This is a genomic window from Chitinophaga sp. Hz27 (assembly GCF_042263525.1).
Lineage (GTDB): Bacteria > Bacteroidota > Bacteroidia > Chitinophagales > Chitinophagaceae > Chitinophaga.
In genome coordinates, this window is the sequence record NZ_JBHKFJ010000006.1 from 401,189 (window position 1) to 458,859 (window position 57,671).

At 45.2% G+C, this 57,671-nt stretch carries 25 protein-coding genes (2 of these 25 running past the window's edge); 22 read left to right on the top strand and 3 right to left on the bottom strand.

Annotated features, from left to right (window positions below):
* The 12 genes from ACE38W_RS16560 to ACE38W_RS16615 all read left to right on the top strand — a co-directional run.
* Window positions 1-4,440, top strand: partial view of an amino acid adenylation domain-containing protein gene (locus ACE38W_RS16560; protein ID WP_375832363.1) — the 3' end only. 5,049 nt of this gene lie to the left of the window's left edge; the window shows 4,440 of its 9,489 coding nt (coding positions 5,050-9,489); its start codon lies beyond the left edge, outside the window; the stop codon is at window positions 4,438-4,440.
* A 15-nt stretch (window positions 4,441-4,455) separates the two neighbouring features.
* A complete protein-coding gene (locus tag ACE38W_RS16565) occupies window positions 4,456-9,234 on the top strand; it encodes an amino acid adenylation domain-containing protein (protein WP_375832364.1) in 4,779 nt (1,592 codons plus the stop codon).
* A 39-nt stretch (window positions 9,235-9,273) separates the two neighbouring features.
* Complete coding sequence (locus tag ACE38W_RS16570; protein ID WP_375832365.1) at window positions 9,274-10,680, top strand: aspartate aminotransferase family protein; 1,407 nt, start codon at window positions 9,274-9,276, stop codon at window positions 10,678-10,680.
* Window positions 10,681-10,730: 50 nt separating this feature from the next.
* Window positions 10,731-19,097, top strand: a complete 8,367-nt coding sequence (locus ACE38W_RS16575; protein WP_375832366.1) for an amino acid adenylation domain-containing protein — start codon at window positions 10,731-10,733, stop codon at window positions 19,095-19,097.
* A gap of 28 nt (window positions 19,098-19,125) precedes the next feature.
* Window positions 19,126-30,711 carry an amino acid adenylation domain-containing protein gene (locus ACE38W_RS16580; RefSeq protein WP_375832367.1) on the top strand — a complete coding sequence of 3,862 codons (11,586 nt, stop codon included), beginning with the start codon at window positions 19,126-19,128 and terminating at the stop codon, window positions 30,709-30,711.
* A 21-nt stretch (window positions 30,712-30,732) separates the two neighbouring features.
* Window positions 30,733-32,382, top strand: coding sequence for an ATP-binding cassette domain-containing protein (locus ACE38W_RS16585; protein ID WP_375832368.1), 1,650 nt, complete (start codon window positions 30,733-30,735; stop codon window positions 32,380-32,382).
* Window positions 32,383-32,415: 33 nt separating this feature from the next.
* Window positions 32,416-33,708 carry a methylaspartate mutase gene (locus ACE38W_RS16590; protein WP_375832369.1) on the top strand — a complete coding sequence of 431 codons (1,293 nt, stop codon included), beginning with the start codon at window positions 32,416-32,418 and terminating at the stop codon, window positions 33,706-33,708.
* A gap of 42 nt (window positions 33,709-33,750) precedes the next feature.
* Window positions 33,751-34,182, top strand: coding sequence for a cobalamin B12-binding domain-containing protein (locus ACE38W_RS16595; RefSeq protein WP_375832370.1), 432 nt, complete (start codon window positions 33,751-33,753; stop codon window positions 34,180-34,182).
* Between the two features lie 12 nt (window positions 34,183-34,194).
* Window positions 34,195-34,896: a thioesterase II family protein gene (locus ACE38W_RS16600; RefSeq protein ID WP_375832371.1), complete on the top strand. Its 702-nt coding sequence runs from the start codon at window positions 34,195-34,197 to the stop codon at window positions 34,894-34,896.
* The gene (locus ACE38W_RS16605) at window positions 34,893-35,600 is read left to right on the top strand and encodes a 4'-phosphopantetheinyl transferase family protein (protein WP_375832372.1); all 708 of its coding nucleotides are present in this window, start codon (window positions 34,893-34,895) and stop codon (window positions 35,598-35,600) included. Before ACE38W_RS16600 ends, ACE38W_RS16605 begins: the two co-directional genes overlap by 4 nt.
* Window positions 35,601-35,651: 51 nt before the next feature.
* Entirely contained in the window at window positions 35,652-38,099 is a 2,448-nt protein-coding gene (locus tag ACE38W_RS16610; RefSeq protein WP_375832373.1) for a TonB-dependent receptor domain-containing protein, read from the top strand.
* A 425-nt stretch (window positions 38,100-38,524) separates the two neighbouring features.
* Window positions 38,525-39,193: a hypothetical protein gene (locus ACE38W_RS16615; protein ID WP_375832374.1), complete on the top strand. Its 669-nt coding sequence runs from the start codon at window positions 38,525-38,527 to the stop codon at window positions 39,191-39,193.
* A 12-nt stretch (window positions 39,194-39,205) separates the two neighbouring features.
* Here ACE38W_RS16615 and ACE38W_RS16620 read toward each other — a convergent pair whose 3' ends face one another.
* Window positions 39,206-39,865 carry a class I SAM-dependent methyltransferase gene (locus ACE38W_RS16620; protein ID WP_375832375.1) on the bottom strand — a complete coding sequence of 220 codons (660 nt, stop codon included), beginning with the start codon at window positions 39,863-39,865 and terminating at the stop codon, window positions 39,206-39,208.
* A gap of 324 nt (window positions 39,866-40,189) precedes the next feature.
* Here ACE38W_RS16620 and ACE38W_RS16625 point away from each other — a divergent pair, with 324 nt between their 5' ends.
* From ACE38W_RS16625 to ACE38W_RS16650, 6 genes are all read left to right on the top strand, one after another.
* On the top strand, window positions 40,190-40,750 hold the full coding sequence (locus ACE38W_RS16625; RefSeq protein WP_375832376.1) for an RNA polymerase sigma-70 factor: 561 nt from the start codon (window positions 40,190-40,192) through the stop codon (window positions 40,748-40,750).
* 99 nt (window positions 40,751-40,849) lie between these two features.
* A complete protein-coding gene (locus tag ACE38W_RS16630) occupies window positions 40,850-41,833 on the top strand; it encodes a FecR family protein (RefSeq protein ID WP_375832377.1) in 984 nt (327 codons plus the stop codon).
* A 96-nt stretch (window positions 41,834-41,929) separates the two neighbouring features.
* A complete protein-coding gene (locus tag ACE38W_RS16635) occupies window positions 41,930-45,340 on the top strand; it encodes a TonB-dependent receptor (protein ID WP_375832378.1) in 3,411 nt (1,136 codons plus the stop codon).
* Window positions 45,341-45,364: 24 nt separating this feature from the next.
* Window positions 45,365-47,149, top strand: coding sequence for a RagB/SusD family nutrient uptake outer membrane protein (locus ACE38W_RS16640; protein WP_375832379.1), 1,785 nt, complete (start codon window positions 45,365-45,367; stop codon window positions 47,147-47,149).
* Between the two features lie 260 nt (window positions 47,150-47,409).
* A complete protein-coding gene (locus tag ACE38W_RS16645) occupies window positions 47,410-48,342 on the top strand; it encodes a GlxA family transcriptional regulator (protein WP_375832380.1) in 933 nt (310 codons plus the stop codon).
* The gene (locus ACE38W_RS16650; protein ID WP_375832381.1) at window positions 48,332-49,516 is read left to right on the top strand and encodes a DJ-1/PfpI family protein; all 1,185 of its coding nucleotides are present in this window, start codon (window positions 48,332-48,334) and stop codon (window positions 49,514-49,516) included. The genes ACE38W_RS16645 and ACE38W_RS16650 overlap by 11 nt, the downstream gene beginning before the upstream one ends.
* A 41-nt stretch (window positions 49,517-49,557) precedes the next feature.
* Here the strand turns inward: ACE38W_RS16650 and ACE38W_RS16655 are convergent, their stop codons facing one another.
* Window positions 49,558-50,439 (bottom strand): helix-turn-helix domain-containing protein, encoded by an 882-nt coding sequence (locus ACE38W_RS16655; RefSeq protein WP_375832382.1) that lies wholly within the window; start codon window positions 50,437-50,439, stop codon window positions 49,558-49,560.
* Window positions 50,440-50,683: 244 nt separating this feature from the next.
* Here ACE38W_RS16655 and ACE38W_RS16660 point away from each other — a divergent pair, with 244 nt between their 5' ends.
* The 3 genes from ACE38W_RS16660 to ACE38W_RS16670 all read left to right on the top strand — a co-directional run bounded on the left by ACE38W_RS16660 (window position 50,684) and on the right by ACE38W_RS16670 (window position 53,770).
* The gene (locus tag ACE38W_RS16660) at window positions 50,684-52,336 is read left to right on the top strand and encodes an alpha-L-fucosidase (protein ID WP_375832383.1); all 1,653 of its coding nucleotides are present in this window, start codon (window positions 50,684-50,686) and stop codon (window positions 52,334-52,336) included.
* Between the two features lie 67 nt (window positions 52,337-52,403).
* The gene (locus ACE38W_RS16665; RefSeq protein ID WP_375832384.1) at window positions 52,404-53,420 is read left to right on the top strand and encodes an aldo/keto reductase; all 1,017 of its coding nucleotides are present in this window, start codon (window positions 52,404-52,406) and stop codon (window positions 53,418-53,420) included.
* A 14-nt stretch (window positions 53,421-53,434) separates the two neighbouring features.
* Window positions 53,435-53,770, top strand: coding sequence for an L-rhamnose mutarotase (locus ACE38W_RS16670; RefSeq protein ID WP_375832385.1), 336 nt, complete (start codon window positions 53,435-53,437; stop codon window positions 53,768-53,770).
* 150 nt (window positions 53,771-53,920) lie between these two features.
* Here ACE38W_RS16670 and ACE38W_RS16675 read toward each other — a convergent pair whose 3' ends face one another.
* Entirely contained in the window at window positions 53,921-55,771 is a 1,851-nt protein-coding gene (locus ACE38W_RS16675; protein ID WP_375832386.1) for a cellulase family glycosylhydrolase, read from the bottom strand.
* A gap of 485 nt (window positions 55,772-56,256) precedes the next feature.
* Here ACE38W_RS16675 and ACE38W_RS16680 point away from each other — a divergent pair, with 485 nt between their 5' ends.
* A protein-coding gene (locus ACE38W_RS16680) for a two-component regulator propeller domain-containing protein (protein WP_375832387.1) crosses the window boundary here: on the top strand, window positions 56,257-57,671 show its start. It continues 2,680 nt past the right edge of the window; 1,415 of the gene's 4,095 nt are visible here — the first part of the coding sequence; it begins with the start codon at window positions 56,257-56,259; the stop codon falls past the right edge of the window.

Sequence of the window (57,671 nt, forward strand, 5' to 3'; positions counted from 1 at the left end):
AACCGCCACGAAGTATTACGCACCGCTATCATTGAATCGGAAGGTAAGGGTTATCAGGAGGTAATGCCGGAAAACAAGTGGCAGCTTGAATTTGTAGATGCCGCAGCCTTCAGTGGTGCAACAGGACTCGATCATTTTCTCACACAATGCAGGCAGCAATCTTTCCACCTTGCTACGGATCATGCGCTCCAGGCTACCCTGGTACGTGAAAGCCGCGATAGCTATCAGCTACTGATTGTGATGCATCATATTGCATCCGATGGTTGGTCTATTCCATTGCTGGCACATGAGTTGGGAGCATTCTACAATGCTGCGCTGCAAAAACAAAGCCCTGAACTGCCTGTGTTGCCGCTGCAATATGCAGATTATGCCATTTGGCAGCGTAAGGCTATTCAGGCATCAACGCTGGGTAAACAGTTAGCTTATTGGAAGGAGAAGCTATATGGCGTAGAGCCGTTACAGTTACCTACTGATTTTCCACGGCCGCTGACCCAAAGTAATCGCGGAGCCGTACAATATTTTCATATTCCCAATGAATTATGTCTTGCGCTGGAAGCATGGTCCAAAGCAAACGGCGTGACACTGTTTACCACCATGCTGGCTGTATTCAAGGTGTTGTTGCATAGACACAGTACGCAGCATGATATCTGCGTTGGTATTCCTGTAGCGGGTAGGATGCAACCAGAACTGGAGCAGCTGATTGGCTTTTTCGTAAATACCATTGCTATCCGCAGTGATTTTTCCGGCAACCCGCTTTTCACGGACTTCCTGCAACAGGTGAAGCTGTCTACCTTAGAAGCCTATACGAACCAGGACGTACCATTTGAAATGGTGGTGGATCAACTGACCATTCACCGCGATATGAGCCGTAATCCTGTGTTCCAGGCAGCCTTTGCTATGAATAATGTGCCCGAAGCTGCAAATACGTTGCAACTGCATGGACTGAAGGTAGAGGAGGCCGCATTGCCACGCGAGCATGCCAGATTTGATCTTTCATTTGAATTATTTGTACAGGAAGATGGATTGCAGTTGACAGTTGAGTACTGCACTGATTTGTTTACAGCGGCTACTGCAGGTCGTCTGGCTACGCATTATCAGCAATTGCTGCATGCTATCCTGGAAGGTGCCACAGCTACAGTGCTGGCGTTGCCGATGTTGTCTGCCGCAGAAACGGAGCAGTTGCAGATTGGTTTCAATACAACCGTTGCCAGCTATCCACAGCATACTACTGTACCGGCGATACTGGAACAACAAGTGCAGTTGTATGCCGAGCATATTGCAATTACAGCAGGTGAACAGGAAATTTCCTACCAGGAACTGGATCGTCGTGCGAACAGGCTGGCGCACTACCTGCATGCCAAAGGAATCGGGAAAGGCGCATTGGTAGCCGTATGCATGGCACGTTCCGCTGAACTTATTATTAGCATCACCGCCATTGTGAAAGCTGGAGCAGCATATGTTCCTATCGATCCGGCGTATCCTGATGACCGTATTGCATTCATTCTTTCTGATACCAATGCAGCGTTGATCATTACTGATGATAACTGTAACGCAGATACGAAAAACTGGCCGGATTTGCCGGTGTTGCATATACGCGATTTTCCATTGCAGGGAGACGTTTTTCCTGATACTGCGGTGCGAGCAGAAATCGGACCTGAATCTCCGGCTTATGTGATTTATACATCCGGCTCTACAGGGGAACCTAAAGGTGTGATTATTTCTCATCGTTCCTTGCTAAACCTTTGCAGCTGGCATGCTGGCGCATTTGGCGTTACATCGGTGTCAAGGGCTACAACATACGCCGGCGTGGGGTTTGACGCATCTGTTTGGGAGATATGGCCATACCTCTTGCATGGCGCTGGATTGTATCCGGTACCTGAAACTGTAAAGCTGGACGTTGACCAGCTGCTGGCATTTTTCCGTACTAACGGTATTACACATACGTTTTTGCCTACGGCCATCTGCGAGCAACTGCCAGAAATGACAGCGGAAGAAGCAACGACCATGCCGCTGATACTTACAGGTGGAGACCAGCTGAAACGCTTCAACAAAGAACTACGTATTATCAATAACTATGGCCCAACAGAAGCTACTGTAGTGGCAACATCTATAGATCTCTCCGAAATTCCGGCAGATGCTCCGCTCTCCATTGGCCGACCGATCAGCAATACCAGGATTTATATCCTGAACGACGCATTACAATTAATGCCGATAGGAGTAGCAGGAGAAATATATGTGGGTGGAGATGGCCTTGCAATAGGTTATCACAATAGAGAAGCATTAACGGCTACTAAGTTTATAACGGATCCCTATAATCACAATGAACGCCTGTATGCCACTGGCGACCTTGGTCGCTGGCAGGCCAACGGCACGATTGAATTTATGGGCCGTAAAGACTACCAGGTGAAGATCCGCGGTTATCGCGTAGAACCGGGTGAAATTGAAGGTGTTCTCCAACAGCATCCCTTTGTAACGCAGGCAGTAGTGCTGGCCCGCGAAGATCAGGCAGGTCATAAGGTGCTGGTAGCCTATGTGCAGGCAGAAACACAGGATAAAGGTCTGCTGATCGATTACCTTAAAAGTAAACTGCCGGCATATATGGTACCAGCTGTAATAGTGCTGATGGAAGAAATGCCAATGACACCGAATGGGAAGACAGACCGAAAAGCCCTGCCAGCTCCTGATTTTAGCCATTTAACTACACAGGCTTATGTAGCAGCAGGTAATGAGATTGAATTGGCGTTGGTGAACATCTGGCAGGAATTACTCGGTGTAGAACGGGTAGGTATACACGACAATTTCTTCGAACTCGGCGGAGATTCTATTATCACCATCCAGGTGGTAAGCCGCATGAAACGAAAAGGATTTACACTTCATACAAAAGATATTTTCAATAGTCAGACTATTGCCTCCCTCGCAGCCTTACTGGCAGAGAGAACCAATACAGGTAGCCTCTTTGAAGCGGAACAGGGTATACTCTCCGGGAGTAGTCCGCTGTTACCTATTCAGCAATGGTTCCTGAATGGTAATCCGGCAGTAGTGAATCACTTTAATCAGGCGATACTGCTCAATATCCATAAAGCAGTTACACCTGTGGCGCTAACACAAATGATAGCGTCGCTCCTTGCACACCACGACAGCCTCCGTTTTGTTTATCGCCGTCAGGGTAGAAAATGGCAACAGGAGTATGGTGTATCTCCGCAAGAGATAGTAGTTGTTGAGGATATGAGTAATGCAACTGCCTATCAGCTACCCGCGCTGATTGCAGCTGCTGAAGCACAACATCAGCAAAGCCTGGACATCGAAAATGGCCCTTTGCTGCGCATGGTGCTGATGCAGACCCCGGAATCTGTTTCTGATAACCGTCTGTTGATTGCCATACATCACCTGGTGGTGGATGGTGTGTCCTGGAGAATAATACTGGAAGATATTGAACTGTTCCTGGATGCCGCGATGACAGGAACAGTAGCCAACCCGGGACCTAAAACAGGATCTTACCGTCAATGGTACCAGGGATTGGAACAATACGCAGCCACCAATAAACTTGCGGCACAGCGTCCTTATTGGGAGCAAGTTACAGCTGCCTATCTACCAATGCCCGTGGATAAATCTTACAACGGTGTAATAACTGGTAAGGATATACGAAATGTGCATGCGATCCTTTCACCGGAATTGACACACCAGCTACTACAGCATGTTTCGGGTGTATATCGGACTGATATTAATGATCTGTTGCTGGCAGCATTGGCACGCGTTATCTGCGACCATAGCGGTCATCTCAAGGTAACAATAGGCCTGGAGGGACATGGTCGTGAAGAGCTGGTAGGTGATGTTGACATCAGCCGTACAGTGGGATGGTTTACCAGCCTGTATCCGGTATTACTGGATGTAACACATGCGGGTACTGAGAAAGATCTCATTCGGAATACAAAAGAACAGCTGCGCAGTATCCCTGACAAAGGACTGGGTTATGGTGTACTGAAGTTCATCCGTGAAGAGCAGGGCCTTGCCGGTGAGGAGCCATGGGATATCGTGTTCAATTATCTCGGACAACTGGATAATATGGTGGGCACCAGCAAATGGCTAATTGGTATGGACGACAGTAATGCTGCCGTTTCTAATGTAAGCCCATTAAATCCAGTAAAGGAGAAGATTGCCATAACAGCTATGGTGGAAGGCGGCAGGCTAAATATTTCATGGAACTACAGCGGCAGACATTTCGACGCTGGTACTGTTCAGCAATTGGCAGATCGCTATCTACAGGTACTCAGTGGACTCATCCAACATTGTTTGAGCCAATGGGAAGAGGGAGCGGTTTATACGCCATCGGACTATGGACTCAATGCCGAAATCAGTAATGCAGAACTGGACAACTTCTTCCGTGAGCAACAGTCGCGCAATGAGGAAGAAGCCGATATGGACAGTATCCTGAATTTCTAAAGCAAAATACAGAAAATGAGTATTAAAGAATTTATAGAACATATTGAAAGCAGACATTTTTCATTGGTGGCGGCAGGCGACTCATTAAGCCTGAAAGCCAACAGGAAGAAGCTGAAGCAGGAAGAAATTGACGCAGTAAGACAGGATAAGGACATTATCAGTTTTATTAAAGCCAACAAAGCCGGATTAATTACCTATCTGACGGAAGAAGCTCCCGCAAAGAAAAAGACTGACGAAGTGAGTGCCCTCTACCGTCTTAGTGGGCTGCAGGAAGGCATGCTTTTTTACGGTCTTTATGATACAGAAACAGGTGCATACATCAACCAGTTTGCATGCGACCTGTTGTCTCCTGATGTAGAGGCATTTGAAAAAAGCTGGCAGTATGCTATCGGTAACCACAGCATTTTGCGTAGTAGTTTTTACTATGATTCTTTCAATATCCCGGTGCAGTGTGTTTACCGAAATATAGCATTACCTGTGAGTCATTATGATTACCGGGAAATAGATATTGCTGCGCAAGACGCTGCCATTGCAGCTTTTGAGGAAGAAGACCGCCGGCGTGGATTTGACTTCAAGAAAGCACCGGTGATGCGATTGGCGTTGATCCGTTTATCCGACACCCGGTATCGTATGGTATGGACTCACCATCATATCCTGCTGGACGGGTGGTCGGTACCTGTGCTGCTGGAAGAGGTTTTGCAGGCATATGAGCAACTTACTGCCGGCCGTGAGTTACTGTCGGTGGCAGAAGATAAATATGAGGATTATATCCGTTACCTGGAATCCCGGGATAAAGAAGCGGATGAAGCCTTCTGGCGCAATTACCTGAAAGATACAACGGAAGCATGCCTTCTGCCTTTTGTGGCAACAACCGCAGACAGAACGCGTGGCCTCGGCACCTATGCCACTGAGAAATTTCTGGCTGGTTCCGGTGTTACTGCCAGAATCGAAGCTTATGCGCAACGTCATCACATAACAGTGAATACGCTTATGCAGGGCGTGTGGGCGTTACTGTTGCAGCGGTATACCGGCCGCGATGAAGTCACCTTCGGAGTTACAGTTTCAGGCCGGCCTGAAGAGCTGCCAGGAGTTGAACGACGCATTGGTATGTTCATCAATACACTGCCAGTATATACTACCTGCACAGGAATCACAGATATTGCCGCCTGGCTGCAACAATTGCAGCTGGAACAACTGCAATGCCGCGACTATCAGTATACCACACTAAATGATATTCAGCGCTGTACAGGTGTACAAGGCGATCTGTTTGATACCATTCTTGTGTTTGAAAATTATCCGGTTTCTGAAGCTGCCGCAGCGGCGGGTTCTGGGCTACAGCTGGAAAAAGTTTTCTTCCATGAGCAAACCAACTATCCATTGGATATTATGGTGGAAACAGGAAAGGAATTGATCGTTTCATTTAATTACAATACTGCATTACTACAAGAATTTTACGCAAAACAAATCTGCGTGCATTTCGAACATGTGCTGCTGCAGATTATCGATGGGGCTGCCCAACAATTACGGGATGTATCACTGATTACTGTAGAAGAAAAACGCATACTGGTAGAAGAATTTAATGATACAGCTCGTGCGTATGATCTTACTACGACTTTTTATCATGCAGTAGAGAAATTTGCGGTTGAAACACCTGATAAAACAGCGATTATCTGTAACGACAGGCAATTAAGTTACCGACAGCTGAATGATCGTGTGAATACAATGTCGGCAGGTATTAATAACCGCGTAAGGTTAGGTGAGGATGATTTTGCAGCTGTGTTTATGGATCGTTCAGAAAATATGGCGGCAGCCATCCTGGCGCTGTGGAAGCTGGGGGCGGCCTATATCCCTATTGAAAAGAAGTTGCCTGATAACAGGATCATCTCCATACTGGAAGATGCAGGTGTTAAAGCCGTGATAGCGGAGCGTAACCTGGTATCAGTAGCAATGGCAGAGAAAATACAGCAGATATGTTCATTGATATATATAGATGAACTATTGAATACTACACCTGCTACTAATCCGGGATTGCCTTTTAATCCACACAGCTTATCATTTTCTGTATTTACATCAGGTTCTACCGGTAAGCCGAAAGGTGCGATGAGTGAGCATGTCGGAATGATGAACCATGCGCTGGCCACAGTGGATTACCTGGCTATGGATAATAACAGTGTATTGGTGCAGAATGCATCTCACAGTTTTGATATCTCTGTATGGCAGTTCTTTACTGCATTCATCAAAGGAGGAACAACACTGGTATACGATGATGATGTAGTAAATAATGCAGAGGAGTTTTTAAGAGGGCTGGTGGCATACCAGGTAACTGTATTACAGGTAGTACCCACCTATCTCAATCTGCTGTTGGACCTTTTAGAGAAAGAGCCGGAACGTTATCCGTTGCCGGTAAAGCGATTGGTTTGCGGTGGTGAAATTCTTAAACCTGAAACGGTGAAGCGCTGGTTTGCATTGTATCCGGATACTACAGTGGTGAATGATTACGGTCCTGCGGAGGCCTCTGATGGTACTTGCTGGTACGTGTTCAATCATCTGCCAGATGGCATGGAGAAAATTCCGGTAGGTAGATCTATCCACAACATGCATACCTATATCGTTGACGGATATATGAACCTTTGCCCGGTGGGCGTTGTGGGAGAACTCTGTGTAGCAGGGGTGGGCGTAGGTCGTGGGTATATAGGTGATCCTGAAAAAACGGCGGCTGCATTTACCATCGATCCTTTCTTGCCGCAAAAAAATCAGCGCCTGTATAAAACCGGTGACCTCGCGCGCTATCTGCCAGGTGGTTTGCTGGAGTTTCATGGCAGGAAAGATTATCAGGTGAAGGTAAACGGCCAACGGATAGAGCTGGGTGAAATAGAAGCCAAATTAGCCCAGTTGCCAGCTGTGAAAGATGCAGCCGTGATTGCAGCGGATGATACGAACGGCCGTAAATACCTGAGTGCCTTTGTGGTATTCCACGAAGCGCAGTCGGTAGCTTTTACGGTGATCAAAGAACAATTATCCGGAGAACTGCCGCCATACATGGTGCCAAGACAGTTTCAGGAGCTGGATACTTTGCCGGTGAATGCCAATGGGAAAGTAGATCGCAAGCTGCTGGCGCGCATGAGTGCTGCGGTAATAACCGAAAATGAATTTGTTGCTGCAGAGCAGGACGTAGAGAAAATCCTGGTAGCCGCATGGCAGCTGGTGCTGAAGAAAGACAAAGTTGGTATCACAGATAATTTCTATGAATGTGGTGGTGATTCAATCAGCGCAATACAGATAGCATCGCAGGTATACCGGCAGGGATATAAAGTAGAGATAAAGGATATTATGAAACTTCCTACCATCCGTGAACTAAGTCTGGTAGTGAAGCCACTGAAGGTAACAGCTGAACAGGGCGAGGTCACTGGTTATGTTCCACTGACACCGATCCAGGCTGATTTCTTTGCGATGGAAAAAGCGGTGCCGCATCATTATAACCAATCTGTTTTGTTACAGGCTGCACAACCGGTGAATGAAACGGCTATGCGAGCCGCGCTGCTGGAACTCTCCAATTTCCATGATGTACTGAGAACCATATTTACAGAAGATAACGGTAAGAAATTGCAGTATATCCGTCCTGTTGGAGTGGAGGTACCACTTACTGTAAACGACTGGCGTCATGAGGCGGATGCCGCGGCGCGCATGGAAGAAGCTGCGGGCGTCCTGCAGGCCTCTCTGCATTTGTCTTCCGGACCACTGGTCAAAGTGGCGATTTTCCGCCTTCCTGCAGGTGATCACCTGTTTATTACTATCCATCATCTGTTGATAGACGCTGTATCGTGGAGGATTATACTGGAAGATTTATTCAACCTGTATGATCAGCAGCTGCTACAGCAAAAAACAACATTGCCTGCCAAAACAGATGCGTTCAGGCACTGGTCCGAGCGTTTGGTCCAATATGCTAACAGCAATGAGTTCCGACAGGAAGTTGATTATTGGCAGCGGATGCATACTGCCGGCAATGCTGCAATTCCATTGGATGGAGATACCCTGAATGCAGCGTCTGTGAAGGATATCCGTGAACACAGTGTACGCCTGAGCGAAGCGGTAACCACACAACTCACCAGGCAGGCACATGCTGCCTTTAACACTGATATTAATGATTTGCTTCTGGCCGCATTAGGACTGGCTACGGCCAGGGTATTTGGTATGCAGCAATTGCAACTGATGCTCGAAAGTCATGGTCGTCCTGATATTCTGAAAGATATTTCAGTGTCCCGTACTGTAGGTTGGTTTACGGCGGAATACCCGGTGTGCCTGGATTTACAGCAGGTAGGAGATCTTGCCATGCATATCAAGCATACAAAGGAACTGCTGCATAAGGTACCGCATAACGGTATCGGTTATGGTCTGGCAAAATACTCTGCAACAGCAAGTCCGCTCCGTCATGCAGAAAAACCGCAACTGGTATTTAACTACCTGGGCGCTACCGGCGATGACTTGCCTGAAGGTGAGTTCCGTCTGCTGGAACATGCACCCGGCGCAGTTGAATCGCCCCTCAATAAAAGCGATTATGCGTTGGAGTTAATCGGTTTCCTGCGAGAGAACCAGCTAGTACTCACCGTGTACTATTCTACGGTTCAGTTCCGTGCCGACACCATCAGCCGCTGGATGGAAGCTTACAAGGAAGCGTTGGAAATAGTGGCAGCCTTGTGTACGGGCAGTACCATCCGCGAATACACGCCGAGCGATTACGATTACAAAGATTTGTCTATCGAAGAGCTCAACCAACTGAATGCCCTATTTGACTAATCAGATACTCAGCAACTCAAAAAATCTAAACTTTTTACTATGTCCGATTTTTCAAGATTTCATTTATCCGAGGAACCAAAGATTATCAGTGCCCAGATACCAGGCACACGTTCACAGGAATTACTGACCCTTCAACAGGAAATAGAAGGTAGTGTGGTGTCCTACCCAAGGAGTATACCTATCGCATTTGAACGCGCGAAAGGCGCCGTTATAGAAGATGTAGATGGTAACCAGTTTATCGATTTCTTTGCCGGCGCCGGTGTGGTAAACCTGGGGCATACCAACGAAGAAGTGCTGGCATATGTAACAGCACAACAGGAAAAACTGATTCATGCGCTCGACTTTCCAACAGAAAATAAATTATCTGCCATTCAGAAAATACTGGCGCATTTGCCGGAACAACTGAGGGATCAATACAAGGTTAGCTTTGGAGGACCTACCGGATCTGATGCTATAGAAGCTGCACTGAAGCTGGCTAAAATCAAAACAGGCCGCGATACAATTATCGCATTCACAGGTGGCTACCATGGTATGACCTCAGCGGCATTGTCGCTTACGTCTGATACAGGATTCCGTAATAGACTGACTTCTCTCACACCGAATGTACACTTTGTTCCATACAGCTATTGCTACCGTTGCCCATTCAAGCTGGATGAGGCAAACTGCAAAATGGCTTGTGTTGACTACCTGCGCAATATTCTGGAAAACAGTCATTCCGGTATTCCAAAACCTGCTGCTATTGTAATCGAGCCTATTCAGGGCGAAGGAGGCAACATCGTACCAAGAGAAGGTTACCTGGAAGCACTGGTAAAACTGGCACATGCTCATGACGTACTGGTGATTTTCGATGAGATCCAGTGCGGGTTTTTCCGTTCTGGTGAATTCCTTGCCTGGATGCATACTGGCGCTGTTCCGGATATTATCACGATCTCCAAAGGCATCGGTGGTGTAGGATTGCCATTGGCAGGACTCATTTACCGCAAGGACGTAGAGGCCTGGGGCCCTGCCGCGCACATTGGTACTTTTCGTGGTAACCAGGCTAGCCTGGCCGGAGCAAATGGTGCATTCGACTTTGTAGATAAGTATAACCTCAACGAACATACGAAAGAGGCGGGAGACAAACTTATAAACGGACTGAAAGCCCTGCAGGAAAACAGTCCTTATATCGGCGATGTACGCGGCAGAGGACTGATGATCGGTATTGAAATGGTAAAAGATAAAAAGACAAAAGAACCCTTCCCTTCGCTGGTGAAGCGCTTCAGGAATGAATGTATGCAGCGCGGACTCATCTTCGAAGTGGGCGGCCATTATAACAACGTAGTACGCCTGGTTCCACCATTGATCATCACACCGGCGATCATCGATAATGCACTTGCCATCATGAAAGAAGCGCTGGCAGTAAGTGAATCGGCAGTGAAAGAAACAGGAAGAATGGCAACAGCATAAATTCCAGGGCTGCTGCCTCCCAATTTTGTCGCCCCTATAAAATCTATCCAATGAATGATAAGAATAATATACAGAAGATATATCCCCTGACTGCAATGCAGGAAGGTATGTTGTTTCACGCCATGTATGGCGGCACCAATGCCTATTTTAACCAGGTATGCTACCGTACATCTGGTATGTTGAACGTATCGCTGCTAGAGGAAAGTCTTGACATGCTTTCTCTCCGACACGACATCCTGCGAACTGCTTTTGTATATGAGAAGAACGAAAGGCCAATACAGGTAGTGCTGAAAAACCGGAGGATCGGTTTTCTGCTTACAGATATTTCCCATCTCAGCGAAGGCGAAGCAGCAGCCTTTATAGCCGAATTCAGACAACAGGACATTGCACGCGGGTTCGATCTTGTAAAGGACCCGCTGATGCGCCTGACCGTAATAAAACTGGCCGATAACGGCTATGAATTTGTGTGGAGTCACCATCACATCCTGTTGGATGGATGGTGTATTCCCGTTTTGCTGCAAGAACTCGTAACCATCTATCATACACTGGTGGCTGGTCAACCTGTTAAACTCGCAGCCCCGGTACCGTTTTCCCTATATATCCAATGGTTGGAAAAGCAGGATAAACAAGTGGCTGCCAATTACTGGCGCGATTACCTCCACGGCTATACGTCAGTAGCGGCAGTTCCTCCGGTATTGTTCCCCGCTTCAGAGAATAGCCCCCGTGAAACACTGACAGAGAAACTGCGATTAGGCGATACCGTTACTGCGCAACTGGAAGCCATTGTCCGCCGTGAGAAAGTGACCATGAATATCTTGTTCCAGGCTGTTTGGGGACTGCTGGTAGCAAAATTCAATAACACCAATGATGTGGTATATGGTAATGTTGTATCCGGACGCCCGTCTGATATTCCAGGAGTAAACGAAATTCTTGGACTATTTATCAATACTATTCCCTTACGAATCCGCTTTCAGCCGGATACCCGCTTCAGTGACCTGCTACGTACAGTACATAATGAAAGCCTGGAAGGATTACCATATCATTATGCACCGCTGGCAGAGATACAATCTGGCAGTGCGCTGAAACGTGATTTACTCCAGCATATTGTGGCCGTAGAAAATTATCCGCTGGAAGAGAGCATCAAACAATCCGGCAGTAACGGTGATATCTTTGATGTGCAGGAAGTGAAGATGTTTGAGGAAACAAACTATGACTTCCACATCAACGTGATGGTGGGAGGGCAGTTTGAAGTGATTATGTCGTATAACCCTACACGTTATACCACCGCGTATATCCGTGCGATGCTGCATGAATTTGAGCAGATCATTACACAGGTAATACAGGATGAAGATGTACAGGTTGGAGATTTATTTATAGAAGTGCCGTTGGAAGTGCGCTCTCAGCCTGCATTTCAATTGGCTTACTGGAAAAAACAGTTGTCTGGTACAGAGCCGCTGCAAATACCCACTGACTTTGCACGTACGGCTGCACCGCAAACAGATTGGAACACTGAATCACTGCGGATTGATCAGCCGGAATACAATGCCCTGGCTATCCTTTCGTTCGATGAAAATACTACCTTATATAATACTTTGCTGGCTGCATGGAATGTACTGATGTTTCGTTATACCGGGCAAAACTCGATCAGCACTGGTATTCCGGTTACACGGGAGAACAATTTGCTTCCCCTGCACATTCAGATGGATACCGTACCTATATTCAGCCAGCTGCTGCAGGAGGTTAAGCGAAATAGCCGCGCTGCTGCAGAACACCAGGATGTATCACTCTTTGCTATTGCCGATGCTACAGGTATTTCGGCTGCGGAAATCTTTGCCGTAACTTTTGCTCCTGCTGATACTGCTGTAACTACTGATACTGAATTACAGGTGAACATATCAGAAAAAGACGAAGGAGTCATTATCAGTATCTGCTATGCCGCTAATTTATATACTGCAGCTACTATTCAGCGAATGCTGGCGCATTATCATCAGATCATTCGCGGTATCATCGCGGACCCTGCTGCAAAAAACGCGCTGCTGCCATTGCTCTCAGAGAAAGAAGCAGCTACTTTACTGAAGGCCTCCGCCGAAAGGACTGCAGGTTATCCCTATCATAAAACTATTAATGACCTGATCGAAGCGCAGGTTGTAAAGACCCCTGAAAATATTGCCGTAACATTCGGTACGCAGCAACTGAGCTATCGTGTACTGAATGAACGTGCCAACCGGTTGGCACATTACCTGCGACTGAGAGGCGTGGAGCCGGATTCGTTAGTGCCTGTTTGCCTGGAGCGGGGCCCTGAGATGATTGTCGCATTGCTGGGTATTCTCAAAGCAGGTGGTGCTTATGTACCCGTTGATCCTGCATACCCAAAGGAACGTATTGCATTTATGTTGGAAGACACAGCGGCGCCGATCGTACTGGCAGCAGCCAATACCGCCCACGTACTGGCTTCCAACAGCCATGCAGAATTAATCCTGCTGGATGATCATTGGGATAAGATCAGTCAGGAAGATGCTGGAAATCCTGCGCCGGTAGCTGCCCCTCATCACCTGGCCTATGTTATATATACCTCCGGTTCTACAGGGAAGCCGAAAGGTGTGCTGATAGAGCATCGAAATGTAGTTCGTTTATTCGAGACCGATGCTCCTTTATATGATTTCAACAGCAACGACGTATGGACCATGTTCCATTCTTTTTGTTTTGATTTCTCTGTCTGGGAGATGTATGGCGCATTGTTCTATGGTGGTCGTGTGGTTATTGTACCGAAAGACACTGCCCGTGATGCAGTAGCTTTCGCTGCATTGTTGTTGGCAGAAGGAGTAACTGTACTGAACCAGACGCCATCTGCTTTTTATGTATTACAGGAATCGTTGAGTAGTACTCCGGCGGATCTGAATGTCCGCTATGTCATATTCGGAGGAGAAGCCCTGAATCCTGCAGCTGTAAAACCCTGGGCAGAGATGTTTCCTGCCTGCCGTATCATCAACATGTATGGCATCACAGAAACTACTGTTCACGTCACCTACCAGGAAATTGGCGAGGCTGAAATGAATAGCAGCAGGAGCGTAATCGGAGAACCTATTCCTACACTTGGATTATATATCCTCGATGGCAATTTGAACCTGTCGCCCATCGGTGTGCCAGGAGAATTATATGTATCTGGGGCGGGACTGGCGCGTGGATACCTTCACCGCGATCAGCTCACCAGTGAACGATTTATACCTAATCCTTTCAATGGTGGTAAACAGGGCCGGCTCTATAAAACGGGAGATCAGGCACGTTGGCTGCCAGATGGAAATATTGAATATCTCGGGCGTATAGACAATCAGGTGAAAATCCGTGGTTTTCGTATTGAACTGGGAGAAATTGAAAATGCTATTCAGCAGAGCGGTTTGGTGAAACAGGCGGTAGTCATTGCCGATACAGACCGTAGTGGCGAAAAGCGCCTGGTGGCATACATTACCACGGAAGATAATTTCAGCCGTGTAGCGTTGCTGTCTTACCTGGATGGCAGGCTGCCTGAGTACATGGTACCAGCGATCATTATTCCGCTGCCGTTTTTCCCGCTTACTTCCAACGGAAAAACGGATCGTAATGCCTTGCCTGCGCCAGATGCAGGTCCGGTGGCTACCTATGAGCCACCTGCAAACGAAACCGAAGAAGTGCTGGTGAAAATCTGGCAACAGCTGCTGGGGGTAGAGCGTTTAGGCGTTTACGATAATTTCTTTGAGCTGGGAGGTCATTCTCTTTCTGCTATCCGTATGGTAGCGGCTATCAACAAGCATTTCAGCGCATCCCTGAAAGTAGTGGCCGTATTCCAGCATGCTACTATCCGCGAACTGGCAAGGCATATTAACCAGGATGAGGCCACGTTTACGGCTATACCAACAGCACCTGTACTGGATACTTATCCGTTGTCTCATGCACAAAAGAGATTATGGCTCATTTATCAGATGGATGACGCTCAATCTAACTATAATTTGCCACTGGCCTTTACATTCCGTGGCAACGTGGATGTAGCGGCACTGGCTGCAGCTTTCAATTTACTAGTCACCAGGCATGAGATATTACGCACCATATTAATCACTGAAAACGGTGAACCACGACAGCAAATATTGCGGCATGGAGACCGTCTGGCGTTGCAGGTGAGTGATTTGCGTGGGAGAGACGACGTACATGCACAAGTAGCCGCATTGGTAGCGGGTGCATCTGCTACAGTGTTCAATTTGTCCGACGGCCCTTTGTATAATGCTTACCTGTGGCAAACCGATGAACAGGAATATGTTTTCTTCTTTGTATTACATCATATCATAACAGATGCATGGTCTACTGCCGTCATCATGAATGATCTGTTACAGTTTTATCAAGGATTGCTGGACCATAACAAAGCCATGCCGCCTGCACTGACCATACAGTATAAGGATTATGCTGTGTGGGATCTGGCGCAATCGCAGCAACCAGGTTATGAGGCACACCGCAACTACTGGATAGAACAATTCCGGGAACCTGCCCCAGTGTTGGAATTGCCGACGGATTATCCACGCCCTGCATTGCCGGAACAAAATGGGAAACTGGTGCTTGCACGTGTGGATGCTGCTTTACTCACCGCACTCAAATCAATTGCCAACCAACAGGGAGTGAGCCTTTTTATGCTATTACTGGCAGGGTTCAAGGCCCTTTTATATCGCTATACCGGTCAAGATGACCTGGTGATAGGTTCACCGGCTGCAGGCCGTAGTCATACTGACTTGGATAATCAGGTGGGCTTTTATGTAAATACACTTGCTCTTCGTACCAGATTCTCCGGAGCGCAGCCATTTGCAGATCTGCTGCAGGCCGTGAAAACATCAACGCTCGGTGCTTATGAACACCAGCAGTTTCCGTTTGATCAACTGGTAGAGGAACTGGCAATCCCGCGTGAAACCGGCCATTCGCCGCTATTTGACGTGATGTTTGTGCTTCAGAATATGGAGAGTGATGGCCTTTTGCGGAAAGATGCGCTTAGTTTTGAAGTAGATGATTTTCCACTGGGTTCTCAAGGAAATAAATTTGATCTGACAGTTGAAATGTGGGAATCTGGTTCGGCACTGGAAATAATGTTGGAATATAATAGCGGCATTTTCAGTGAAGCACGTATCACCCGAATGGCGCAGCATTTCTGTAACCTTCTGGCTGCCGTGGCAAAAAACCTGCAAACACCGGTTGTGCAGTTGACTTACATAGATGAAGAAGAAAAAGAACTGTTGTTACAGGTATTCGCAGGTAAGGCAGATAAGTTGCCAAAACAGCTAAATGTGGTCCGCTTGTTTGAAGAGATCGTGCAGCAGTATCCGGATTCGCTGGCAGTAGCTGATGAAATCACTGCCTATACTTATCGGGAACTGAATGCACGCGCCAACCGGCTGGCGCATTATCTCCGCCACCATTACTATGCCGGAGAGAATAACATCATTGGTATAGTGATGTCGCGGACCGCTGATTTTATCACGGCAATGTTGGCAACGCTGAAAACCGGCGCCGCCTATCTGCCACTGGAACATAGTACACCAAAGGATCGTATACGTACGCTGCTCGGGCAAACTGATGCAATACTGGTACTTACGGATGATACTACCTTGGTGGATGAACTGGATGCAGGCATTCCTGTAATAGCCCCAACGGAGGCTACACTGGCATTATTTCCACAGGATAATCTTCATGAAACCAGTATCAGCGGAGATTCTCTGGCATACGTGATGTTTACCTCCGGTTCTACCGGAACTCCTAAAGGAGTAATGGTGACGCATAAAAGTATTATCAGATTAATAAGGAATACGAATTATATACAGTTGACCGAAAAAGACCGTATCCTGCAAACAGGATCATTATCCTTTGATGCGGCAACGTTCGAAATATGGGGCGCATTGCTGAATGGCGGGCAGGTACACCTGCTGGACCTTATGCATCTCCTGGATACGAGGCAGCTGGCAGCGGCTATCCGTGAAAAGGAAATAACTACTATGTGGTTTACTGCTTCCTGGTTTAACCAGCTGGCAGATCAGGACCCATCGCTTTTTAGCCCGTTAAGCAGGCTGCTGGCAGGTGGAGAGGCACTATCTCCATCGCATATACGAAAAGTGCAGGAAGCTTGCCCGGATACAATTATCATTAACGGCTACGGCCCTACGGAAAATACTACTTTCTCTATTTGTGGCCCGGTACCGAAGTTTCCAGAAGCCGCGGTGCCATTAGGAAGGCCCATTACGCACAGTACCGTTTATATCGTCGATAGCCAGCTACAGCCGGTGCCAGTAGGCATCCCGGGTGAAATACTGTTGGGTGGTGAAGGATTGAGTACGGGGTATATAGGTGATCCGCAGCGTACCGCACAACAATTTATTATCCATCCGTTTGAGGAAGGAGAGCTGGTATATCGTTCAGGAGATATTGGCAGGTGGCTGGAAAACGGAACAGTAGCATTTCTTGGTCGTGTAGATGATCAGGTGAAAATCCGCGGCTATCGTGTGGAACCCGGTGAAATTGCGCACGCCATAAAAGATATCCCGGCGGTTCGTGATGCCTATGTTTCCGCGGAAAAAAATGCGCAAGGAAACAAGATGCTGATATGCTTCTATACGGCAGATCAGGCTTTACAACCCGCAATGCTAAAGAGCGCATTGAAGGCGCAGCTGCCAGATTATATGGTGCCATCTCTCTTCATTCATATTGCACAATTGCCGCTGAACCGAAACGGGAAGATCGATCGACAGGCCTTGCCAGACATTGATCTGCTGCTGGACCAACAAGCAGCAGGAAATGAAGCACCGGCAACAACAACAGAAACAGCAGTGCTAGGTCTTTGGGAAGAAGTGCTAGGAAGAACAGGCTTCGGTATGCAGGATAACTTCTTCGAAGTAGGTGGTAGCTCCCTCATGGCCTACAGGATTATATCTCTGATAGAAACTAGGATGGGCGTAAGTATTAGCCTGGTCGTATTTTTCCGTAACCCAGAAATCCGGTCACTGGCGGCAATCATTGCCACAACAGAAAAATCTGCTGTAAACATGATTCCGCAAGTACCTGTAGCATCGCTATATGAATCATCCCGTGCACAGCAACGCTTATGGATTTTGGATAAACTGGAAACAGAGAAACATGCATTTAATATTACCGCAGCATTTGTAATATCCGGTGACCTGGACCTCATTGCATTGCAACAGGCATTTCAGCTTACTGTGGTGCGCCATGAAATATTGCGCACCGTATTTGTGGAGCAGGACGGATTGCCTTGGCAACGTATTATAGATGTCGACAACTGCAAGGTTTCCGTACCGGTAACCTCTGTGTCAGGAGCAGTACGGGAGCACGGCATTAACCTGTTGAAAGAAGAAGAGCTGCATGTATTCCAACTGGATCAATGGCCGCTGATCCGGATGCAGGTAGTGTCTTCCACAGCTGAACATGTACTGGTGGTGAATATGCACCATATCATCAGCGACGGATGGTCAGTGCAATTATTTTATACAGAGATCTTGACCCAGTATACACAACTGATAAATGAAGCTAAAACTGCCTTGCCGGATTTGCGTATACAATATAAAGACTATGCAGCCTGGCATCAACGCAGGTTACAGCAATCATCTGCAACAGATGAACTATACTGGCTGAACAAACTGCAGCAAGAATTGCGGCCAGAACTTCCGCTGGATTTTCAACGTCCGCGAACCCGCGCCTACAGCAGTAATAGCCTGCATTTTGCACTGGATAATGCTGCCCTCAATACCTTCCGTAACTGGACAAAGGAACAGGAAGTGAGTATGTTCATGATCTGTGAAACATTGGTAGCGCTATGGCTACGGCAGTATACGAAGTCGAATGATGTTGCTATTGGAACTACTTCTGCAGGCCGCGATCACCCTGATTTACAGCAGCAGATGGGATTCTATGTAAACGTGATAGTGCTGCGCACACAGCTGCAGGAGCAAGATAGCTTCTTCTCCGCACTGGAAAAGGTAAAAGCTACTACGCTGGAAGCATATGAACATCAACACTATCCATTTGATCTGCTGGTAGACAAACTTAAACAGAAAAGAGATCTGGGAAGGAACCCGCTCTTCGACGTGATGTTGGCATTTACCGACGGCTTTAATGTAGAAGCGCCGGCAGCAACCAACTTTGCTGAACTCACTGCCGCCCCTGGAGAAGGTTCCAATAAGTACGATCTAAGTTTTTATTTCAATACCGATAACCAGGATGGAATACAGATTGAACTGATATATAATAACACGTTGTTCCGTGAGTCCACCGCTCAACAGCTGCAACAATTGTTTATTAGCCTGGTGGCGCAAGTGTTAGCCAACCCTAATGTGCCGCTAAAAACTGCCACAGCAGCTCCTCTACAGGAAGCCATTACGCTGGATGATGATTTTAGCTGACCCTTAACCCAACATTTAATCTCAAGATATGAGTAAGTTTTCATTGCAGGAATTTACGGTAACCAGCTACTGGACCGACAAAATAAAACAAGCAGGAGGTGCTGGATTTTTCAGTATACTCCCAGTAGAAGATATTGTACCAGAAAGACTTCAGTTTCAACATAACCTGCCGGTGGCAGTCGCAGAAGCGGTGATAAACATCTCCCGCGAAAAAGATATTAATATCTATAAACTAACAATGGCTGCATTGTATATCCTGTTAGGAAAATACAGTCAACGCCCAGACCTGCTGCTTACTACCAGCACAGTACAACTGGATGCCGTGGTGCCGGTAAGCCAGCCTTTGCCATTGTTTTTTGCAGTACCATTTGGAGAAGAAATGACGGTGAAAGAGCTGTTGAAACAGGTACATGAAGAACTTGAAAGAAACATCAACCGCCAGGATTATAACTATGCTGAGTTATCTGCGATACTACAGGAGCAGCAAGACTTACATGAGCAGGCCTTTTCCGTGGGGTTTTCCTATGAGCCGCTGACAGTAATGCATGATGATCTGTTTAAAGTGCCACTGTTCTTCAGATTGTTCAGAGAAGAGAGACGGTTATCTCTGCAGATCGACTACAATGCTGCCATTTATGATACAGATTACGTGCAGTTGTTGGCCCATCATTTTCAACGGACACTTGAAATTATCACGGCTGATCTGAATGTGATTATATCTGCTATTAACTTTATTTCTGAGGAAGATCATGAACGTTTGTTTGGCTGGTTCAATGATACAGCATGTTCATTTAAAGAGCAGCCAGTAATTGAACAATTCGAACAACAAGCGCTGCTAACTCCTGATGCTATTGCAGTGAAGAGTGGCGATGTGGTACTAACTTACCATCAGTTAAATGAGAGAGCCAATGAAGTGGCCTGGTTTCTGAAACATGATCGTGGTCTTCAACATCAGGATAAAGTATCGCTGATGGTGAATCGTTCAGAGAAAATTATTATCGGAATTATCGCAATCCTGAAAGCCGGAGGAGTGTATATTCCTATCGACCTGAGTTCTCCGCAGGACAGGGTGCGTTTTTTTCTGGAAGACAGTGGTAGTAAAATTGTTCTGACAGAAAAGTCGCTTGTGGAAGAAACACCGGATGCCGCTGCTCTCGGTTATCTGGCTATGGAAGATATCCCGGCAAGAGCGGCTGATAACCCTGTGTTGGCAAGAGATCCGCACGAGTTGGCCTATATGATTTACACCTCTGGTACTACCGGAAAACCTAAAGGTGCTATGGTGCATCATCTGGGACTGGCTAATCATGTAAGCTGGTACAGAAAACGTTTTGCCATCACACCGGCAGACAGTACTATGCTCATCAATTCCTATAGTTTCGACGGATGCTATAGTTATATCTGGGCTACACTCACTTCAGGTGCAACGTTGCATGTGCCGAATGATTCATTTTTTGATCCCGATAAAACTTTACGCTATATAAAACAGGAACAGGTTACTTTCCTGAAAATGGTGCCTTCCACATTTGGCGTGCTGGTGAACAGTGCTACATTTGACGAAGATCCCGATGTTTGCCGCTCTATACGTATACTGAAGCAGGGAGGTGAAACTATCAACGTAAAGAACCTGCGTAAATATTTTGAACGTTACCCTCATGTAGAATTAGGAAACCACTATGGCGCTACGGAAGCTACTATCGGTTCCGTTGCCTGGTGGGTTACCAAAGATACTATCAATGACTTCGCCCGCCAGCCTGTGCTGGGACGGCCTTTCGATAATCAGCAGGTCTACGTGCTTAATAGCCGTAATGAACTTTTGCCCATAGGTGTGCCTGGTGAAATTGCCATTGGAGGAGTAGGGGTAGGTAAAGGTTACCACAATAGAGAAGAACTGACCACGAAAAAATTCATAGATAATCCATTCCGGCCCGGAGAAAAACTTTACCGTACCGGAGATCATGGCCGCTGGTTGCCTTCAGGAAAATTGGAATTCTTCGGACGTATCGACAATCAGGTGAAAATCCGTGGTTTCCGTGTAGAATTGGATGAAGTAGCAGAAACGCTGAAAGATCATCATGAAGTAAGAGATGCTGTGGTACTCGTGTATAGCAAGGACGGACAGGACCAACTGGCTGCTTATTTCGTGACGGATGTAGAAACACCTGATATTCCCGGTTTGCAGGAATTCATGAAAGGCCGTTTGCCTGACTACATGATTCCGGTGTATTATATCCCGTTACAGCGCCTGCCACTTACGCCCAATGGAAAAATAGACAAACGCTCATTACCAGATGCAGGTGAATACAGGGTGCAGTTTAGCGGTAATGCTGTAGCGCCGCGCACACTTGCTGAAACACAGTTGAAAGAGATCTGGGAGCAGTTGCTGGATATTTCAGGTATCGGTGTAACAGATAATTTCTTTGAAATTGGAGGGCACTCACTCAAGGCTACGCAGCTGATTGCGTTGATACATAAACAACTAAAGGTATCACTGCCGCTGAAAGAAATTTTCTTGCATCCAACCATTGAGGAGCAGGCGAAATTGATGGAATCTGCTACAGAACATACATTTACGGATATAACCCCGGTGCCACTTCAGGAAGATTATGAAGTATCACACGCACAAAAACGTATGTGGCTGATCGCGGGAATGGATACGGAACCTACTGCATATAACATTCCGCATGGTACTTTTCTGGAAGGGAACATCAATGTGGAGGCTTTTAATAAAGCGCTTACAACGTTAGTAGAACGCCACGAAATACTGCGCACTGTGTTTGTAGTGCGCGATGGAATGCCTCGTCAGCAGGTACTGGCGCCATCAGGATATGGCTTTACCCCAATATTCCGCGATCTGAGAAATCATCCGGATAAGCATCGTGAAGCAGAACTGATGGCTGCAAGAGAAGCTGAAACCGTATTTGATCTGGCACATGGGCCGCTGGTAAAAGCAGTGCTGTTACAGCTGGAAGATGAACGCTTCATGTTCCTCTTCACCTTACATCATATTATATCAGATGGATGGTCTACCGGTGTGTTTTTTTCAGAGATCCTGAAACTTTACCACGCCTATACGAACAATGCATCGGAAAGTCTTGCACCACTTGCGATTCAGTACAAAGATTTTGCCGCATGGCAAAACGCGCTACTGGCAAGCGATGCCGCCAACGTACATCGGGCATATTGGTTGAACAAGTTGGGAGATGACAGGCCTGTACTGGAACTTCCTGCTGATTTTAATCGCCCCAGAATAATGACTTTCCGGGGAGAATATCTTACCAGAAAATTACCAGCGGCTGTTCAAAGTAGGTTACAGCAATATGCAACATCGAATAACCTGAGCTTGTACATGGTATTGATGGCAGCAGTGAAATCCATTCTGTATCGCTATACCGGGCAGGAAGACCTGGTTGTTGGTACACCTGTAGCCGGCAGAGAACATGCAAGCCTTGCTGATCAGATTGGCTTTTATGTCAATACAATTGCTATTCGTACAGGCATAAAACAAGGAGAATCTTTCGATCAATTTGTTCGCGGTACTGTGAAAGATAGTCTGCTAGAAGCTTACCAGCATCAATCATATCCTTTTGATCAGCTGATCGATGATCTGCAATTGGATCGTGATATGAGCAGGCCGCCATTATTTAATGTAATGGTGGTGATGCAGAACAATACAGTGACACGTGATGCATTGCTGGAGCAGAGTGGACTCCATGCTGTTCCATTCAGCAATCAGAAACCGGTGAGTAAGTTCGATCTGACAATTGATTTTGAAGAAGGCCCAGATGGTTTGACGGTGGGGATAGAATACTACAGTGATCTGTTTGCAGCAGCACGGATGGAGCGTATGCTGGGGCATCTGGGTAATTTTATTACAGCAGTGGCAACAAACCCTGGATTACAGATTGACGAGGTGCCATATATGTCCGCGCTGGAATTGGAGGAAATTGATGGTTTTACCGGTATTTATGCACCAATTCATCCTGCGCTTACTGTTCATGGTGAATTTGAAAAGCAGGTGGCAGACGCACCGTTGGCAATTGCCGTAGCAGATGCGCACAACAGCTATACGTACCAGGAGCTTAATATAAAGGCTGGAAAACTGGCGGGTCTCTTACAACAACAAAGTGGACTGCAACCACAACAGGTGGTGATGGTGGCAATGAATCGAAGTGCGGAATATGTTGTAGCCATGTTGGCCGTATTGAAGGCAGGAGGGGCATATTTGCCAGTGGAAACACATCTGCCGGTGGACAGGATGTTGCAATTGCTGGAGTTAACGCAGGTAGCAGCTGTTGTTACAGACAACGAAGAGATATTAGCGCAACTGAAGGATAAGGCAAATGTAATTTATACATCAGACATATCTTGGGAACATACAGTGGCCAATCAAGAACCGGCGGCTGTTGATGCGCACTCACTGGCGTATATCATGTTTACCTCTGGCTCTACCGGACAGCCAAAAGGAGTGATGATTGAGCATGGCAATATTATCAACCGTGTGAAGGGACAACCAGACCTTCGTTTGTCAACAGAGGATGTTTACTTGCAGACGGGCTCACTCTCCTTTGACGCAGCTACTGTGGAAATATGGGCGCCTTTGCTGAATGGTGGCAGTGTACATCTGCTGCCTTTACCACAGTTGCTAGACCCACAGCAGCTGGCGGAAGCACTGGGCGCACGTGCTATAAACATTGCTTTCTTCACTACCTCCTGGCTGAATCAACTGATAGATATTACACCAGCCATCTTCGGAGGACTGCAACGTTTATATACTGGTGGCGAGGCGATATCTATGCCGCATATGCGCAAATTACACGAGCATTGTCCTGATCTGATAATTTATAACTGTTACGGGCCTACGGAGAATACCACTTATGTCACCTTGTTTCGAGTAGATAACAAGATTGATGAAGATGCGGCCATCGGATATCCAATGGTAAACGATCTGGTAAAAATCGCCGACAGGCAACTGCGTGCAGTTCCTAAAGGCATACCAGGCGAATTGTTGCTGGGAGGAGGAGGTTTGGGCCGTGGCTATGTGAATGATACTATCCGTACTGAGAAACAGTTTATACTTCATGAGGGCGAAAGGATGTATAAAACGGGAGATCTGGTGGCCTGGGGAGAAGATGGCCGTATCATGTTCCTCGGGCGTATAGACGACCAGGTGAAGATCCGTGGTTACCGCGTGGAGCCTGATGAAATAGCAGCGGTGATGCAAACCTGTCCTGGTGTTAAAGAAGCCGTGGTCGTAGTACACAGAAAATCCAACAACGAAAAGATACTTGCAGGATACTATACTTTAACGGAGACGGATACACGTCATGACCTTAGATCTTTCCTGACTAAAGTACTGCCAGCTTATATGGTGCCTGCATCGCTGATTGCGCTGGATGTTATGCCACTCAACGCCAATGGTAAAACGGATAGAAAAGCTTTGCCGGAACCACAATTGGAAACAGCCGGGTATATGGCGCCAAAGAATGAAACAGAAGCGCTGCTGGCTACTATCTGGGAACGATTACTGGATATTTCACCTGTAGGTATAAACGATAATTTCTTTGCACTGGGTGGCCATTCATTATTGGCTACACGGCTGATATCTGCTATCAGGGAAGAAATGCAGCTACAAGCATCACCCAAGGATATTTTCACCTATCAAACGATTGCTGAACTGGCGCCTGTACTCAAGGCGGCACCACAGTCATTGCCTGCTATCTCGAAATATAGCGGTGCCGAAAAAGTACCGCTATCGTTTGCACAGGAACGCCTCTGGTTTATTGACCAGCTGGAAGGCAGCGTACAATATCATATGCCAGTATTGCTGCGCATCAAAGGCTCACTAAACACAACAGCGCTGGAACTGGCTATACGCACATTACTGCAACGTCATGCAGTGCTGAGAACAATTATCCGTGAAGAAGATGGGAAAGCTTATCAGGTGCCCCTCAACAGCGAGGATTGGAGCCTCGGCATTATCAGCAACACCGCATATGGCAACAAAGCCAAGCTACATGCTGCGGTAGAGGAGCTGATAGCAAAGCCATTTGATCTGTCGCAGGACTTCATGCTCAAAGCCTGGTTGCTGGAAATAGCAGCAGAAGAACACGCATTGCTGATATTGATGCACCATATTGCTACTGATGGCTGGTCTATGGGTATCACTATCCGTGAATTGTCAGCGTTGTACAATGCTTACAGTACTGGTGTTACACCAGATTTACCTACACTGAATATTCAGTACAGCGATTTCGCCAGATGGCAGCGTCACTACTTTACGAGCGACAGACTTGCTTTACAGGCCGACTATTGGAAGAAACAACTGGAGGAGGTAGCACCACTTCAGCTACTTACTGATTTTCCGAGACCTGCTGTGCAAAGCACTCGTGGCGCATATTATGCATTCCGGATCAACGAAACAGTGACACAACAACTGAAGCAGCTAAGTCTCCAGCAAGATGCAACGCTGTTCATGACTTTACTGACAGCTTTTAAAGTATTGCTGCATCGCTATACTGGCCAGGATGATATCTGTGTTGGTGCGCCTATCGCCGGTAGGACCAGGCAGGAAGCAGAAGAGCTGATTGGCTTCTTTGTTAATACCCTGGCGCTTCGCAGTGACCTGAGTAGTAATCCGGTATTTACCGATTTATTGCAACAGGTGAAGACTACCACATTGAGTGCATATGAACACCAGGAACTGCCGTTTGAAAAAGTAGTGGATATCGCAGGTGGCGCGCGTGAGTTGTCCAGAACACCATTGTTTCAGGCAATGTTTGCCTTGAATAACACTCCCGCGGCACATAACAGCACCCTGGGAGATCTGCAACTGACAGCAGAAGATTTAGACCAGACAACCGCTAAGGTAGATATCAGCGTTTCCCTGGAAGAAACGGCTGACGGTATACAAGGAGGAGTGGTATACTGCACCGATCTGTTTACACCAGATACTATCACGCAATTGATACGTCATTTCCAGCAATTGCTGCAGGTAATTGCCGATAACCCGGCGCTGCAAATCGGTGCTCTTCCAATGTTACAGGCAGATGAACTGGAAGAAGTATTACAACAATATAACAATAGTACACCTGCTTTCGCAATAGCAGAAACAGATAATATACTGGAGATGTTTGCCCACCAGGTGGCCTTGCATCCGGATTTGACCGCGCTGGTAACAGATGAGGAAAGTATTACTTATGCACAGCTGGACCAACGTTCGGATACGCTGGCGCATTACCTGCAGCAGCTAGGTGTCTCAGCGCAAAGCCTGGTGCCTATGTGCCTGGAACGTTCGATCGACATGGTCACAGGTATTATAGCGGTGCTGAAAGCTGGTGCAGCCTATCTGCCTATTGATCCGGCATATCCCCGTGAAAGAATTTTATATACGCTGGAAGACAGCGGCGCAGCAATCCTGCTGACCAGCAGTAGCTGTACTGCGGTGACGGACTTGCAGGTAGATCTGCAGCTGGTGCAACTGGACACGTTGCATGACCTACCGGCTGCTATACCGGCAGCTGTAAACCATCATGCCGGTAAACTTGCTTATGTTATTTATACTTCAGGAAGTACCGGTCGTCCTAAGGGAGTATTGGTAGAACATCGTGGTGTGGTAAACCTGGTGAAAGGTTTGATTCCTGCACTGGACTTAAAGCCTGCACAACGATTCCTGCAGTTTTCCTCTTTTGGTTTCGATGCTTCCTGCTATGAGATATTTACGGCCTTACTTAGCGGAGGTTGCCTGGTATTGCCCAAACAGGATGAGCTGCTGGTAGCGGAAGGATTTGGTAGTATGATCAATCGCCACCAGGTGGAAATTGTATTGTTACCACCATCATATCAGCATGCTATCAGGGAAAAAACAGGCACCATACATACGATCATTTCAGGTGGAGAAGCCTTGCATCCCGAAGATGCAAAATATTTCGGTCAGAAAGGAATCCGCGTATTTAACGCTTACGGCCCTACGGAGAATACAGTTATTACCACGCTCACGGCTAATCCGATATTACCTGCCGCCGTTGTGATTGGCGCGCCGATAGCAAATGTGCGGGTGTATGTATTGGATAAATACAATAATATCTGCCCGCCACGTGTGGCTGGTGAAATATGTGTAAGTGGAGACAGCGTAGCGCGTGGTTACCTGAATCGCCCTGAACTTACCCGTGAGAAATTTATTGCCGACATATTTGTAAATGATGGTGGCCGATGCTATCGTACAGGTGATCTTGGTCGTTGGTTACCAACCGGCGACATAGAGTTTCTTGGTAGGATAGATGACCAGGTGAAGATACGAGGATATCGTATTGAGTTGGGAGAGATCAACAATGTGTTGCAGGAATGTAAGCAGGTGACACAGGCTGTTGTGTTGGCCCGCAATAACAATCGCAACAAGCTTCGCCTGGTGGCATATGTGGTGCCGGCAGGTGAATTTGATCGCGACGCCATTACCGACTTTCTGCGTGGCAGGCTGCCGGAATACATGATCCCATCGCTGGTAGAAATGGACAAATTACCAGTTACTGCCAGTGGGAAAATAGATAAAAATGCACTGCCGGCAGCAGAAGATGCAGTGGCAGATACAACTACCTATACTGCCCCCCGCAATGAAACTGAAAAAGCGCTGGTTCGTATCTGGGAAGAATTATTACAAGTATCACAGGTAGGCATATACGATAACTTTTTTGAACTGGGAGGAGATTCCATTATCTCCATACAACTGGTAAGCAGGGCTCGTCGTGCAGGATATGTGCTGCATCCGCGTGATATCTTCAGACACCAGCATATTGCTGCCTTAGCCACTGCAGTAGCGGCCACACAGGAAGTAGTAGCTGAGCAGGGAAAACTGACAGGAGCCACAGGCCTGCTGCCAGTACAGCAATGGTTCTTTGAACAGCAATTTGCGGCGCCGAATCATTTCAACCAGTCTGTTCTCCTGCATATCGATAAATCCCTTGATAAAACAATATTGAATAACGTGCTGGCGGCATTGGTGGATCGCCATGATATTTTGCGTGCACGCTATCAACGGCTCAAGGGCCGCTGGACGCAAACGTATGGCGCCGCTGTTCCTACCATGACAGGTGCTATGGCCTCCAGCGAGGCTGAAATAACAGCCATCTGTGAGCGTTACCAGACACTGTTGAATGTGGAAGCGGGTATCCTGCTGCAATGCGTACTCATTGAAACGCCGCTTACAGAAGCCAGCAATCGCCTCTTTATAGTCATACACCACCTCGTGGTGGACGGCGTTTCCTGGAGGATCATCCTGGAGGACCTCGCCGCATTCCTGGATGCAGCTACCAATGGCTATCCTGTTCAACAGCTCACTAAAACATCCTCTTATCGTCAATGGCAGGATGCTCTTTGTAAATATGCAGTTTCACCTGCTACACTGAGTGAGTTGCCTTACTGGAAACATATCGTTGAAGCCTATACGCCGCTGATGGTGGACAATAAAGCACCAATGGCCACACGTAGTCAGCTGCATACTCATACAGTAAAACTACCGGTGACGGCTACACGTAATTTGCTCGGTAAAGCACAGCAAGTGTATAATACAGGTATCAACGATTGGTTGTTAGCCGCACTGGCACGCACTATCAGTGAGTGGAGCGGTAGCAGTAGAGTGCTGATTACCCTGGAAGGCCATGGCCGTGAAGCCATTTCTCCGGAACTAGATACAACCCAAACAGTTGGTTGGTTTACGAACATGTATCCGCTGCTGTTGGAGACTGGTCAAGGTGTAGCAGCTGCCGATCTTATCAGGCATGTGAAAGAGCAGTTGCGGGCATTGCCAGCAAAAGGTATGGGGTATGGAGCGCTTCGCTACCTCCACCCAAATGCCGCTGTCAGAGAGAGCCTCCGCCTTCCTGCTACAGACATAATCTTCAACTATCTCGGTCAGCTTGATAATATAACTCGTACCTCCGGTAATCTCAGTATTGCAGAAGAAGGAACTGGAGATCCTGTCGGCGGCAGCAACGCTTTCAGCGCAAAGCTGGAAATCACCGTATCTGCAGCTGAGGGCCAACTATTTATTTCCTGGACTTACAATCCGGCGCAATATCATTTATCTACAATCGAAATACTGGCAGCACGTAATATCCTGCTGTTGCAGGAGCTTACGGATGCGGCGCTGGCATTGCCACAACCAGTGGCTTCCCCGGCAGATTTCGGACTTACAGGACAGGTGACTATTCCACAGCTGGACCAGCTATTAAATGCCCATCAGCCTACGGAACTATACAAGTTAGGTTCCATCCAGCAGCAAATGCTGGATGCCAGCATCCGTGTGCCGCACAACGGCACCTGGTTGGTACAAGTACATTGCGATGTAACAGGTGCAGATGAAACCTTGCTGCAGCAGGCATGGGCACATGTCATTGCCAGTCACAGTATTCTTCGCACAGCAGTTTACCACGAACGACTGAATCACCCGGTGCAAGGTGTTCATCAGATGGTGGCAATGCCATTTGCCACACTTCATTTTGAGGAGCAGGAACCCACCAAGGCAGAAGAGGCCTTGGAACGTTTCCTGGAGCAGGATAAGGGCACTGATTTCAATTTATCGCAACCTCCGTTGATGCGTGTTACCTATATCCATCTGCCTGGCGGCAGGTTGAAAATGGTATGGACGCTGCATCACATTATACTGGATGGTTGGTCGATGGCTACAGTAGTAGACGAATGGCTGAAAGCATGTGAGCAGTTGTTGGCAGGTAAGCAGCTGTTGAAAGGCGCCGCTGATAACTACAGCGATTATATCCGGTTTATAGCGGAACAGGACCAGCACGCAACGGCGTCCTTCTGGCAACAGCATCTGAAAGCGCTGAAAGCGCCTGTATGGCTGCCTTTTGCAGGTACAAGCACTGACAGAAACCACAGGGCGGGCATCTTCAAAGATGAAAGATTGCTGCTGGACGAGGAACTGACAACCGCCATGACACAGTTTTGCCAACAGCACCGTATCACCATGAATACTTTGATTCAGGGCGTGTGGGCATGCCTGTTATATAAGTATACCCGCAACAGAAATATTGTTTATGGTGTAACGCTTACTACGCGCCCGGCTGAAATAGAACAGGTGGAACGCAGGGTAGGGCCATATATCAACATTATTCCACTGGTAGCGACCATTTCTCCCGCGGTACCGTTGGTGACGTGGCTGCAGGCGCTGCAGGATGGACATAGTCTTGCGGCCAGCCAGCCGTATATCAGTCAGGAAATGCTGCATCAGATTACTGGTACCAAAGACCTGTTTGATAGTGTGGTTTTCTTCGAAAACTATCCGCTGGGAGAGCAGGCGGATAACGAAGAACGGAGGTTGCAGCTGGATAATATTGGCATGCATGAACACAATAATTATCTGCTGTCCTTATTTGTGGGAGTGGCCGACGAGCTGGTTGTCCGCTTTAATTACAACAGCAGCTTCCTCGAGCCTACAGATATCGCCATTATCAGTCATCATTTCCAGGTAGTACTGCAACAGATTTTGAAAGATCCCGAAGGATCTGTTACCGGCATCCGGCTGACAACCGCTGCGCACCTGAAAGAGGCTTTTGCTAATACCGGCATAGGCAAACGAAAAAGAAAATCCTTATCTAATTAAACTATCCTAAAAACATACACGATGATACTGCTTAAAATGCTTCAGCAAAAATCAAAAGGCTTTTTCGTAATGCTGGCCCTCCTCGGGTTAATTAACAGCATCTGGGGAAGTACGCTGCTGCTGCTGATTAATAATAAAGTCACCAACACACCTTTGCCGTTTGTAGACCAATACGACTGGCAGATCTACAGCGGATTGATTGTGCTGTCATTTGTGACATCCCGGTATTTTCAATCCTATATGATACGCCTGACGTATGACTTGGGTAATGATCTTGGTTTATCCATTTTCGATAAACTGAGATTTACCAATTACGAAGAATATCAGAAGCTGGGAGATGAGAAAGTACGTACAGCCGTTGCCGATGTGACCACCCTGCAACGTTTCCCGCAGGCGTTTATCGAATCGTTTAACGCTGGGGTGATGGTGCTGATAGGGGTTATATATCTCTTCTATATCAATCTCCCAGGGGCTGCAGTAATCACCGGTATACTCGGTGTGCTGGCCACTCTCTATTATTTCCGTAATCTGGCAGTGCACCAGGACATGACCACTGTGCGCGACCTTGCAAATATCTACCAGCAGAATATGAACGATTTTCTGCGTGGTTTCAGGGAGATTAAGATGAACCGCGATCGCAGCGATAATATTTTCAAACACATCTCCGTAAATCGTGGTAAAGCAAAGGACCTGACAGTGAAAACACTGATCCGGCATATGGGCAATGAACTGATGGGTAGTTATGTCTGGTACCTGATGATCGGAATTATCTTGTTCCTTCTTCCTGCTTTGCTTCACGCAGGGTCAGTTGTTAGCAGCAGCTTCATTGTTACGCTACTCTATCTGATGGGGCCTATGAGCATCATCATCACCGAAATCCGGGAGTTTACACTCATGCACATTGCAGTAGCACGACTGGAAGAATTTGACCAAGCTGTAAGTGCTTCCAGGACCATTGAACTGGGGCATGGTATAGATCCACAAGAAGAAGTTGCCTTTCAGCAGATTCGTTTCGATAACGTGACCTATGAATACTATGATGAGATACGTGCAGAAACATTCCGTCTGCTACCACTGAATCTGGAGATCAGGAAAGGAGAAACCATATTTATTACCGGCGGTAATGGTAGTGGCAAGAGCACGTTCATTCATCTCCTTACTGGTTTGTATATGCCGAAGGGCGGTAATATCTATTTCAATGATGCGTGTATAACTGCGCAATCCTATCCCTGGTATCGTGATCAGATGGTGGCGATACATACAGACCATTGCCTGTTTACAGAGAACTACGATGATTTTGAGCTGAACCGCAATAACGAAATGCTGATGGGACTATTGGATAAAATGCGTTTAACCGACATCGTTACATTCAATGAACAGAAGAATGTAATCAAGGCTACGCTTTCCAAAGGGCAGCAGAAAAGACTGGCGCTAATATATGCGCTGATGGAGGAAAAAGAAATTATCATCCTGGATGAGTGGGCAGCAGAGCAAGATCCTGTTTTCCGCGCATTCTTCTATAAGGTACTGGTACCGGAGATGAAGTTGATGGGTAAAACAGTGATTGCCGTTACACATGACGATGCCTATTTCGATTATGCAGAGCGTGTATTACGTTTTGATTATGGCCGGGTGCAGAGCGATGTACGCCAGCCTGCCATGGCTGTGTAGGATTTGTAATGACCCAAAACAATTCAGGATACTATGTCTACCTCATATTTTCACAATTTCGTAAAGGCAAATTTTGCAAAGCAGCGGTTGGTAGTACAGCCGCGCATGGGATTCAGCGACAGAGAGCGTATGCGCAATGGTTTGCTGGCAGTAAAAGGTGTACAGGGGCCGACTATCGGAACTATTACATTGGATAGTTTTACCCGCAGTGGCGATTTTGCCAGCGCTTCCCGCGCTATTGAACAAGGGCTTTCATTGAATGGTTACCCAATCGTAAGCTACCCGCAATCAGAGAATAAGTCGCTGATTGCGGGTGTCAGGGAAATAGATTTTCCTGTGCAAATCCGTCATGGCAGCCCACTGCCAGTGGAAATATTCAAGGCTACCATACAGGCAGGTATTGATGCCATTGAAGGAGGGCCTATTTCATATTGTTTTCCTTATGGCCGTATTCCATTGGCACGAAGCCTGGATGCATGGAGAACCTGCTGTCGCCTGTTCGGTGAAGCCAGTGATGATCCCTGGCATATTGAGAGTTTCGGCGGATGTATGATGGGGCAGCTGTGTCCTCCTGCCATTCTCATTGCCATTACGATTGCAGAAGCGCTTTTCATGATAGAGAATGGTGTGAAATCCTATTCGCTCAGCTTGGCCCAGGGGACACATACCGCACAGGATGTTGCTGCGCTACATGCGCTGCGCCAACTTGGGAATAAGTACCTGGGTCCGGAAAGTGACTGGCATATCGTGTTCTATACTTTCATGGGAAAATTCCCGCAGTCATTTGGCGGGGCCCGTGGGCTGATAGAGGAGAGCGCGCGTATTGCAGTAGAAGGTGGTGCAGAAAGACTTATTGTGAAAACAGTAAAAGAAGCACACCAGATTCCGCTCATCGAAGATAATATCAATTCACTCAACTGGTGCGATGCAGTTGCTTCGGCCACCCTGCGTAACCAGCCGGTGACAGACGAGGTAGCTGCATGGACAGCCCAGATTTTTGAAGAAGCTGATTTCCTGATTAACCTGTTACTCAACCTGGGACATAACCTTGAACAAGGCATGGAAAAAGCGTTTAAGAACGGCTACTGGGATGTACCTTTTTGCCTGCACCCGGATAATCATTGTCTGACCGCCGCTCAGCTGGACGATGCCGGTTTTATTTACTGGTCGGACCCTGGAAAGATTCCGTTCCCCAGACATATACGCAATAGCGGCGTGAGAAGGAAAAAGAAAATGTCGTCCGGAGAGTTATTACAAATGCTCTCCTTTAACCAACAAAAATATGATGGCCGTTACGTGGCACAAGAGCCAGCAACGGTTTCCTGAATAATAGCAGGAAAATATTTTCCCAAATAAAAAAAACATCACATGAAACCTATCGCATTGTTAACTACAATTCCTTCGGACTCGCACCAGTGGAACCTGGTTTTCATAAGGTTGCTTTTAGAAGAAAACGGCTTTGAGGTCATCAACCTGGGGCCCAGTGTACCTTATGACCTGCTCACAGAGGCATGTATCAAGCATCAGCCGGATATGCTGATTGTATCAACCATTAACGGTCACGGATATATTGAAGGAAAAGAATTGGTCAAGAGAGTTAGAGAACTGGATTGCATGCGGGAGAAGCCGGTATTTATAGGTGGTAAACTGAGTACCGATGTGAGTATGTCATACTTGTATGCGGTGGAGTTGGAGTCTGCCGGATTTACCAAGGCATACTGCAATGATGAGGACTTACAGGATTTCGGGCAACGCCTGCAACAGATTAAAGAACAGGCAACAGTTGCCAGACAAGCTTAATAATTTTTGCCGATGATCAACCTGATTACATTACCATATGCTGGCGGCAACAAGTTTGCATATAACGCACTAAAGCCGCTACTGAGTCGAAACATTACCCTCGTTCCGATGGAGTTGCCAGGCCGTGGGCAGCGCATGAATCTGCCGTTGCTGGGTGATCTGCAGCAGATGGCGGATGACCTGATGGTGCAGGTAAGTCCGTATATCCGGAACGAATATATGTTTTATGGTCATTCCATGGGAGGTACGCTGGGTAACCTACTGATACATCGTTTGAAAGCTGGAGGACGCAGGCTGCCGCTGCATTTCCTGGTGACAGGTTGTGCTGCGCCAAAAGTAAATCACCTGCGCGCAGTACGTCATAAGCTGCCAGACCGTGATCTGAGAGACGAACTTCGGGCATTGGGTGGTTTACCAGAGGAGGTGCTGAACAATCAGGCACTGATGGAGTTTTTTCTGCCGATTATCCGTGAGGATATGCGTGCACTGGAGATGTACCAGTATAAGCCATTAGGTAAATATGATGTGCCACTTACCATTGTCAATGGTACATCAGAGCCTATTTCCGATGATATGGCTGCCGGTTGGGCAGACGAGACCACTATCCCTCCTGACTTCCGCAGGATGGAGGGAGATCATTTCTTTATTCTCCAGCACTTTGCTGAACTGGCGGCGATTATCAATCATCAAACCGCGAGGATATCTATTGTATGATTACTTTTTCCTGTTTTTTATACCGAAGGCAATTGAGCAGCACCTTGTTTGATGTTCTGTTGCATTGCCTTCCGGTAAATATGAGAATAGAGGTATGCCGGTACAACCGTTGGGAAGACCGGCAAAACAGGCTGTTTGGCCGGCTGCTATTGCGCGACCTGCTTTGTGAGGAAGGTTATTCTCCTGACTCACTGGAACGGGTAAACGCTGATGCAGCCGGAAAACTTTTCCTGGAAGATGCTTCGGTAGATTTCAATTTGTCGCATTCCGGAAATATGGTGCTGGCAGCCATTACCCGAAGCGGACGTATAGGCGTAGACGTAGAGCTCAAGGCTGCTTTGAAACCCAAAGATATTGCCGTCGTTTTGCGCCCGGAAGAATTGGAACGGTTGCAGCGGGAAGATAAGGACGCGCTGTATGGTTTATGGACCAGAAAAGAAAGCCTGGTGAAAGCCAGAGGACAGGGATTGGCTATCGACGTGAGAGACATCTATCTGAGGAATGATAACCGTGCCACGTTGCAGATGAATGGCCTCGCTGAAACATGGTTTTATCAGCAATTGCCGTTGCCTGCAGATTATGTAGCGGTATTGTGTACCTCACAATTATTACCGGAAGCAGTTTTTCTGCCTGCGGAAGACCTCATAGACCGGGCCATCAGGTATGCAGGCATAGATATAGCAACCCTGCCGCTTTTTGTATAATCAGAAACGGGGGAAGCACCCCAAAAAATATTCATCTCAACAAAAGAAATAATGAAACTCCTACTCACTACTATAATAACGATTTTCTTCAGCGTTACTTCTTTATCTGTGCGATCGCAGGATGCAACCGGGAAAATTTCCGGGTATGTAAAAGACGAGTCCGGGCAACCAATAATAGCGGCTACAGTAGTGCTGCGTAAGGCATTGGACTCCTCTCTGGTGAAAGCTGCCTTGTCGGACACGGCTGGACTATATTCCTTTGAACAACTTCCTTTCGGTAATTACCTGGTAGTAATTACCAGCATCAGTTACCAGTCACAATGGTTACCATTGCAGCTGGAGCATGCTGTTCAGGAGCTACCAGCTACTATACTCACTACCTCTTCGAAATCATTGTCCGCTGTAACAATAACGGCTAAACGACCTATGATTGAGCAGTTTGCTGATAAAACAGTGGTGAATGTGGAGACGATGGTATCCGCCTCCGGTGGATCTGCCATGGACGTGCTGGAGAAGTCGCCAGGAGTAATGATAGATAAGCAAGGCAATCTATCTATCCGTGGTAAACAGGGCGTGAAAGTATTTATAGATGGCCGTGATTCCTATGTTACCGGTGCTGATTTGGCTGCTATCTTGCGTAACATGCAGGCCAATCAGGTGGACCAGGTAGAAATTATTTCCAATCCATCTGCCAGGTACGACGCGGCAGGTAATGGTGTGATTAATATCCGCACAAAGAAGAGCGCCGCCAGTGGTTTCAACGGGAGCATTGCACTTACTTACCTGCAAGGGCGTTATCCTGGAACAACCCAGCAGCTGACATTTAACTACCGCAGCAAATATATTAACCTGTTTGGAAATGCCGGATATGCGTATAGGAAAGGATTTGAAGATGTATATATTTTAAGAAACTTCAGGACTTCACCAGACGAAATAAAAACTATCTATGATCAGCGCTCCTATACCAGGAACCTGAATAAAAGTTTGAATGCTAAGCTGGGTATCGATCTTTATCTCTCTAACAGTACTACTTTATCTATTGTAGGTAGTGGATTTAATAACCCTTCTTCCACACAAACAGAAAACAGAACGCTGTTAAAAAGCCCTGACGGTAAGGTACAAACTATTGTAGTAGCGCCTGCGGATATGGATGGTAAATGGAATAATGGAGAGGCGAATGTTTCCCTTAAACATAATTTTGATTCCAGTGGTCATGCTATTTCCCTGGAAGGAGGTTATATGAAATATACTACCACCAGTGTGCAGCATTTCAACAATAGCTATTACGACGCTAACAATAACCCGATAGATGCGCCTTCTATATTTATGGCAGATATGCCAGGTAATATACGTATCTACACCGCCAAAGCAGATTACACGCTGCCTTTGAGCCGAACGGTGAAGGTAGAAGCTGGTGCTAAATACAGTGATGTTAGTACGGATAATAATGCACAATATTACCTGTTGCAAAGTGGTAAATGGGTGCGTAGTGATTCACTTAGTAATCACTTTTTGTATAAAGAAAAGGTATTGGCTGGTTATCTTAACTTCAATGGGGCAGGGGAGAGATTTGAGTGGCAAGCCGGCGTGCGTGCAGAACATATGGATATTGCAGGTACACAGATCAACGGTGACAAATCTTTCGCGCGTAATGCCCTGCAGTGGTTCCCGTCCGCACTGGTGGCCTACACGCTGGACAAGCAGAATAAACTCACTGCCAGCTATAGCAGGCGTATTGAGCGGCCGGACTATCGCAGCCTTAACCCATTCAGATTCTATCTGGACCAGTATACTTATGAAGAAGGAAACCCTTACCTGAAGCCGCAGTATAGCAACAACTTTGAACTGAGTCACATATTCATGGATGGTGTACTCACTACCACGTTGCTATATAACAAAACTTCCGATGTAATCCAGGAGGTAGTACAGCAGCGGGCTTCTAGCAATGAAACATTTATACGTCCGGAAAATATCAGTACAAGAAGAGTTGCCGGTATCAATACCAGTGCGCAAATTCCGTTGAGTGATAATGTAACTACTATCTTATATCTCGAATATAACAGCAATAAATATAACGGTAGTATCAATAATGAGCCATTCTCTTTGCAGGCCAATACGTTTTCAGGACAGTTGCGTCAGCAGGTAAAACTACCAGGTAACTGGACGGTGGAGTTGGCAGGACAATATACCTCCCGCGCAATTGATGGTACATTTATTCAACAGCCGATGGGCGTAATAGGAGTAGGGGTACAGAAAGATCTGATGAAGAAGATGCTGACATTACGCCTCACCGGTGTGGATCTTTTCCAATGGGCTAAATATGAGGCCACCAGCCGCTATCAGCTGGTCGATATCTATGCCCTCACCAAGTGGCAAACGCAGGCCCTTCGCTTTGTGGTTACCTATCGTTTCCGCAGTGGCCTCAAAGTAGATGACAGAAGCCAGGAGAAATCCACCACTCCGGAAAAAGACAGGGTGAAAATGAATGAATCAAAGTAAGTCTCCATTTTTTCGTTTTTTAGTATAATGACAAGGTCCCAGATATATTTCAGGGACCTTTTTTGTTTTTTGGAGGATGGGGGAAAAGGACTGGTTTACAGTGTGTTTAACAATGAGTAGGAATCCTTCTATATGTATATATAATCTCCCAGTGACATGATAAGGCAGTAATAGACATTTTTTTTAGATGAAATGTCTGGCGCAGTTTTTTGTCCAGTGAGGAGCAATATCTTGCTAATGGACCAAGATAGTAATAAGTATATTTTTTAATTCCTATCCATCGTTAAAGCGTAAATAAAATTCGGCCAATGTAAAGTTATAATGACCATAAACATTTACCGTTACCTCCTGATTACACCTATTTATACACAGGTAGATCAACGCATATGGAAGGAACTCTCTCGTCATAACAAATATTACTGTTTATGAACAACGTAACACTTCTTATTGAAAATCTGAAGGAAGAATACACGGAACATCCTTTCTTCCTGGCGCTTAAAGATCCCAATAGAACAATAACTGAAAAATTGTCGTTTCTTCCTGAGATGGCTTATTTTATTATGAGCTTCGGGGATCTGAATAAATATATACTACCTTATGCTAACCCTATTGATGACTTGCAGGAGGCGGTAACTATACATGCCAAAGAGGATGAAGCGCATTGGCCCTGGTACCTAATGGACTTGGAGGAGCTGGGATTTAATAAAGAAGTAAAATTGACGACATTCCTTAAAGATGTTTGGTCGGAAAAATATGCTTCAAGCCGTAGACTTTTATATGAGTTGATTGAACTGACGACAGGACAGTCCGCAGCTGTGAAATTAGCTGTCATTGAAATGATAGAGGCTACAGGCAGTGTGTTTTTTACCTCAGTTTATGCTCTCCTGGAAAGGGAGCGACCTGAATACACAACTAAATTATTATATCTTGGTGATCATCATCTTAGTCGTGAAACGGGTCACACAATGGGATCTGATGATTTTCTTCTGGAAAATTTGTCATTTAATGCGGATGAATTTGCAGTGGCTGAAGAAAGAATCAGGAAAACTTATGCTGCTTTTCGGAGATTCATGGATCAATATGTTGCTAATTGATAAGTCCTGTTTCTACAAAATACCACTTGCCAGAAAGTGCCTTGTGCCAAATGGGGCAACTGTCAGGGCCAGACCTGCTATGGTTAATTGCTGCAGAATCTCTTCCAGCGTGAATGCAGCCAGTAATGAATTGTAAAAATCTTCCTTTAATATGTCTGCCTCATTTGCGGCAACCGTTTCTACTATACTTCTGGCTTCATCTGCCGCATGCGGTCTCAACAAGTCCATTACATAAACCATCGTACCTGATTTTGCAAACCTTTTTATTTCTCTCCAGAAATGAAGTGGCGCTGGCAAGTGATGTAACATGTCCTTGGAGATAATGATGTCAAAATGAATATCTCCTAGAATAGTTTCCAATCCGGGGATTTTGCCCTGTTTTAATTCTACCTGTTTTTGAACCAGTTGTTTTTGAATTCGGGTTGTTGCAATATCCAACATTTCTTTGGATGCATCAACGGCTGTAATATGGAGTCTGTTATTTAGTTTCGCCAAAGTAACCGGAATGTCTGCTGGGCCACATCCCAAATCCAGGATAGTTGTTGCAGTAGATGGTAGATTGCTATTTATGCGATCAATGAATAACTGGTTGGAAGCCTTAAAGTCGGCTTCAGCATAGGCACTTACGGCATCTGTATCGTCCATTACTTCTTTTTCCAATTTTCTTTTCATGTAGTAAAAGATGAGGGTGAGGAATTTTATAGATTTTAAGGTAAAAAAAGCTAGTGTTATGAAAAGGGTATTGAGAATAATTTATGCTAAGTACTGGTTGTGATTTCATAAACATATAGTTTTATATTCTCAGCGTCAAATGTTCGGCTCAGGTTTTTTATATACTTTTTAAAATTTTTTATTATTTGTCAAAAAGACATTTAATTATATAGTAGCTGTAAATACCCTCTGGGTAAGCGATTGGATATCTATATCTGGAATATTTTGCTTTACAAGTACGTAATAACCATTTGCGTCTTTGTATAATTTGGGTATTTTTACTACATGCACAACGATATTCCCGGATTACAAGAAAGAATATACGGTGGTGACACACAGGCATTTAAAGAATTGTATGACTACTTCTGTACTCCGTTGCTACAGCTAGCCATGGCTATAGTTCACAATAGAGAATTAGCGGAAGAAATAGTGGCAGATGTTTTTATTGCCGTATGGAAAAAAAAAGAAGGTCTCTATCAGGCCAGCAACCTGAAATGGTATCTCTATGCAGCCACACGCAACATTGCAATTAACTATCTGCGCAAATATGCGCATAGAAAGACGCTTTATTTAGATGAAGCCTATTTACCTGAATATGAGGTGAACCCTGAAGCACAACTCATTAGTAATGAAATGATGCAGCACATCAACAGGGCAATTCATGAACTGCCGCCGCAGTGCCGTCTCATCTTTAAATTGGTGAAAGAAGATGGACTCAAATACCGCGAAGTAGCCATACTACTGAATATCTCCATAAAAACAGTAGAAAACCAGGTAGGCATTGCTCTAAAAAAACTGACCAAAATGAAAGCACTCTTAATCGCTTCATTACCTGGTGCCCAATAATCTTCTCCCAAAAAATTTCCTGCCTGTTTAGGGGTATTTCTGTTTTCCTGTTGTCTTATACCCTAGGATGCTTTTAATCCAATCATTTTCAATAATACTATGAGCAACGACCATATATGGATATTACTAGGAAAACAGTTAAGTGGAGAAATATCTTCTGCGGAGCTATCTGAATTGGAAGCCTTACTGAAGGAAGATCCTGACGTAGCTGCATCCAGCGAGTTTGCCGCCAATATTTGGCAAACCCCGATACAGGAAACAAGAAATGCCCGCAATAGTGAAAGCCGTATATGGGATGCCGTAAAACCGCAACTGCGCCCACACGGTTATCGTCCGGTAATGCGTACGTTGTTGACTGCCGCTGCCGCTGCTGCGGTAATATCCGTTGCATGGATAGGATGGCAACAGATACGTGGCACCACGCCGGTATTGCAGCAAGTCAGCGCTGCTGCCGAAAAATCTAAGGTCATACTCCCTGATGGCTCAATAGTGTGGCTCAACGCCAACACGCAACTTGATTATGACAGCAATAGTTTTGGAAAGAAATATCGGGAAATAACGCTTCGTGGGGAAGCCTTCTTTGATATTGCAAAAAGTGAAGGGGCTCCCTTTGTTATACATGCGGGTAAAATTGATATTCGCGTATTAGGCACCGCTTTTAACGTAAAGGCCTATACGAATGATAGTGCGGTGTATACTACGCTGGTCCGTGGAAAAATTGCCGTATCGTTCCAGGGGAAAACGATTGTGATGCGACCTGAGGAAAAATTAACCGTGCCTGTAATCCAGCAATCATCCGCCTTTCAGCCAACACCTCTGCATAAAGATAGCAGCGGTCAGCTTCCTGAAATATCCTGGTTAAATAATAAACTGACTTTTGACAACGAGTCTTTTGGTACCCTGGCTAATAAAATGAGTAACTGGTATGGTGTCACCCTTCATTTCGAATCTCCCGACCTACAGCAATTAAGGTTTTCCGGCATCATCGATACAGAATCAATAGACGAGGCATTGAAAATGCTGCAACTATCAAAACCTTTTCATTTCCTGATCAACGGAAAAGAAGTGTATATCCGTAATTAATATCATATTCTTCATCTTTCAAAAATACATGTTATGACCTAAAAGAAATACGTAATTACTTAGTCTACTTTCCTTCACCCTTTCACATTCCATGTTATGAAAATAATGTTCCTATGGGCTTTTAAAAAAAGCCTGCATAGCGGTCTGCCATGTATGCTCCTCCTGGCATTACTGGTTATCCGCATCCTGCCTGCTTATGCTACAACTACACCGCAGGAAAAAATCAGCATCTCCCTGGAAAAAGTCAGCATTAAAACGGTGCTGAAAACTATACAACAAAAAAGTCACTACCGCCTGATCTATAGTGATGATATTCTCCCGGAAAAACCACCTGTATCTATACATGCAGAAAATGCCACCGTGGAACAAGTGCTGGCACAAGCATTTACTGGTACTACATTACGTTATGCCTCCATGGAGAATAATGTTATTGTAATTGCTTCGAAAGAAGCCCGCGTCATCAAAATAAGTGGCACTGTAACAAATGAACGTGGCGATCTGCTTATTGGCGTGTCTGTAAAAATTAAAGGTACCAATATTGGTGCGATGACGAATGAAAAAGGTCATTTTGAACTGCAAGCTACGGCAGGTGTTACGCTGGTATTTAGTTATGTAGGCTACGAACAAATCGAAATCGTAAGTACGGCTGACCCCATCAATATTATCATGAAAGAGAGTTCCAGTGGTTTGAATGAAGTAGTAGTGGTGGGCTACGGCACACAGAAAAAAACATCTTCAACCGCTTCGGTATCTGCTGTACAAGGAAAGGAACTGGCGAAATCGCCGGTTACAAATATCTCTAATTCACTGGCAGGAAATGTGGCCGGTATTAGCATGCGCCCTAACGGCGGACAGCCAGGCAGAGATAATCCGGATATTCATATCAGGGGCATCGCTACTACTGGCAATAATGCTCCGCTCATTGTCGTGGATGGTATCATACGGAATAATATCAACGAGATTTCTCCCAGCTCCATCGCTTCCGTTACGGTGTTGAAAGATGCCGCTGCTGTTGCGCCTTACGGACTAGGAGGCGCCAATGGTGTAATCCTTATCACTACAAAACGTGGACAAGCAGGTATACCGTCGTTTTCGCTCAACACCTACTATGGCTGGCAAACACCTACCTATTATCCTAAAATGCTAAACGCACAGGATTATATGCGCCTTCGTAACGAAGCTTATTTGAATGAAAACCCCGGTGGTACACAGCTTCCTTTTGCAGAGGATTTCATTAATAATTATGCCAGCATGAATGCAAAGGATCCTGATAAGTATCCTATCAGCAATACGAAAGACCTGGTACGTATGCAGGCGCCCATGCAAAATTATAATATGCAATTAAGCGGCGGTACCAAAGTAGTAAGATATTATGCCGGTCTTGGTTACCTTAACCAGGATGGTATGTTTGCCCCTGTGAATTACAAGCGTTATGATTATAACGTAAACATGGAAATAAGTGCCACCTCTACCACTACGGTGTCTATGTCACTTATTGGCGCCATCGAAAAAACCAACAGTGTGGATGCTGCTACCACGCCAGGACAGTTGTTTCGTAGTGCGTACAAACTGATTCCTATTACGAATCTCTATTATAGTAATGGCCTGTGGGGTGAATTTGCCGGCAACTCTCCGGTGGGAATACTTAATGCCGGGTACTCTCATCGCAATGCTACATCGCTGCTCACCACACTTGCTGTGGAACAGCAACTACCATTCATTAAAGGACTGAGCATTAAAGGGACCTTCAGCTATGATCCCAACGATGCAATGGTGAAAGGATGGCATACGCCGTTCTATTTTTACTCACAAAATACTTCCACTACCCCTTACACCTATACGAAACAGATATCTACTTCAGAGGGGAATGCGGCACCTTATACCTGGCTGAATCAGGAATATGCCAAAAACCAGTATTATACCTACCAGGGATTTTTAAATTACCATAATACCTTCGGTAAACATGACATCACTGGCCTGCTCGTAGCGGAAGCCCGCAAGAATGACTCTACTGGCTTCTCTGCACGACGTAATAATTTTGCAGTGAACATCGATGAGCTGGGCATGGGTAGCTCCAATAAGAATGATTTTGATAACAATGGCTCAACGATAACTGGTAGTCAACTTGGCTTTGTATACCGCTTCGGTTACATCTATGATCATAAGTATCTTTTTGAGGCAGCTGGCCGGTATGATGGTCACTACTATTTCGCTCCCGGCAAGCGCTGGGGCTATTTTCCGGCCTTCTCTGCCGGTTGGATCGTTTCTGAAGAAAAATTTATGGCTGATCATCCTTCGGTACTGAACTATCTCAAATTGAGAGGATCATGGGGGAAATCAGGGAACCTGGCCGGATCGGCTTTCCAATACCTGAATGGCTATAATTTATACGGTAATGCCTATGCTTTTGGTAACGGTAACATGGTACAAGGATCCAATATTACTACGGAACCAAATCCTAATATCACCTGGGAGATATCTACCAAAACGGATGTAGGAGTAGATGCTTCATTTTGGGACGGGCTACTTACACTCGAGTTGGATTATTTTCATGAAAGAAGAACAGGTATGCTACTGCCTCCGGCAGTGACGGTTCCGGTAGAATATGGTCTGAATCTTTCTGATGAAAATGAGGGGATCATGGTTAACCATGGTATTGAAGTGGTGGTAGGTACCCATCATCGTTTTTCGAATGGAATCCAGCTAAATCTGACTGGTAATTTCAGTTATGCGAAGAATAAAATGGTGCAGATATTTGAGACGGCTGCCACCCGTGATAATCCAAACCGTAGTAGAACAGGCAGGCCTTTGGGTACTCAATTCGGGTATCGGTCACTAGGCCTTTTTTCGCAGGCGGATGATAAGAATCATGATGGCATCATTAACAGTGATGATGGCTACAATGTTACCCAGTTTGGTGTGCTGCATCCCGGCGATATCCGCTATGCGGATATCAGTGGTCCGGATGGAAAACCCGATGGAAAAATAGATGCCTATGATGAAGTCGTGATCGGTAACCCTGTGTATCCTTTTATCACATACGGCTTTACACCCAGCATATCATGGAAAGGGTTTGACCTTAGTTTATTCTTCCAGGGATCAGCATTGTCTGGTTTGAATATCCGTGGGTTCCAGACGGTTCCATTTAACAACAACAATAGTAATTCAGCATATGAATACTATAATAATCACTGGACACCGAATACACAAGATGCCAGATATCCACGTGCCAACCAGTCGCCCTACGCTAATAACACCCAGAATTCCGATTTCTGGATAATGAAAACAGGTTACCTGCGTTTAAAAACGGCGGTATTGGGTTATACGCTTCCTGCCCGTGTTTCCAAAGCGATGAAGATGCAGCGTCTCCGTTGCTATTTCTCCGGACAAAATCTCCTCACCATCAGCAAAATGAAATTCATGGATCCGGAAGTAGGCTACACTGATCTGGAAACAGCCTATCCAAACCAAAAGGTATTTGTGTTCGGACTAAATGTCACTTTTTAGATTCATCCTGTTAAACGAGCTAATATGAAACAATATATCAAGCTGTTACCGGTTGCCATAATGTTATTCAGTATGTTCTCCTGTAATAAAGATTTCCTGGAGAATACCAATAAATCAAAACTTACGGATGCCACGCAGTGGAGCACAGAAGGTAATGCCGATCTTTTTCTCAATGATATTTACAGCGCGTTACCCAATTATTGGAACCAGCCGGAAAACCTGGACAACTTCACAGACGATAATGATGCTGGCTTTTACTATACTTCCTATAACTGGAAACAAGGTATTGTAGTCGCCTCTTCAAACGATTATACGATATGGGGAGGTATCACTGGTTCCGGAGATCTCACCAACTGGACAACTACCTTTACCAACATCCGCAAGTGTAATACCTTCATTGCTGAAGTACGTAAATATTCCGGCAACTTCTCACCAGAGTGGTTAAACAAACGACTGGACGAAGCCCGGTTTCTCCGTGCTTTCTTTTACAGTGAGTTGTGGATGCATATTGGTGGATTACCTATTATTACAACTCCTGCAGACAGGAATACGATGGACAGCGCTGCTGTATATACGCCCAGAAGCACCTTTGCGGCCACTGTTGACTTTATCACTACTCAACTTGATTCCATCGTTAAAGGCGGCCACCTGGAAGCAAAATACAATAAAGGCGATGCCAATGCCGGCCGTGCTACACTGGGTGCGGCGCTGGCCTTAAAAGGATGGGCAGAGTTATATGCCGCGAGTCCGGCATTCAACGATGCACAACCCGCTGCTGGCAACGATCCTAACAAGGTAGCAGGTTACAATAACTACGACGGACAGCGCTGGGTCCAGGCTGCCACTACCTTCAAGCAATTCATTGACCTTTATGGCAACGGTAAAGTATACGACCTGTTTCCAAATACTGCCGCCATCTGGTATGAAGCGAATAAATACAATGCAGAAGTAGTATGGGATCGACAGGTGGTTGCGAACATCATGGGCTCCTCATTTGAACAATATGGCGGCCCTGTGTGGATTAACGGGGTTTACTATACCTGGGGAAACTATTGCCCAACACAGGAACTGGTAGATCAGTTTTATATGGCCAATGGCAAACCCATTACCGACCCAACTTCTGGCTATGATCCGCAACACCCATATATTGGCCGTGAGAAACGCTTCTACGACTGGATCGTATATGACGGCGCGCCTTATAAAATGGACTGGATGGATAAAGGAGATACGATATATACCCGCATCGACAGAGTGAACCCTTCTAAAAACCAGATTGATTTTGGTACAGATGATGTAAGCAATACAGCGTATTATTTTAAAAAGCGGCTAAACCCACTGGTACGGCCTGGTGGCGGTGCTGTAAGCGGCGCTAATTTTATTTATTATCGCTATGCAGAAGTATTGCTGGGATATGCAGAAGCACAGAACGAAGCAGTAGGGCCTGATGCAACTGTATACGATGCCATTAACCAGGTCAGAAGAAGATCCAATCTGCCCAACCTCGCACCAGGGCTTTCCCAGACAGAAATGCGCACTGCTATATACCAGGAAAGAAGAGTAGAGCTTTGTTTTGAAAACAAACGTTTCTATGATATTATCCGCTGGAAAACCGCCAATACTGTTATGAATGTAGATAAGCACGCCATGAAGATCTCGAATACAGTACCCGAAAACAATTCAGGTGTGTGGAAATATGAAATCGTACCGTTGAACCATCCACATGTGTTCACGCAGAAAATGTACCTTAATCCGGTACCGCAGGATGCGATAGACCGCAACCCAAGAATTGTGCAGAACCCTGGGTATTAACAGGGGTATCTGTTCTTAAATAAAAAGCAGGAATAGCCGACGCCAAAGGCTATTCCTGCTTTTTATTTAAGAAAAATTATGATGGAAGAATCAGGAAAGATGCAAAATTAAACACCTGTTGTTTTGGCTTTACCGCCTGTTTTATTTTTTGTGTACCGGAATTGTTGTGTTGTTAGTGTTCCAAATCATAGTAGATATTGGCCGGATATGACGTGTGATTGTCCTTTTCACATTATTGCTTGAGGGGTAATTTTGCCCTGATGACCAGAAAAATTGTATTCGTAATTCCTCCATTAGTAGAGCTGCTTGACCTGGCAGGGCCAGTTCAGGTATTTCGCGAAGCTAGCCTCCAAGGTATTGATATAGACGTTGGATTTTATGCTTTGGAGAAGCAGCCTGTGAGTGCTGTAGGACTTCCTTTTGGGAAAATTAGCAACTATAAGAAAGCGGAACTGAATGCGGGCGATTATGTCTTTATTCCTGGCTTCTATTTTGAAGGCCTTAAAAGACGGCCTCATGTTGAGAAGCCATTCTTTAAATGGCTGAGGAACTGTTCAGATCAGCATGTCAATATATGCGCCGTATGTAACGCTGCATTTATTTTAGGTAGCGCTGGACTGTTGGATCATAAGGAGTGCACCACCCATTGGAGAAGTACAGATTTACTCAAATCTATGTTTCCGCAAGCACAGATAGTTACCAATGTCTTATTTGTTAAAAGTATGAATATCTATACCAGTGCCGGTATTAGCTCTGGAATAGATATGGCCTTGTCTATCATTGAAGAATGGAAAGGTCCGTTGATAGCCAATAATGTTTCACGCGCACTGTTGATATATTACCGCAGAGATGCTAGGCACAGCCAAAGTAATATCTATCTGGATTACAGAAATCACCTCAACCCTAAAATTCATGAGTTGCAGGATTACATGATTTCCCATCTCAACCAGCATCTGACAATAGAAAAGATGGCTGATCTGATTAATAGCAGTGTTAGAAATCTGAGTAGGATATTCAAAGAGGCTTCTGGCATAACCATTCACGACTACCTAACCCAGTTAAGAGTAGAAAAAGCAGTAACGCTACGTAATAATCCAACATATACCATAACTAAAATTGCCGCTGAATGTGGATTTAGGTCTGCACGGCAATTACAAAGAATTCTTAGAAAATATAGCCAACATGAAAAATAGAAAATTATCACTTGTTACAATACTATTGATTGGAGTAATGGTGACCTGGTTTTTTTATGCGTGTGCTCCTGTGCGGGAGTTTATGCATTGGAAGTCCTATAATGGAAATCCTTCTTTTAATCTTTCCCAACCGGGTTATGTTTCAACTAAAAAGAGTATAATACTTATTGCTGATACTGAAGGTACAGAGATCTTCGACTTATTGGCGCCGTATTACCTATTTAGTGCCACTGAACAGGCAAATGTATATGTAGTCGCGGAGAAAAAGGCACCAGTCATTATCCGCAAAGGGTTTTTCCTGATACCACATTTTTCTTTTGAGGAGTTTGATAGAGCGGGTATTCAGGCTAATGTTATCGTTATTCCTAATCTCTCAGCTATGGATTCCCGTCATCAAAATCCTGTGATTGTCAACTGGATCAAAAATCATTATAATGATTCTACTGTTATGCTATCCGTATGTGATGGCGCATTAACAGCTGCTGCAACAGGTATTTACGATGGTATGCCACTCACCGCTCATGCATCTGATTATGAAAGTATCAGGAAACAATTTGCCAAACCTAGGTGGGTAAATGATAAGCGTGTAACCCACCACGGTGGATTATATAGTACTGCCGGTGTGTCTAATGCTACTGCCGGAGCATTGGCTATCATTGACACGCTTTTTGGACGGGCAACGATGCTAGGCGTAAGTAACTTAATCAATTACACAACTGCGCCAGGTCTCACTACTCACAACAGTATTCCAATAAGTTTAGGAGATAAATTGGCTATCGGCAGAAAAGTATTATTTGAGAAAAATAGAAAAGTAGGAGTTTTGCTGCAAGATGGGGATAATGAACTGGAATTGGCTGCAATTCTGGATACATATAATCGTACCTTCCCCAAATCCCTGGAAAGTATTACTTTAACCGGTAATAGTATCAGGACTAAATATGGACTAACCTTATTGCCCACTACTAGATTTGATGAATTTGAACCAGATGAACTTCATGTGCTGCATTCATCAGAACTTCTGTCAAATAGTCCTTATTTAAAAGATCCTTCAATCATTGTCAGGTATAACAGACAGGAACCATTATATATTATAGATGAATGTCTGGATAGAATCACCTCTCAATATGGTAGACGATTTACTAAAGTAGTAAAACGTCTGCTTGACTATAATTGATATGTTATTAGTGAAAAATGACAGATAGCACATGGCTGCCTTTAAAAGCTAATCATATCCATTTGCTTCTTGTAATTTCCCGGCGACATCCCCGTAATTGTTTTAAAGATCTTAGAGAAATAAAATACATTTTCAAAACCTGTATGGGTGGCAATTTCCGCAAACGTCATCTGCGTGGTAATCATTAAGTATTGCGCCCGCTCAATTCTCTTTTCATGTATATACTTTACTGGTCGTTCTCCGGTGTGTTGAAAGAACAAGCGGGAGAAATAGTCTGCATGCAGGTTGGCTCTTTTAGCCAGGAGACTTACTGATAGGTCATTTGGTAAGTTTAATTGAATATAACTAATCGCATTGAGGATTTTTGGCGGCACCTGAGATGAATCGTTGGACTTAAATACCTCCTGCGTTAAAAAACGGGACATCAACTGTAGCAATATGCCATGTGTCTCCGTAAATACAGCGTTACTTTGACGGTGATTCAGTTCTTGATAGGCTTTATAAACAGCATTTTTTTCATAAACCTTTGGATTGTCTGATCCGTCGATACCTCTGCCTGGATTGATTTCCAGCAATCGCTTAAAATTCAGGATATCAATTTTTGTGGCCTTTACTTTTAAAATAGCGCGGTTATTTTCAAATAGTGATATACCATCAGAGGATTCTTCAAAGCACTGAACGAAATACTGACTAAGGTAGTGCGGGCAATACAGGTTACATAATGTAAAGCTGGGTATAATATATAGAAAGCCGGGTTCCAGCCGTACTTTTGTGGACGCATCCCATATTTCTCCTTCCCCTTCATCTATGTAATATATCCTGAAATAGGGACTGATTACATTCTTGTAGTTCCATTTGGAGCCAAGCTTTACATGGTCAATATTCAGTAAAGTAAATGTATGTTTTAGTACTCTTTTAATCATACTGGAAATAATAACTGCAGGTTTAGATGATTGTGTTGTATAGTCTTTACTGGTATATGTCTTAATGATTTGTTTTATAGATAATATTACTATTTATTGAAGGTTAGTCTTTTTAAAATATCGGATTTGTATAAAAGAAAGTCCAATTTGATTAAATATAGAACAATTAATTCGGAGTAAGTTTGACTAATTGATTGTCTGCCAGTTTTACTGCTTGTATAATCAGTCTATTAAAATAAATTCCATGAAAAGAAGAACGCTGATAAAGGGCCTGGCCACAGGACTCACCTCTATATATCTGTCTAAAGTTTATGCCAACAGTCTAGTGACTCAACCCAATCCACGTATGGCGCCAGGTCCCTTTCAGCCTACCTGGGATTCTTTAGCGCAATACCAGGTTCCAGATTGGTTTAGAGATGCCAAATTTGGAATATGGGCACACTGGGGCCCGCAATGCCAGCCAGAACGCGGGGATTGGTATGCCCGCGGCATGTACCAGGAGGGGAGTGATCAATATAAATATCATATTCAGAAATATGGGCATCCTTCCAAATTTGGCTTCAAGGATGTAATAAATGAGTGGAAAGCAGAGAACTGGCGTCCGGAAGAGTTGCTCAGCTTATATAAAAATGCTGGTGCGAAATACTTCATGGCCCTGGCGAATCACCATGATAATTTTGATCTGTACGACAGCCAATACCATTCCTGGAATTCCACCAAATTAGGGCCTAAGAAGGATATTGTAGGAGGTTGGGCGAAAGCTGCGAAGCAGCAAGGCTTGCGCTTTGGTGTTACCGTGCATGCTTCTCATGCCTGGACATGGTACGAGGTGGCACAGCGTGCAGATAAAAGCGGGCCATATGCAGGCATTCCTTATGATGGTAAACTGACGAAGGCAGATGGCAATGGTAAATGGTGGAATGGATTTGATCCGCAAACGCTCTATGCACAAAATCATCCTTTAAGTAAAGGTAGTCTGGAGGACAACTCACTAACCAGTACCGGACAGTGGGGTTGGGGAAATGGCGCCAGTGTACCAGACAAACCTTACTGCGATAATTTTGTCAACCGCACACTCGATCTTATCGATAAATACGGACCAGAACTTGTTTATTTTGATGATGATGCGCTGCCGCTTTGGCCGGTAAATGATGCCGGGCTTAAAATTGCCGCACATCTCTATAATACCAATATTAAGAAACATGGCAAATTGCAGGCAGGCCTGTTTGGTAAACACCTCAACGAGCAACAACGTAATTGCATGATCTGGGATATTGAGCGTGGGCAAAGCAATCAGATAGAACCACTGCCATGGCAAACGGATACCTGTATTGGCGAGTGGCATTATGATCGCCGCGTCTTCGAAAGAAAAGGTTATAAAACAGCCAAAACCGTTATTCATTCCCTGGTGGATATAGTGAGTAAAAATGGTAATCTTTTACTGAATGTTCCTTTGCGGGGCGATGGTAGTATTGATAGTGAGGAGCGTGCAGTGGTAGAACAAATTGCCGATTGGATGAAGGTAAATGGAGAAGCGATCTTCAGTACACGTCCGTGGCATTTATTTGGAGAAGGCCCTGCTACTGCATCTGTGGCCGGTTTGAATGCTTATGGATTCAATGAAGGACAAGGAAAACCATTTGTAGCGGAAGATATTCGTTTTACCACTAAAGGGAAAACACTTTACGCGACCATGTTGGGATGGCCTGAAAACAATGCCATAACAGTAAAGGCCCTCGCTGCAAGTAACCAGGCAGGAAAAGTAAAGCAAGTGAGCCTGCTGGGAAATGGCCACCTGAAATTTCAGCAAAACACGGAGGGACTGACGGTACAACTTCCTGAAAACCGCCCTTGCAAAGAGGCCTTTGTATTGAAAATAGAAGGAGCAATCGTTTAATTGTATAATAAAACGTATATGCGTTACTGTTGTACAATTTATTTTTTAAAAACAGATCTCTCCTGAAATGAAAAATATGGTATTGCCGAAAGTAATTTTTGGTACGAGTGGTTTGGGTAATTTATATGTAGCACTTCCGGAAGCAATAAAACTTGCTATCGTTGACGAATGCATTAAATGTTCCCCTGGACAGGTAGTATTTGATACTGCCGGCAAATACGGCGCGGGCCTGGCTTTAGAAGTATTGGGCAGCAGTTTGGAAAAACTGAATGTCAACCCTGAAGATGTGCTTATCAGCAATAAATTAGGCTGGCTGCGTACCGAATTAAAAACCAGTGAGCCTACATTTGAACCAGGTGTATGGCGCAACCTGCAACATGATGCAGTACAGAAAATAAGCTACCCAGGTATCCTGGAATGTTATGAACAGGGAAATAGTTTGCTTGGAAACTACCATGCAGAAATGGTTTCAGTGCATGATCCCGATGAATACCTGCTTGCTGCGGAAAATGAAATTGATCAGCAGTTACGTTACCAGGATATATTAGATGCTTATCGTGCCCTCCATGATTTGAAAAGAGAAGGTAAGGTAAAGTCGATAGGAGTGGGTGCAAAAGATTGGCGTATCATCGCCAAAATAGCCGACGATGTGGAGCTGGACTGGGTCATGATTGCAAACAGTATGACTATACATAGTCATCCGACAGCATTACTGTACTTTATGCTGACCTTACAACAACGGCAAATTGCTATTATAAATTCATCTGTATTTAACGGAGGCTTTCTAACTGGATCTTCGTACTATAATTATCAATTAACAGATCCTGTAAAGGATCCGGCCTTATATAATTGGCGGGAGCATTTTTACCGGCTATGTCATGAACATAATGTGAAACCCGTAGAAGCCTGTGTAGTATTTGGTGCGAAAGCGCCAGGTGTTGGTAGTATTGCTTTAAACACAACACAGGTAGAAAGAGTAGCGCAGAATATAGCATTGCCTGATGCCGTAATACCAGAAGAGTTTTGGAAAGAAATGAAAGATAGTGGTTTGATTGATGCTGATTATGCTTCCCGATTTTTATAAATTTTTATAACGCAATGAAAAGATATTATCTGGCGCTAGATCTCAAAGACGATCCACAATTGATTGCGGAATATGAGCATTGGCACCAATCGGAAAATGGCTGGCCGGAAGTAAGGAAAAGTATTCTGGATGCAGGCATTATAGAAATGGAAATATACAGGACAGGTAACAGGTTGATGATGGTAATGGCCACCAATGAGCGTTATGATGCTTCCGCAAAGGCGGCTGCAGACGCGGTGAATCCTAAAGTGCAGGAGTGGGAGCAGTTAATGTGGAAGTTTCAGCAACCGTTGCCATGGGCGGAAGACGGAGAGAAGTGGGTAATGATGAAACAAATTTTTCACCTTTAAAATTTAATGGGAAATATGCGGCAATGGGTTTTTAGTTGATAATGTTAGCTGAACTATTAATTATTAAACTAAAAATGGCAATAGCACAATGGTGCATATTGCCATTTTTTATTTCCTGTTATGATTTATTGTCAGCTTTCGCTGGTGTCTCTATTGCTTAATTATCTTAAATGATTTTATTCCTTTGCTTCCGGTAATCTTAACAATGTAGGCATTTGGCAGGAGAGAGGCTCCAAATTCGAAACGGTTATTTACGCTACCTGGCTTTATGGCTTCTACCAATCGTCCTGTCATATCAAAGATTTCAATGAGGAGGACTTTTTCTTTATCATTGATTTGCAGATTAAAGGAAGAGGAAGATGGATTAGGCGAAATTGTTGCCTGTGATGTCTCTTTCCCGGTGGAAATCGGGATCACTGTTTGTGAAGACGCCGACACTGCCGCCCGGGCATTTGCTATGGTAGCAGTAGTCCATTGCTGGTTGTAGCTGGAACCGCTGCTCCACTGACCCAAGTCTGAGCCATTACCGGTGGAACCGAGTCCGTCCAGGTATAAACCTGTTGCTCTGTTTTTAAACTTAACATAACCGCCGGCGCTTTCCATCGTCCATTGTTGGTTATTGCTGGAGCTGCTGGCCCACTGTCCTGCAATGGAACCATTAGTATTTCTGCCCATTCCATCCAGGTATAAACCGGTGGAGCGATTTTTTAATTTTACATAACTGCCGGCGGTTTCTAAAGTCCATTGCTGGTTATAGCTACCACTATTACTCCATTGTGAGCAGTTGACACCATTGGTAGTATTGCCCATTCCATCTATCAGCAGGCCAGTAGCGCGATTGGCCAGTGTTACATAAGAGGCAGTGGTGCCGCCTGCTCCCTGCATAATTGCATTCACAACGGCTTGGTCACTCACTGCAGCAGTGCTGCGGTTGAAGATTCCGAAGTCGCTGGCGCCGTTGTCCCAGTAAACAGGTACCATGCCTTTACTTTTTGCGGAACTGGTAACATACTTGTTGAAATACGCTCTGGAAGCAAGGTGGAGTGAAAGGTCTGCCGGATTACTTCTTTTAATGGCGCCATATTCTCCAATGATAACAGGAATGCCATTATCTACAAACTTTGTTTTCATCAGTCCTAATGCGCGTTCTACTTCACTTTCTTCCCCCCAGGTGCTATTGCGGTCTGTTTGAGTGGTAGAGTGGTAGCCATTTCCCCAGTAGTAAAACATACTTCCCCAGGAGGCGTCAGCGGTCAAGCCACAAAACTGCCATGGTGCATAATAATGAACTTCCATCATCAGACGGTTGGGTGTTGGGTCTGTGGGCATTGTATTCATCAGGTTATAGGTGTTGTCTATACTGGTGGATGGCCCCTGGATAATAAGACTGCGGGTGCTGTTATTGCCACCGGTTGCACGAACTGCGTTGATAAAGGTCTGGTGATAAGACAACAGCACAGACATACCAGTGGCATCGCTCACCGCAGGTTCATTGGCGCTGGCAAAGAGCAAGTGCTCATTATAGTTTTTAAAATAATTTGCTATCTGTGTCCAGTAATTCTGTTGTTTGGCATTAACGGAACTTTGTGCGCTGGTGGTGCAGTTATTTTCCAACCATCCGCCATCCCAGTGAATATTGATGATCACATACATGTTATTATTGATGCAATAGTCTACAACTGTTTTCACCCGTGCAATCCATGTGGCATCAATTACACCGTTGCTGGTATGACAATCCCAGGCACAAGGAATCCTTACAGTATTAAACCCTGCGGTCTTTACTGAATTAATCAGTGCCTGAGTGGTCGTGGGATTTCCCCAGGCATTTTCGCCACAGATTGCATCCAGTGTGTTTCCAAGGTTCCAGCCTACTTGCATCTGACCGGCTACCTGCTGTGCGGTAGGGAGCTGGCTCCAAGCCGGTAGGGATAAAAGCAGACTTACTGCAAAAAACAATAATTTGCATCTTATCGATGCCGCTATGTATAGAAGATGTTTCATGGTATTAGTAGTTTTAGATAATTTGTGGAATTATTACTGTGCCATCATTCGTAATTGATTAATCTCCCGACAAGAGAAGCTATAATTTTCAGTGGAATTTGTATTACAGGGATGAACCAGGCTGCATTGAATGATGATTCCGGGTACAGCATATTTATGCCAGAAATAATTATTTGTTAGATTGACATTTAAAATTGCTAAATTACGGTGGTAAACCTTTGGGATGGGGAATATACAGTAGAATAGCCAGGCAAATAGCTGACAATACGAATGTTTTCATAACGAGGAAATTGACTACGCGGAATAATGTAATAAAGTTAAAATATACATCCTGAATTGAGGGGTATGGAATATGTCAGATTATGGTACTTAATGTTACAATACCCTTTAAAAATATCGGTTCTGTCTGTGTGAAAAGAAAGTTGCTGCCAACTGAAAGCATATTAACGCCAGTGCAGAAATATTTGCATTTAAAACCTACAACAATGCGTCACCTTTTAGGGATTGTACTAATGCTGCAGTCTCTGCTCGCTTTTTCGCAGGGTGAGCATTATAATTTTTCCAGGCTTAATACTAATAACGGCCTCTCAAACAATCAGGTAAATGCAGTATTAAAAGACCAGGACGGTTATGTATGGTTTGCCACTTCGTATGGTCTTAACCGTTACGACGGATATTCGTGCAAGATTTTTCGTAAAGATCGCAATGATAGCGCATCATTGATGGATAACAATGTGCTGAACCTCTTTGAACTGCCAAATAGAAAAACGTGGTTGGCTACCATGAGTGGCCCCTGCATTTATAATCCTGACACAGAAAAATTCGATCCTGATGTCAAGGGTTATTTATCTTCCATGGGCTTACCCATACAGTCTATTGCTGCTGTTGTTAAAGGAGATGCAGGCAGATATTGGTTTCTTTATGAAAATAAAGGTCTTTACCTATATTCCACCCACGACAAAAGCGTAAAAGCATTTGCATCGCAGTATAATACCCCGTCTTCAGATAGAATCGTATGCATACAGGAAACTACGGATGCTAAGCTATGGGTAGTACATTGGTCGGGCCTATTAGAAAAATATGATATCAGCCAGGGTAAAATTATTTTTTCTACCACCGCGCTGCAACAGCAGTACACTCCTGGAAAACCGTTGCAACTATTCGTAGACAATGACGGTGATATTTGGTTATGGTGCTATAATAATGGTCTGTTTTATTTTCAGCCCACCAAAAATACCGCTATCCACATAGGCAAAAACTCGATTCCTGTAAAGCTAAACTCAGAGCAGGTAAGCCAGGTGACACAAGATAGCAATGGACTCATCTGGGTAGGAACGGATCATGGTGGGGTAACACTCATCGATAAGAAAAATGACTTTCATACCTACTACCTGCTGAATAATCCGAATGATCCAAAAACAGTCAGCCAAAATAGTGTCACCACCATCTATAAAGATAACAGGGGCATCATGTGGTTGGGTACCTATAAGCAGGGTATCAGTTATTACAATAGTGATATCATTCAATTCCCTTACTATTATCATCAGGAATCAAATGCACAGAGCCTGCAATATGATGATGTGAACCGCTTTGTGGAAGATAAGAATGGAAATATCTGGATAGGCACCAACGGCGGTGGATTAATTTATTTCGACAGGAAAAATAATTCTTTCAAACAATATCTCTACGATCCACACAATAGCAATAGCCTGAGCAGTAACGTTATTGTAAGTCTTTGGTTAGACCAGGAAAACATACTTTGGATAGGCACCTATCTTGGTGGATTGAATAGTTTCGATGGAAAGACATTTACCCATTACAGGCATAATGAAAATGACGCTGCCAGCCTAGCAGACAATACAATCTGGGAAATATTCGAGGATAGTAACAAGCAACTCTG

What these genes read in the sequence shown, in the direction of transcription:
- ACE38W_RS16615 (WP_375832374.1), top strand. Translation starts at nt 38,525, where the DNA reads ATGAACAACGTAACACTTCTTATTGAAAATCTGAAGGAAGAATACACG.
- ACE38W_RS16640 (WP_375832379.1), top strand. Translation starts at nt 45,365, where the DNA reads ATGAAACAATATATCAAGCTGTTACCGGTTGCCATAATGTTATTCAGT.
- ACE38W_RS16575 (WP_375832366.1), top strand. Translation starts at nt 10,731, where the DNA reads ATGAATGATAAGAATAATATACAGAAGATATATCCCCTGACTGCAATG.
- ACE38W_RS16610 (WP_375832373.1), top strand. Translation starts at nt 35,652, where the DNA reads ATGAAACTCCTACTCACTACTATAATAACGATTTTCTTCAGCGTTACT.
- ACE38W_RS16570 (WP_375832365.1), top strand. Translation starts at nt 9,274, where the DNA reads ATGTCCGATTTTTCAAGATTTCATTTATCCGAGGAACCAAAGATTATC.
- ACE38W_RS16565 (WP_375832364.1), top strand. Translation starts at nt 4,456, where the DNA reads ATGAGTATTAAAGAATTTATAGAACATATTGAAAGCAGACATTTTTCA.
- ACE38W_RS16665 (WP_375832384.1), top strand. Translation starts at nt 52,404, where the DNA reads ATGAAAAATATGGTATTGCCGAAAGTAATTTTTGGTACGAGTGGTTTG.
- ACE38W_RS16580 (WP_375832367.1), top strand. Translation starts at nt 19,126, where the DNA reads ATGAGTAAGTTTTCATTGCAGGAATTTACGGTAACCAGCTACTGGACC.
- ACE38W_RS16645 (WP_375832380.1), top strand. Translation starts at nt 47,410, where the DNA reads ATGACCAGAAAAATTGTATTCGTAATTCCTCCATTAGTAGAGCTGCTT.
- ACE38W_RS16670 (WP_375832385.1), top strand. Translation starts at nt 53,435, where the DNA reads ATGAAAAGATATTATCTGGCGCTAGATCTCAAAGACGATCCACAATTG.
- ACE38W_RS16590 (WP_375832369.1), top strand. Translation starts at nt 32,416, where the DNA reads ATGTCTACCTCATATTTTCACAATTTCGTAAAGGCAAATTTTGCAAAG.
- ACE38W_RS16630 (WP_375832377.1), top strand. Translation starts at nt 40,850, where the DNA reads ATGAGCAACGACCATATATGGATATTACTAGGAAAACAGTTAAGTGGA.
- ACE38W_RS16625 (WP_375832376.1), top strand. Translation starts at nt 40,190, where the DNA reads ATGCACAACGATATTCCCGGATTACAAGAAAGAATATACGGTGGTGAC.
- ACE38W_RS16650 (WP_375832381.1), top strand. Translation starts at nt 48,332, where the DNA reads ATGAAAAATAGAAAATTATCACTTGTTACAATACTATTGATTGGAGTA.
- ACE38W_RS16655 (WP_375832382.1), bottom strand. Translation starts at nt 50,439, where the DNA reads ATGATTAAAAGAGTACTAAAACATACATTTACTTTACTGAATATTGAC.
- ACE38W_RS16660 (WP_375832383.1), top strand. Translation starts at nt 50,684, where the DNA reads ATGAAAAGAAGAACGCTGATAAAGGGCCTGGCCACAGGACTCACCTCT.
- ACE38W_RS16675 (WP_375832386.1), bottom strand. Translation starts at nt 55,771, where the DNA reads ATGAAACATCTTCTATACATAGCGGCATCGATAAGATGCAAATTATTG.
- ACE38W_RS16595 (WP_375832370.1), top strand. Translation starts at nt 33,751, where the DNA reads ATGAAACCTATCGCATTGTTAACTACAATTCCTTCGGACTCGCACCAG.
- ACE38W_RS16620 (WP_375832375.1), bottom strand. Translation starts at nt 39,865, where the DNA reads ATGAAAAGAAAATTGGAAAAAGAAGTAATGGACGATACAGATGCCGTA.
- ACE38W_RS16635 (WP_375832378.1), top strand. Translation starts at nt 41,930, where the DNA reads ATGAAAATAATGTTCCTATGGGCTTTTAAAAAAAGCCTGCATAGCGGT.
- ACE38W_RS16585 (WP_375832368.1), top strand. Translation starts at nt 30,733, where the DNA reads ATGATACTGCTTAAAATGCTTCAGCAAAAATCAAAAGGCTTTTTCGTA.
- ACE38W_RS16600 (WP_375832371.1), top strand. Translation starts at nt 34,195, where the DNA reads ATGATCAACCTGATTACATTACCATATGCTGGCGGCAACAAGTTTGCA.
- ACE38W_RS16605 (WP_375832372.1), top strand. Translation starts at nt 34,893, where the DNA reads ATGATTACTTTTTCCTGTTTTTTATACCGAAGGCAATTGAGCAGCACC.